Below are 48,000 nucleotides of genomic sequence, written 5' to 3'. Positions count from 1 at the left end.
GTGGGCGGTCTGTCTCGGCGCCGGCGTCGCCCTGACCTCCCCGCCGCTGTGGCGGGCGGCCGAGGCGCGACTGCGGGCCGAGTAAGTCGCGTTCGCGCCGGGTCGCAGTCGCGCGAGCGACCGTCGCTCGCGTCGGCGTCGGCCGACTCGGGCCCGCCTCGCCGTGCCGAACAGTTATCGGCCTCCACGGCGACGGCCCGGACGTGAACAGGTCCGCCCGTCTCGCCCTCACCTTCGGCGTCGCGTTCGTCGTCGCGCTCCCGCTCGGTTTCATCTTCGCGCCGGACCCGACCGGCGTCGTCCCGCTGCTTCTCACCGCCGGACTGGCCGCCGTCCTCGGACTCCCGGTGTACCTCGGGCTCTCCAGGGCGGTGGGGTCGTAGAAAAACTCCGCCAGCGGGTCGCCGGTGGGTCGCCGGTGGGTCGCAGGGCGGGACGCGGCTACAGCGCTTCCTTGTACGCTTCCAGCGTCTCCTCGATGTCCTCGTCGGTGTGGGCGTAGGAGACGAACTGCGATTCGAACTGGTTCGCCGTGAGGAACACGCCCCGGTCTTTCATCTCCTGCCAGAAGACGCGCTCCCAGCGGTCTGTCTCGGCGTTCGACACGTCCGCGCCGGTCTTCGGACAGGCGTCGTAGTTGGGGCACGACTCGACCTGCGCACAGCCGTCGGCGCAGGCGTCGGCGCGCTCGGCCGTCCCGTGGCGCGTGAACACCGTCTTGAACATCGAGTCCGTGCCGACGACGGTGTACTCGGGGGCCTGGTCTTCGAGGATGTCCGTGATGCCCGACCGAAGCTTCTCGCCGAGGCGGTCGACGTGTCCGTACACGTCGTTTTCGGCGGCGTACTTCAGGTACTCGTGGCCTGCGGCCATCGTGACTGGGTGGCCCGAGAAGGTGCCCGACTGGAACACGTCGCCGCCGGGGGTGAACTGCTCGACGAGTTCGGCCTTGCCGCCGACCGCGCCGACGGGGAAGCCGCCGCCGATAATCTTCCCGAACGTCGTGAGGTCGGGCGTGACGCCGAACTTGCCCTGCGCGCACTGGAGGCCGCCGACGCGGAAGCCGGTGATGACCTCGTCGAAGATGAGGAGCGCGCCGTGTTCTTCGGTCACGTCGCGGAGGGCTTCCAGGTAGCCGTCGACCGGGTGGACGATGCCAGTGTTCGCCAGAATCGGCTCGGTCAGCACCGCCGCGATGTCCTCGCCGTGTTCCTCGAACACCTCGCGGACCGTCTCCTCGTCGTTGAACGGGACGGGAATGGTGTGGTCGGCGAACGACGAGGGGATGCCGGGCGTCGAGGGCTTCGCGCCGCCGGGGCCACCTTCGACGAGCGTGGACTCCTGTGCGCCGTGGTAGCCGCCCTGCATGACGACGATTTTGTCGCGGCCGGTGACGCCGCGGGCGAGGCGGACCGCCGAGACGGTCGCCTCGGTGCCGGAGTTGACGAATCGGAGCATCTCGACCGAGGGGACGTGCCGCGCGACGAACTCGGCGTGTTCGACCTCGATTTCGGTCGGCGCGCCGTACATCGGCCCGGCCGCCGCGTGCTTCTGGACCGCCGACTGGACGGGTTCGGGCGCGTCGTGGCCGTAGAGCAGCGGCCCGTAGCCCATCACGTAGTCGACGTAGCGGTTCCCGTCGGCGTCGATGACGTGCGCGCCGTCGCCGCGCTCGACGAAGAACGGGTACGGTTGCGTCGCCCGGACGGAGGAGTTCACGCCGCCCGCGAGCACGGACAGCGCGCGGTCGTACAGCGCCCTTGACTCGTCGTGTCTCATGCGCGGCGGTTCGGCCGCTCGCGGGAAAGACCTTACTGGGTCGGCCGCACCTGCCGCCGGCGAACCGTCGGACGGGGCACGCCCGCCCGACTGGTGCGTCGGGACTGCGGCGACCTCTCGGTTCGCTCCGGCGGCGGCGACCTACCGCGCCGCCCCGTCCGCGGCGGCGTCAGCGCCGTCGGCGTCGCCGGCCTCGACCGACCCGGCTAAGAGCAGTCCGACCGCGTCGTTGAGCGCGTGGATGCAGACGAGCGCGACCACGTCGCGCACGAGGAGGTACATAATCGTCGTCAGGAGCGCGGGGACGGCGATTCTGACGACCGCGCCGCGCTCCCAGCCGACGGCGTGGCTCGCGGTGAACGCGACGAACGAGACGCCGCCCGCGAGAAGCGGGCTTCCGGTGAGTTCGAGGAGTCGCTCGACGGCGTAGCCGTGGAACAGCACTTCCTCCGTGACGCCGGCCGTCCCGGCGACGAAGACTCGGTGTCTGACCGACAGCGAGCCTAACCCGGACATCCCCTCGTCGAGGCCGCCGACGCCGAGTCGGTCGAAGACGGGCGTCGTCACCGCGTTCGCGGCGAACAGGACGAAGACGCCGCCGCCGACCACCGCGACGAACGCGAGGGGGTCCAGCGAGCGGCCGGTCATCGAGGACAGCGGCCGCCCCTCGACGACGAGGACGTAGCCGCACAGGAGGGCGAAGACGGCCCACTTGTTCGCGTCGCTGACGAGGAGGTCGGCGCGGAGGTCGTCGGGTTCGGGGAGATACCGGTCGGCGAGCAGTCCGACTGCGGCCATCCCGAACAGCGCGACGGCGAGTCCGCCGAGGACCGCGACAGTCACCACGTGGAGCCACCGCTCATCGTCACGACGCTCGGTGCGGAGCGGAAAAACGGTTTCGCGTGGGTTCGGCTCTCGCCCCGCGAGGGGCCACGGGTAACTTCGGCCGAGCGCGTATAACCTCGTCGCCCGTCAGAGTGACGAGGTCGGGTACGATTCGCAGCGACCGTACTGACGGCGAAAAAGCAGTCTCGGCGTTCAGACCGCGTCGCGTCCGGTCTTGCCGGTGCGGACTTGGACTGCGCTCTCGACGGGGAGGGTGAACACCTTCCCGTCGCCTTTCTCGCCCGTGTGGGCGGACTCGGCGATGGCGTCGACCACGTCGTCGGCCGGGATGTCGGCGACGACGCACTCGACTTTGACCTTCTGGTGGAGGTCGACGGTGTACTCCTCGCCGCGCCATTGGCTCTTTTTCGCGGGCTGAGAGCCGCGGCCGGAGACGTTGGTGACGGTGAGCGACGGCGCGCCGATTTCGGCGAGCGCGGTCTTCACGTCGGAGAGTTTGTCGGGGCGGATGACGGCCATCACCATCTTGATTTCGCCGTCGTTCGGAAGGTCGGAATCACTCATGGGTTAGTCCTCCCGTCCCGTCGTCATGAATCCATCCCCGCTCGGGACGCCGGAGCCGTCGGTGCGGATGCCGGTGTCGGCGTCGGGCGAGCCGAACTCGGGGTAGGTGTCGACGCCGTGTTCGGCGGTGTCGAGGCCCTCGCGCTCGTGGTCCGAGGAGACGCGGACCTGACCGATGGCCCGGAAGCCGCCGAAGACGACCGCGGTCGCGGCGAACGTCCAGACGGAGATGACGCCGACGCCGATGACCTGCGGGACGGCGAGCGAGACGAGGGACGCGCCGTCGTGCCACAGCGGGACGGCGAACACGGGGTAGAGGAGCGCACCGAGGATGCCCGCGGAACCGTGAACGGGGAAGACCGCGCACACGTCGTCGATGCGGAGGCGTTTTTCGACGAACTCGAAGACGATCGGGAGCTGCGCGCCGGCGAGGAGGCCGACGACAAGCGCGCCCGGCCAGACGATGTCGTCCGCGATGGCCGTGACGCCGACGAGTCCGGCGAGGAGGCCGTTTGCGACGTAGAGCGTGTCGACCTTGCCGGTCTTGTACATGGCGACCCCGCCAGCGCCGATTGCGCCGGCGGCCATGCCGAGCGTCGTCACGAGGGCGACGCGGCCAACGAAGGCGAACGAGCCGAGCGTGACCGCGCCGTCGGCGTACGCCAGGGGTGCGGCGGCGGTGCCGACGTTGAAGCCGTACCAGCCGAACGCGAGGATGAGCGTGCCGAGGACGGCGAACGTGATGGAGTGACCGGGGATGACGTTCGCCGTGCCGTCGGGTTTGAAGCGGTTCATGCGCGGGCCGATAATCCACGCCGCGGTGAGACCGGCGATGCCGCCCATGCCGTGGACGATCATGCCGCCTGCGAAGTCGTGGAAGCCGAGGGCGTCGAGGAAACCACCGCCCCAGGTGAAGCCGACGACGACGGGGTAGATGACGCCCGCGATGAGGATGGTGTACGTGAGGTACGCGCGGAGCCGGGCGCGGCCCGCCACGGCACCGGAGACGATGGTGGCGGCGGTCATGGCGAAGACGGCGCCGAAGAGCCAGTCGACCCACGCCGTCGTCGCCGAGGCGTCGGGCGCGTAGAGGCTCGTGAACGCCCCGGAAATCGTCGTCGCGGGGCCGCCGGTGAAGGCGGCGACGATTGACGACACGGCCGCGCCGAGCAGGAAGAACACGATGACGCCGATACTCCACGTCAGCAGGTTCTTGGTCAGTTGGTTGGCGACGTTCTTCGCGCGGACCTGCCCGGCTTCGAGCATGGCGAAGCCGGCGTGCATGAAGAAGATGAGGAACGTGACCGTGAGGACCCACACGAGGTTCACGGCCTCGACGACCGAAGCGAGGTCGGCCTGCAGGGGTGTCAACATACGATGCCTCCGGCGAGCGGTTCGAGCTGGGAAGTTGGACAGTCGTTCATATTGGTGCTCGATTCGCGACCGAATGTCTCGCGAACCGTGAGAGATGCTATCTACAGACGTTCATATAACGGTTCGCGTTGACAAACGTCTACAAAAAGGCGTTCTGAGAGACGTATGTCCGATATAGGATGATGTATGTGTTGTATAAGGACGTAAGGCTAGCACTCAGTAAACAAATGTTGCCACGCAATCCTACGAACGTAGTGTAGGATTAGTAATAGGAATAGTTCGGGGCGTTCATCGAACCCCAGTCGGGTGCGCACTCACGCGGGCCGCGGCGGGAGTGGCAAATAGAGACTTCGAGTCGGTTTCGGTCGTTAGTGCGCGCTCAGACTGCCGGGTTGCCCTCCTTACCGGTGCGGACTTGGACGGCGCTCTCGACGGGGAGGACGAACACCTTTCCGTCGCCTTTCTCGCCCGTGTGGGCGGACTCGGCGATGGCTTCGACCACGTCGTCGACGGGAATGTCGGCGACGACGCACTCGACTTTGACCTTCTGGTGGAGGTCGACGGTGTACTCCTCGCCGCGCCACTGACCTTTCTTCGCGGGTTGGGAGCCGCGGCCGGAGACGTTGGTGACGGTGAGCGACGGCGCGCCCGCCTCAGCGAGCGCGGTCTTCACGTCCGAGAGCTTGTCGGGGCGGATGATGGCCATCACCATCTTGATGCCCTGTTCTTCGTCGCTCATTGGCTGTCACCTCCGTTGGCTTCGACGGTCTCGTCTTGCTCGACGCCACCGTCGGTGCGCACGTCGCTGCCACCGTCAGTCGCCGTGGGCGAGCCGAGCGCGCCGTCGGGACCGGCGTCGCCGACGAATTCTGGGTAGACCGAGACGCCGTGTTCGCCGACGTCGAGGCCTTCGACTTCCTCTTCTTCCGAGACGCGGAGGCCGAAGGCGGCGTCCGCGATTGCGAAGACGACGGCCGAGGCGATGATGGTCCACGCGGCGATGACGACCACGCCGATGACCTGCATCACGAGCTGCGTGCCGGAGAAGCCGCTAACTGCGAAGACGGGAATGAGTGCCGTGCCGACCGCGCCCGCGACGCCGTGGACGGCGAAGACGCCACACACGTCGTCGATTTTGAGCGAGTCGACGGTCCAGCGGTACGCCGGCAGGACGATTGCGCCGCCGAGCGCGCCGAGGATGAGGCCGCCCCACCACGTGACGTGGGGGACGGCGCCGGTGACTGCGACGAGACCGGCGAGCAGACCGTTCGCCATCCAGAGGGGGTCGGGCTTGCCCTGGTAGCTCGTCGAGACGATCATCGCGGCGACCGCGCCGGCACCCATGCCGAGGGTCGTCACGAGGGCGACGCGACCGAGCGCGGCACCCATGAACTCCAGACCGCCGCTTTCGGTGGCCGCGAGGACCGTCGCCTGCGTACCGACGTTGAAGCCGTACCAGCCGAACGCGAGGATGAGCGTGCCGAGGACGGCGAGCAGCATCGAGTGGCCCGGGATGGGCTGGCTGTCGCCGTTGGCGTCGAAGCGGCCCTTACGCGGGCCGACCATCTTCGCGCCGACGAGGCCGGCGATGCCGCCGCACATGTGGACGACGGTCGCGCCGGCGAAGTCGAGGTAGCCGACACCGAGTGCGGCACCGATGTAACCGCTCCCCGAGAGGAGGCCACCGGACCACGTCATGCCCTGCACGACGGGGTAGATGAACCCCGTGATGGTCGCCGCGAAGACGATGTACGCGCGGAAGTCCATGCGTTCTGCGACCGCGCCGGAGACGATGGTGGCGGCGGTCATGGCGAAGACGGCGCCGAAGAGCCAGTCAATCCACGCGCCGGAGTCGCCGATGTACGAGAACGCGGCGGCGACGTCGAAGCCGCCGGGCGACGTGAGGCCGCCGACGATTGTCGCGACCCCCGCGCCGACGAGGAAGTAGACGAGCACGCCGAGCGCCCAGTCCGTCATGTTCTTCATCAGTACGTTGCCCACGTTCTTCGCGCGTACCTGCCCTGCCTCTAAGAGCGCGAACCCCGGCTGCATGAAGAAGATGAGGAACGAGACGACGAGGATCCAGACGTAGTTGACCCCCTGCGCGATAACGCTCGGGTCGACCTGAAGCGGTATCACGACTGACCACCCCATGCGGTCTCTGGTGACCGTTCAGTTACTTTTGCTCCGTATCCGTGTGGATTCTGGTGCTTCATCACGGTTCGGCTTCATGGTGAGTTAGTACATAAAGTGTGGGGTTGATTTTGTCAAATTTACTGGGGTGTAATACCACAACTGCACAAAATAGGCTAGAATATTACGCATATAAGGTTGTATATCGTCCAAGGATTTTGAGATTCTCAGACGTTCTGTGGACGAACGTTCAGGAAAATGTTGCCTGACAAGTGTGTTTTGGCCGTGCGCACCGCGGTATCGTGTCACGTGGTTCGGTATTCGAACCGCGTCGTTCCATGGGTCGAGCGACCGTCCGAGAGTCGGCCGACTCGCCCGCTCAGCGCCTCAGTCGAGTTGTCGCGCCACGTGCTCTGCGAAGTACGTGATGATGAGGTCCGCGCCCGCCCGCTTCATCGACAGGAGCGACTCGCGGGCGACCTCGTCGAGGTCGAGCCAGCCCTTCTCGGCGGCGGCGTGGAGCATCGCGTACTCGCCGGAGACGTTGTAGGCGGCGACCGGGTGGTCGTACCCCTCGCGGATGGCGCGGACGATGTCGAGGTACGGCAGGCCCGGCTTGACCATCAACACGTCAGCGCCCTGTTCCACGTCGAGGGCGACCTCGCGCAGGGCCTCGCGGGCGTTCGCCGGGTCCATCTGGTAGTGTCGTCGGTCGCCGAAGGCCGGCGCGCCGTCGGCCGCGTCGCGGAAGGGGCCGTAGAAGGCGCTCTCGTACTTCGCGGCGTAAGACATGATGGGCACCTCGTCGCGGCCGGCGTCGTCGAGGGCGGCGCGAATCGCGCCGACCATCCCGTCCATCGAGGCCGAGGGGGCGACCATGTCCGCGCCCGCCTCGGCGTGGGAGACGGCCGTCTTCGCGAGCAGGTCGAGGGTCGGCCCGTTTTCGACCGTCAGGGTCGGGTCGTCCTCGGCGTGGTCCTCCAGCACCCCGCAGTGGCCGTGGTCGGTGTACTCGCACAGACACACGTCCGTGATGACGTAGGCGTCCGTCTCGGCGGTGATGGCGCGGACGGCCTCCTGTACGACTCCGTCTCGCGCGTACGCGCGAGTTCCCTCGGGGTCTTTCGACTCGGGGATGCCGAAGACGATGACGGCTTCGACGCCCGCCTCGCGGACCTCGGCGACGCGGTCGGCGGCCTCGGCGACCGGCACGCGCTCGTGGCCCGGCATGGACTCGATGGGGACGCGCTCGTCGGTCGTCGCGTCCACGAAGACGGGCGCGACGAGGTCCGTCGCGTCGAGGGTCGTCTCCGAGACGAGCGGGCGAATCCCGTCGGTTCGAAGCCTGCGGGGACGGTCGGTGAACTCCATACGCGGGGTTCGGTTGGCGGCGGCAAAATGCCGTCGCTCCCGTCGCTTCGCGCCGCGTTATCCAAACCATAATGAACACGATGCCGCTCAAAGCACACAGGACATGAGCGCCTTCACCGCCCAACTCCCCGCGTTCCTCCGGGACCTCCTCGCGTCGGACCTCGCTCTCGTCGCCCTCTTTTTCGTGTTCGTGCTGGAGGGCGCGATGCTCCTCTACATCGCGCCGAGCGAACTACTCGTGCCCGGGGCGCTGGTGCTGGTCGGCGAGCGGCTGCTGCTTCCGATTCTCGGCGTCGCCGTCCTCGGTGCGACGGTCGGTCAGGTCGCGTTGTTCTTCGTCGCCAAGCGGGGCGGCCGCGAGTACCTCCTCTCTCGGTCGTGGTTCCGCGTCAGCGAGGACTCCCTCGACCGGTTCGACGGCTGGTTCGACCGTTGGGGGCCGGTCGTCGTCCCGCTGAGTAACGCGATGCTGTTCACGCGCGGGATGCTCACCGTCCCGGCCGGCCTCTCGGGCATGTCGGCGAAGCGGTTCGTCGCCCTCTCGGCGGCCGGAACCATCGTGTTCGAGAGCGTGCTCGCGGCGCTGTACGTGTTCGGCGGCCAGGTGCTCGCGTAACCGACTGCTCCGTCGCGGAGAACGCTCGGCGTTGCGGGGTAGGAAGGCGTTAGTGGAGGGACACCTGCTGACCGGCCGCTACTTTGTTCGATTAATGTCGAGTTTTTCCTTCAGGGCGGCGAGTTCCTCGGATTCGGCGAGTTCCTCGACCCGCTTGCGGAAGTGTCGCTCGCAGAGACCGACCTTAATGTGGTCCTTCTCCGCGGCGTATGCGGCCTCACGGTCGCAGTAGTGACACTGCATATCCCCCCTTCAGTTCCGATAGGATTTAACTCTACGCCCCACGGCACATTCGGAGTTATTCACGGACTAACACGGTTAGAGGCCGTCTACCGCCGCGGCGAACCGGGCGAAGTCGGCCGCCGGCGGCCCGGCGCGGCCGAGCGTCTCGTCGTGGGCGTCGCTCCCGCCCGTGGCGAGCAGGTCGTAGCGCTCGATGGCCTCGTCCACGAGGTCGCGGTCGACCGCGAAGCCGTAGGGGTAGTAGCGTTCGACGGCATCGAGGTCGGCACAGAGGTCGAGCGCGCCGGCGGGGTCGCGGTAGCGAAACGGGTGCGCGAGGCCGACCACGTCGCAGGCGTCCCGCAGGGCCGCAACGCCGTCGTCGAACGTCGGGAGTTCGCGCGCGACGTAGCAGGGGCCGTCCGCGCCGATGAGTTCGTCGAACGCCCCTTGGTAGTCGTAGGGTGCCTCGCTGGCGTCGACGGCGCGGGCGACGTGCGGCCGGCCGACGCCGTCGTGGATGTCGATGTCGAGGCCGACCCCGGTTTCGGCTTCGACCGCCGCGACGATTTCGCGGGCGCGCTCCACGCGGTTCCGCTGGAGTCGCTCGACCGTCTCGACGAGGGCGGGGCGCTCTCTGAGGCCGTAGCCGAGGAGGTCGACCCGGCGGTCGCCGGCGTCGACGCGCAGTTCGATGCCGCGGACAATCGTCACGCCGTCGCGCTCGACTACCGGGGCGTCGAGGTCCGGGTGGTAGCGGTCGTGGTCCGTCACGGCCACCACGTCCACCCCGCCCGCGCGGGCGGCGTCCGGGAGCGCGTCGACGGTGAGCCGGCCGTCCGAGGCGGTCGTGTGGAGGTGGAGGTCCGCGACCGGCGGGCTGTCGTCCATGCCACGTGGTCGGGGCGAGGGGGAGACAAACGTTGCGCCCAGTCCATCATTAAGGACGATTAAGGACTGCAAAGGCACTAATCAAATACATGGAAAATCATTAAGAATGATGGCGACACAGCTGTGGGTGTAATGCGCCTGAACGGACTCGGCGACGCCATCGATCGCCACGAATACCCGATTAGCTCGACCGACTTCGCCCAACGATACGGCGACAAAGTAATCGAGCTACAGAACGGCCAGGAAACTGTCGCACAGATTCTGGCCCGTCTCGGCGACGAGACGTACACGTGCCCGCAGGACGTGCGGGACGCCCTCTTCACCGGCGTCGGCCACGAGGCAATCGGTCGTCGGTACTACAGCGACCGCGACCCGTCCCCGCTCGGTGAGAACGGACCAGAGATGGTCTCGTTCTGAGGTCGGTTCTCGTCTCGTCTCGATTTTTTCTTTCTGACCGCGACCCCTGAGCCGTCGGCTCGGCGTCTCGTTCGTTGATTCGTTGACCCCGTCGATTCGCTGATTCTCGCTGTGACGACCGTATTCCCGTCGCTCACGGGTAAAAACGGCCGACAGCCGACCGGAACGACGCGTCAGTCAGAGAGCCACGGCAGGTCCACCGGGACCGACCCCTTCGAGTAGCCGTCCACCTGCCCCGACGGGCGGAGCCGGAACACGACGGCCGGCCGATGCCGAACGTCGGGCTTCTCGCCCATGATGGCGGCCCAGTCGTCGTCGGGGAACGACGAGCAGTCGACGAACAGCGTCACGCCGCCGCCGTGTTCCGCGAGTTGCCCCTCGCCGTTGGTCTTGGTCTGCGCCGTGTCGCGGATGGCCGCGATGGGGTTGCTCACGGAGCGTCGGTTCGGCGGGAGCGGGCGCGTCACCTCGATGAGCGCGCCGCCCGCGCGGGTGTTCTCGGCGCGGAAGTCGATGGAGTGGCCGGTCGCCACGGCGATTTCGGGCGTGATGTCGTAGCCGGCTTCGTCGAGGAGGTACGCCACGTCGAACTCGCCCATCGCGGCGGCCATCCGTATCGGGTCGAAGTACTCCGAGGTGCCGAGCTTTCCGGCCATGACCTCGCGGTACTCGTCGAGGACGCCCGTGGCGAAGAACGACTCGTAGAACTCCAGGGCCTCGTCGCGGGTCGCGTCGGGGAAGCCCGCGGCGTGGTCGTGGAAGAACTCGCGGGTCGTCTCGCGGCCGTCCTTCGAGAGGAACACCGGGAGGAAGAACCACGAGAGGTGCGGATAGGGCTTCAGCCACGGCGACTGGTCGAACAGCTCGGCGATGAGTTCGCGCTGGGCCCACCGGGAGACCTCGAAGGGGGCCTCGTCGAACCCTTCCTTGTCGGTCCGCCACAGCGAACTCGGCGTCTCGGTGTTGCCTATCCAGTAGGCGTGGTCGTCGGTCCACGCGAAGAGGGCGGTGTCGCCGTTGTCCATATCGAACCGACGGGCCTCGTACCCCTCGGGCGGTGCGTACCACGGTGCACCCATCTCGGCGCCGAGGTTGGCGTCGAGCGGCTGGAGGATATCGCGGGCTATGCGCGAGTCGTCCCAGCGTCCGGGGGCGTAACGAAAGCGAAGCGGGCGTGCCACACACGGTGTAGTTCGGCGATTGTTTTTACCCTTTCCTGCCTCGGGGCCCGTTTTCGGCCGTTCCCTACCCCTTCTGTCGCGCCTCCCCCCGAGTATCACGATTGTGAATTTCTCCGATAGCTATATGTGTCACACTCCCACATGGTAAGTCGAACCATGTCAATGGGGGCATACGACGAAGCCGAACACGAACGCCGCGAGCGGATGACGAGCCAGGTCGAACCCGGCACCGACGACGACCGGAAGACCTACCGCGGCAGTATCGAGTACGACTCCGGCGACTCGACCGACGCGCTGCTCGAACAGTTCAAGCGGATGAAGTCGGACGACTGACCCGTAACTTCTCCAGTTCCTGCGTACCCTCACGTCCTCGTTAGCACCGCCGCCGTTACGGAGACGACGGTCACGGCGACGACGTGTCCGCCGACCGCGAGCAGGAGCACCGGCTGGTCCGCGACGAACGGGAGCAACAGCACCTGCGCGACCGCGAAGCCGACGTTCAGGAGGTTCACTCGCCTGACCGTCCCGGCGGTCGGGCCGTCGAACCGGTAGCGGACCGCGCCCCAGAGGCCGACGACCGCCGCCCACCACGACGTGCCGATTCGGTAACAGAGGTCCCAGAGGACGAGCAGCGTCAGGTAGACGACCACGACCGGCGGTTCGGGGCCGAACAGCGTCGTCATGAGCGGCGTCCCCGGCTGTCGCGGGTCGAAGACGAACAGGTGCGTCACGAGCGCGACGAACGCGAGCACGCCCAGGACGACCTCGATGCTCGACCCGAACAGCAGGCGTCGATAGGGCGCTGGAACCCTCGCGGCGCGGGTCCACTCGCCCATGCGGAGCATCACGACGCTTCCCGCGGCCGCGACGACGATGGCCGCGGTGCCCGCGACCGCCGCGGCCCACAGGTCGTACACCCACGCGAAGACGAGCACCGCGACCTCGAAGACGACGATTTGGAGGGCAATCGCCCCCGCCTCGCCGATGTTCACGCCCGGGAGCGCGCCGACGATGCTCTCGTACACCCACGTCTCGCCGTACTCCGGGGCGTCGTTCATATCCCACCCCTACGGCCCCGCGGTATATCAATCGCCGCCGCGCTCGGGGCGCGCGGGCGGGCGGTCCGAGTCCCGTTCACGTCGGGGTCGTCGACGCCGGTTCGACGGCTTGCTCCCGGAGTTCACGCTCCTCGCGGAGCGCCCGCTCGACCGCGGCGTCGAACGGCGTCTCGTCCACCTCGACGATGTCGCGGATGCGGTCGTCGCCGACGACGACGGGGTTCTTCAGCCCCTCGATGAGCGGACGGGCGACCCCCGTGTCCACGTCGGTCACGAGGCCAATCCAGTACGACGAGAGCCGCGGCGTCAACACGGGCACGGGAACGATTCGGGGCGCGTGGCCCAACTGCGCGCCGACGCGTTGGAGCATCTCCCGGTAGGTCAACACGTCGGGGCCGCCGATTTCGTAGGTCTCGTCCGCCGTCTCGGGGTGGTCGAGGACGCCCGCGAGGTAGGCGACCACGTCGGTGATGGCGATGGGTTGGCACCGCGTCTCGACCCACTGCGGCGTCACCATGACCGGGAGGCGCTTGGCGAGTTGCCGGACCATCTCGAAGCTCGCGCTCCCCGCGCCGACGATGATGGCCGCCCGGAGCGTCGTGAGGTCGGGTAACCCCGACGCGAGGATGTGTTCGACCTCGCGGCGCGACCGCAGGTGCGCCGAGAGTCGGTCGCGGTCCTCGCCGAGCCCACCGAGGTAGACGATGCGCCCGACGCCGGCGTCCTCGGCGGCGTCGACGAAGTTGCGGGCGGCGAGGCGGTCGCGCGCCTCGAAGTCGCCGCCGGCGTGCATCGAGTGGATGAGGTAGTACGCCGCATCCACTTCCGCCATCGCGGGGGCGAGCGTCGCCGGTTCGAAGATATCGCCTTCGACCATCTCCACGCCGGGCGGACCGTCGTAGCGCGCCGCGTCGCGGACGAAGACGACCACGTCGTGGTCGGCGTCGAGGAGGAGGGGCACGAGGTGCCGGCCGACGAACCCGGTCGCACCGGTCACGAGAACTCTCATGAGATACGGTAGCGTCGCTCACGATGTTAACGTATCGCCCGCTGACCTGACCGCGGTCCGTCGCCTCCCCTGTCGCTCGCCGCCCGCGGGTCAGTCGTCGCCGCGAACCGCGTCCCAGCCGGGAGTTTCCGGCGCGCCGCGAGCGACTTCGACCTCGTCGGGGTCCGGCGCGTCGTCGGCCGCGCTCCCGAGGTGACCGGCGACGGCGTCCCACGCGGCGACGGCTTCGCCCGCCCACGACTCGCTTTCGAGCGTCTTCGCACGCGCCCGCGAGGCGCGGTCGTCGTCGACCTCGGTCGAACCGGGGTGCGACCCGACCGCGACGCCGACGAACTCCGCGCGGTCTTCCGGGGTCAGGTCGCGGGTTTTGAGGTGCTCGATGGTCCCGGCCAACCGTTCGGGCTCGGGGTGGACGAACACCTTCGCGCCGAGGGCGTGGGGGCCGAGGAGCAGGCCGTGGAGGTCCTCCGGGGGCGTGTCGTCGAGCAGGCGCTCGCCCCCGTGGTGTCGCTCGACGCGCTCGCACTCGGTCTCCTTTCCGAGGACGAGGTTGTGGCCCGGATACTCGGCGCACTCGTCGGGGTAGAACTCGGTGTCGTGGATGCGGCACTGGAGGGTCTCGGGGTCGAGAAACGCGCAGGCCCGGAGCCACGTCCGCTCCAGTCCGAACGGCGCGACGGGCTTCGGCGGCTTGCGCATGCCGACGAAGAACGCCGGCTTCCCGGCGATTGCGGCGACTTCGACGCCGTCGATTTCGACGCCCTCGCCCGGCGGCGCTTCCCACAGCCGCGGGGTGAGAACGTCGCCCAGTCCGGCCTCGACGAAGTCACGAATCTCGTCACGGGTCAGCGGGACGAGGTTGTAGGTGTCGTCGAGCGGCGCGCGCGGCCCGCGGCGCTCGTGGTCGAGCGGGACCGGCGCGACCGGACGCCAGTCGATACAGCAGCCCGCACAGCCTTCGCAGTCGACGCGCATGCCACGAAAGTTATACGCCAGCCGACAAGAATCTCCCGGCGGGTCGCCGACGCCGGTCGGTTACGTTCTCGACGACGCGGCGGGGCGCTTTTGCCGCCTCGGGTCCTCGGTTCCCTCATGACCTCCGAACCGTGCGACGCCTGCGGGAAGGGCGTCCGTATCGCCGGCGGCATCGGCGACCTCTGGAACTTCCCCACCTCCTCGTCCGGCGGGATGACGCTGGAACTCGTCGACGGCTCCGAACACTTCCTCTGTTTCGACTGCATGGAGCGACTGTCGGGCGACCGCGAACCGACCGCTGAGGACGTGGCGGCGCTCTAATCGGTCAACCACGTCTTCTGCATCGGTGTGACGTAGAGTATCTGCACGTCTCCGGCGCTGTCGGCGAGCCACCGCTGTGCTTGCTGACCCCACTCGGCGTACTGCTCGTTTTTCCATTCTACCGGGTCGTGGTTATCGTCGACGTAGAGGTGGTCGAGGAGCGAGACGACGAAGAAGTACCGCGTGGTTCCTTCTGCTGTGCGATTGCGGAGCGACTGAATATCTTTCAGTAGATAGGTGTCTCTTGCCGTTTCTCCACTTTCCGGTGTCTCGGGCTTACGGAGATTCTTCACGAACTTGAGTTCAATCGCGACTTCGATTGCGTCTCGCGGGTATCGCTTCGACCCCGAACTCGTCCACTCGATTACTCCGTCGATGTGGTCTCGAAAGACGACGACGTCGACGAAATTGTGTCCCTCCTCGTCCGTCGTTCGGGTCGTCGGCTCGGTGTGGACTCGTCGAATCGACCCTGCATCTTTCAGTTTTTCTTCCATCTGCTTGCGATAGTTCTGTTTGTATCGCATGCTGTGTCGGTAATCGAACTCGGGGTCTCTCCATTCCGCGAATGGGGACTCGCCATCGGACGCTTCGAGGTACTCGTGAAGACGATGTGCCAGTCGAACTTGTACATCATCTTCGGTCACGAAGTTGAGGGGGTTCTCAACGAACTCTTCGGCGACTTCCTCAAGCACGTTTTTCCAGCCCATGTCTGCTGTTCGACAGTACCCGGTTTGGTTATGAACTGATTTCCCGAGCGGTGGATTTAGGCCCGTCCGAGGACTCCATCGACCGTGGACCCGTCGCGCATCATCGACTCGTTTCCGGCCCCCAGTTTCCGCGGCGCGCAGGAGCAGGCCCTGCGCGACATCCGCGACGCCTTCGCCGACGGCAACGACGTGGTCTTGGTCCGCGCGCCGACCGGGAGCGGCAAGTCGCTTCTCGCCCGCGCCATCGCGGGGTCGGCGGCGACCGTAGACGAGACGTCGCCCGCGCAGGCGACCGACGCCTACTACACGACCCCGCAGGTGTCGCAACTCGACGACGTGGCCGAGGACGACCTGCTTTCGGACCTCAAGATAATCCGCGGCAAGTCCAACTACAACTGCATCATCCGCGGCGAGGAAGAGACTCCGGTCGACCGCGCGCCCTGCGCCCGCAAGCGCGGCTTCGACTGCTCCGTTCGGCACCGTTGTCCGTACTTCTCCGACCGCGCCATCGCCTCGAACCGTCAAATCGCGGCGATGACACTCGCGTACTTCATGCAGACCGCCGGCTCCGACGTGTTCCGAAAGCGCGACGTGGTCGTCGTCGACGAGGCTCACGGACTGGCCGAGTGGGCCGAGATGTACGCGACTATCGACCTGAAGCCCCGGACCGTCCCGGTGTGGGACGACATCGGCGTCCCCGACGTGGCGGCCGCGGGCGACCCCGTCGAACGCGCCTCGCGCTTCGCGGAGGCGCTCGTCGGCGTCTGCAAGCGCGAGAAAGACGAGTTGCTGACGAAGTCCGAACTGACGCCCGAGGAGGCCGCCCGCCGCGACCGCCTGCAGGAGCTCATCGGCGAGCTGCAGTGGTTCGTCGAGGACTACCGCGACCCCCAGAGCCCGACGACGTGGGTCGTCGACCAGCACGACGGCGAGGGGTCGCCAATCGCCATCAAGCCGCTCGACCCCGCGAAGTACCTCAAACACACCGTCTGGGACCGCGGGAACAAGTTCGCGCTCCTGTCGGCGACCATCCTGAACAAGGCGGCGTTCTGTCGCTCGGTCGGCCTCGACCCCTCGAAGGTCGCGCTGGTGGACGTCGAACACACCTTCCCCGTCGAGAACCGCCCGCTGTACGACGTGACGCAGGGGAAGATGACCTACGAGCACCGCGACGAGACGCTCCCCAAAATCGCCCGCCTCGCCGTCCGTCTGATGGCGAAACACCCCGACGAGAAGGGGCTGATTCACTGCCACTCCTACGCGATTCAGGCGGAGCTTCGCCGCCGCCTCGCCGAGATGGGCCTCGGCAACCGCGTCCGCGGCCACGACCGCGACGACCGAAACGTGGAACTGGAGACGTGGAAGGCGACCGACCGCCCGGAGGTGTTCCTCTCCGTGAAGATGGAGGAGGCGCTGGACCTGAAAGGCGACCTCTGCCGCTGGCAGGTGCTCTGCAAAGCGCCCTACCTCAACACGAACGACTCCAGAGTCGCCCGCCGCCTCGAAGACGGCCAGTGGGCGTGGTACCGCCGCGCCGCCCTCCGGACCGTGATTCAGGCGTGCGGGCGGGTCGTGCGCGCGCCCGACGACTACGGCGACACCTACGTCGCCGACAGCAGTCTGCTCCAACTGTTCGACAAGACGCGGACCGACATGCCCGACTGGTTCGCGGCGCAGGTCGACCGCATGACGAAACCCGACCTCCCCGAGTTCGACCCCGTCGCGGCGGGCGGCCGCGGGGGTAACGCGGGTAACGCGCCCGGCGGGACCGCGAACCTCGGTGGTTCGACGAGTCGGTCGTCCGGAGCGTCGGGTGGTGGCTCTGGCTCGCGGCGCGGCCCGGGCTCTTCGGGGAGTCGCGCGGGCGGTTCCGGCGGCACGTCGTCCAGCGGTTCCGGCGGTCGAAAAAGCGGCGGCTCGTCCGGTGGCTCCGACGACAGCGGCCGGAGCAATCACCCGCTTTCCGACGTGTGGGGCGAGTGATTACAGGAAGAGGCTGGCCCCAGAGAGCAGCGCCGACCCAATCATGAGCGCGACGAGCGTCAGCGCGATAACCTGCTGTCGGTCCATGGCAGTGCGTTGGACGGCCGGTAATTAACGTTTCTGAACCGGTTCCCACGAGTGATAACCGACCCCCGGCGGACGCGTCCGTCCTCTCGGTGTCATGCCATCTCGTACCGTTTGAGCGGCAAAAATCGCCATAGTGTCCAAGAGAATCGCCGCCTCCGACACATTTCCTCAATGATTGTTAATGTGTTTAGCCGTTTGGCGAACGTGTTGCGAAGATAGCCTATCATTTGTAAAGCTATAGTTCTCCTAACTTCGTCTTTGACACGCTTTCTCACGAAATAGTTAACACCAATGCCCCTGAATGGTGGAGTATCGGCCATGCACACCAACGCACTCGCCACGGCGATGACACTGTATCGTAGTGGGACACTCACACTCTCGCAGGCGGCCGCTCGATCCGGCTACTCCGAAGACGACCTGCTCCTCGCGCTCCAGCGCCACGGTGTGCCCGTGCACGAAGACGACGCTCCGGCCGCGTCCCTCTCGGCGGACCGGCCGGCCAGCGCCGACTGATTCTGTTCCGTCGTTCGATTGTCTCCCGTCTCCCAGCGACTGCTCTGTCGGCTCCGTCGCTCTCGGCCCACGATTCGGAAAAACGTCGTCGCCGCGTTCCGCCTCTCCTCGTCTTCGCCTACTTACGCTTCGCCGTGCCCACTCACTCCTCGTCTTCGCTCTCGACGACTTCCTCGGGGAGGATGTGCAGTCCCGACTGGCTCTTGAGGACCGGCACCGTCGGCGCGTCGGGGTCGAAGTAGTCCGGCCGCGGGATGGTCTTCGCCTCGTACGTCTCGGGGTCGAGCACCTGCACGGCGTGTTCGTCCTCGACGGTGACGACGGTGGTCTCCGCCGCGTCCTCGACGGAGCCGAGGTCCTCCGCTTCGGGCCGCTCGCCCTCCTCGAACTCCGACTCGTAGGGGTCGCCGGAGGTGAGACGCGTCCCCTTGAGCCGACCGCGGTTGCTCCGCACGAGGACCGGCCCGTCGCCGTCTTCGGGGTCGATGATGTCGCCGGCGGTAAACCGCGGTAGGCGGGCGACGAACGTGACGCGGTAGACCTCGTTGCCGTCGCCGTCCTCCGTGACGAGCGTCGGGTGTTCCTCGATGGTGCCGCCGAAGCGCTCGCGAATCTGCTTGGCGACGCCGCTTCCCATCTTGTTGGTCGAAATCTTGATGTTCGGCCCGTTGGGCGTCCGTTTGATACTCGAGATGAACGCGTCTCGGTCGCCTTTCTCCTCGCGCTCCGCGATGTAGGACTCGGCGATTTCGATGGCCGCCTCGGCCTCGTCAGTCGTCGGCGTCCGGTCGTCGGCGCGGACCTGCACGAGGCTGGCGAAGTAGCCGCCTGCGATGCGGCCGCAGCGCTGGCAGGTCTCGCGGGCGATGCTCACCGGGACGACGACGGACTCCTCCAGCGGCGTGCCGCGGACGACGCCCGAGAAGTGGCAGTGCATCCGGATGTTGTTCTCGTCGACCTGCTCGGGTTCGACGCCCCAGCGGACCTCCTCGGCGTTGAGGTGGACGCCGAGGGAGTTCGATACCTCCTCGATGGCGATGTCGGTGTAGTCGCGCGCGCCGACGTCGACCCACCGGTTACCACGGTGAATCGCGCCGCACTGCGCGCAGACGCGGACCTGCACCTCGTCGGGCGCGTCCACGAGGTCGAAGTCCTCGAAGTAACACGAGTCGCAGAGCACGTCGTCGCGCTCGCGCGGCATCCCGGGGAGCGGTTCCGGTCGCTCCGGAACCGGGTCGCCGCACCGAGGGCAGAAGTCGCGGGATTCGCTCATTGGCGGCTCTAGTCCGTTCGACCGCTTAAGTTCGGCGTCACGGCTCGCCGGCGAGCGCCGGCCGTCGGCGACTCGCTTCAGTCCCCGCTCGCCCCGTCGCCCAGATACGACGCGGCCTCCTCGTCGGACACCTGCGCGAAGTCGCGGTAGAACGCGCCAACGGCCCCGAACGCCTCCGGCGACTCGACCGCGACGACCGCGTCGCACTCGGCTTCGAGGTCCGAGAGGGTGTGCGGCGGGCCGACCGGGACCGCGAGGACGACGCGCTCAGCGCCGCCGGCGACGACTTGCCGCAGGCACGCTCGGGCAGTCGCGCCCGTGGCGACGCCGTCATCGACGACGACCACGCGCTTCCCGGCCACGTCGGGAAGCGGGTCGCCGCCGCGGTACAGCGAAACCTTCTCTCTCGCCGCCTCGGCCTCGCGCTCGCGCTCGCGGTCGAGATAGTCCTCGCCCACGTCGAGATACGAAAGCAGGTCGTCGTTCCACCACGCGCTCCCGTCGCCGGCGACCGCCCCTACGGCGAGTTCGGGGTTGTCCGGCGCGCCGACCTTGGAGGCGACCACCACGTCCAGCGGCGCTCTGAGGCGGTCTGCGACCTCCCTGCCGACGGGGAGGCCGCCCCGCGGGATGGCCAACACGAGGTCCGCCGTCTCTTCTCGCTCGTCGAGCAGGTCCGCCAGTCGGCGGCCCGCGTCTTCCCTATCGGCGAACATGTCACCCGGAACTACGCGCTCCCGCGGCAAAACGGTATATCCCGATTCTTCACGATTGGGGCGGTCGCGTGCGACACCTTCGCACTCCAACAGCGTTTATTAGCCGGATTACTAATCACGTGGTATGAACTGGAAACCGGACTGGGGACTTCGCGGGCGGATGGCGCTCACGATGTTCCTCCTGTTCGCCCTCTACATCGTCTTCGCGGGGGTGTTGTTCGCCTACTTCCAGAGCCTCGCCGTCATGGCCGGGTTCATGGGCGTCTTCCTCTTCGCGCAGTTCTTCTTCAGCGACAAAATCGCGCTGTACAGCATGGGCGCGAGCGTCGTCGACGAGGACGACGGCCCGCAGGCGCGGAAGCTCCACGCGATGGTCGGTCGCCTCTCTCAGCAGGCTGACCTCCCGAAGCCGAAGGTCGCTATCGCCGACACGCGCGTCCCGAACGCCTTCGCGACGGGTCGCTCCCAGAAGAGTTCGGCCGTCTGCGTCACGACCGGCCTGATGGACACCCTCGACGACGACGAGTTAGAGGGCGTCATCGCCCACGAGCTCGCGCACGTGAAGAACCGCGACGTGATGGTCATGACCATCGCGTCGTTCCTCTCCAGCATCGCCTTCCTCATCGTCCGCTGGGGCTGGTTCTTCGGCGGCGACGACAACCGCCAGAACGCCCCGGTCATCGTCGCCATCCTCGCGTCGCTCGTCGTCTGGATTATCTCGTATCTGCTGATTCGGGCGCTCTCGCGGTACCGCGAGTACGCCGCCGACCGCGGGGCCGCCGTCATCACCGGCCGCCCCTCGGCGCTGGCGTCCGCGCTCCTCAAGATTTCGGGCCGGATGGACAACGTCCCGAAGCGCGACATGCGCGACACCTCGGAGATGAACGCGTTCTTCATCATCCCAATCAAGTCGGACTTCATCGGTCGCCTGTTCAGCACCCACCCCTCCACCGAGAACCGCGTCGAGCGCCTCCGCGACATGGAGCGCGAGATGGAGACCGTCTAAGCGCCGATGGGGCTGTTCGATTCATTCCGCGCCATGCTCGGCATCAGCGCCGAGTCCGACGCGACCACCAAAGCGGACCCCGAGGACCTCTTCGGGATGAGCACGGCGTACCTCACGATGGAGGCCGACCTCCGGTTCGACTCGGCCGACGAGGCGGCGCTCTGTTTCTCCTCCGTCGATAGCACCGACTTCGCGGACACCGTCGACGCCGTGGAGGACATCCTCACCGCCGGGGGCGAGGAGACCGGCACCGAGTTCCGCCGCCACACCGACGGTCACGGCTACAACTGGGTCGTCCTCGCCGACGACGACCCCGAGGACCTCGTGACGAGCGTCCACTTCGCCGCCGACGAGTTCATCGAGCGCGGCTACGGGTCGCGCCTGCTCGCCGCCCTGTTCGGCTTCGAGCGCGACGGCGACCGCGCCTACTGGATTTACTCGTTCCGCCGCGGGGCGTACTACCCCTTCGCCCCGCAGGGCACCTCGTCGCGGAATCAGAGTTTGGAGTTCAAACTCGAATCCGTCCTCGACGGCGAACTGACGATAGAGGACGACGAGAGCTACTGGTACCCGCTGTGGCCGTCGACGCCGAACGGCCACCCGTGGGACTGACCGCGCGCTCCCGACGTTTCTGACTCGCTCGCGGTCGACTCCTCTGTCTTCTCTTTCGACTCGGTTTTACTTTCGCGCTAGCTTGGGCTCCGGCCCGTCTCGGAACCCGTCCCAGTTTTTCGACCGTTCGTCCCCGTTCCCGCGACATCGCCCTTGAACCTCCGCAACGACCCGATTACCGACCCCACCACGTCCCCCGTTTTCACTTTCACCTTGCTGTTAACGAGGGTTTATGAGGGTATAGGCGGAACGACTGGGTATGGCAGAAGACGACCTCGAAAGTCTCCCCGGCGTCGGCCCGGCGACAGCCGACAAACTCGTCGAAAGCGGTTACGACAGCTATCAGTCCATCGCGGTCGCCAGCCCCGGCGAACTGTCGAACAAGGCCGACATCGGCTCCAGCACGGCCTCCGACATCATCAACGCGGCCCGCGACGCGGCCGACGTGGGCGGCTTCGAGACCGGCTCGATGGTCCTCGAACGACGCCAGCAGATCGGCAAGTTGAGCTGGCAGATCGACGAAGTGGACGAACTCCTCGGCGGCGGCCTCGAAACGCAGTCCATCACCGAGGTGTACGGCGAGTTCGGTGCCGGGAAGTCCCAGATCACCCACCAGCTCGCGGTCAACGTCCAGCTCCCGCCGGAACTCGGCGGCCTCGGCGGCGGCTGCATCTTCATCGACTCCGAGGACACGTTCCGTCCCGAGCGTATCGACGACATGGTCCGCGGGCTCGAAGACGAGGCGCTCGAAGCGACGCTCGAAGACCGCGAGATGGAGGGCTCCATCGACGACGAGGAGACCATGAAGGCGCTCGTCGACGACTTCCTCGACAAGATTCACGTCGCGAAGGCGTTCAACTCCAACCACCAGATTCTCCTCGCCGAGAAGGCCAAGGAACTCGCCGGCGAGCACGAGGACACCGAGTGGCCGGTCCGCCTCCTCTGTGTGGACTCGCTCACCGCCCACTTCCGCGCCGAGTACGTCGGCCGCGGCGAACTCGCGGAGCGCCAGCAGAAGCTCAACAAGCACCTCCACGACCTGATGCGCATCGGCGACCTGTTCAACACGGGCATCCTCGTCACCAACCAGGTCGCGTCGAACCCCGACTCCTACTTCGGCGACCCGACCCAGCCCATCGGTGGCAACATCCTCGGCCACACCTCGACGTTCCGCATCTACCTCCGCAAGTCCAAGGGCGACAAGCGTATCGTCCGCCTCGTGGACGCGCCGAACCTCGCCGACGGCGAGGCCATCATGCGCGTGCAGGACGCCGGTCTCAAGCCCGAGTAAGCCGACGCTCGGCCGTTCGGCCGATTTCACGCGACTCCACAATCCCCGTCTCCCCACACCCTCCGTCTCACCCCACATTCTCCCCTTCCCCTCGTCTCCCGAGCGGCCGCGCCGTCGCTTGGTTCTCATAATGTTGGAAATAGCTTGCAATACTATCCCGTCGGCGGCCCACCGTTTAGGTAGGTGAACTCCATGACGAACCGAATCGTAGTCGTTGGCGGTGGCACGGGTGGGACGGTGGTTTCGAACCGTCTCGCCGAGGAACTCGCGTCGGAGATAGACGACGGCGACGTGGAGGTGTCGCTGGTCTCCGACGACACGAAACACGTCTACAAGCCGGTGTTCTTGTACGTTCCGTTCGGAGTCGCGGAGCCGGAGGACGGCGTCCGCGACCTGCGGGACCTCGTCGACGAGCGGGTGAACATCGTCACCAACCGCGTCCGTCGCGTCGACACCGACGAAAAGCGCCTCTACTGTCAGGACGGCGACGAGGTGCTCGACTACGACACGCTCGTCCTCGCGACCGGCGCGAAGCTCGACCCCGACGCAGTCCCCGGCTTCCGGGAGGGCGCACACCACTTCTACAGCGCCGAGGGGGCCGAACGGCTCCGCGACGCGCTCGCGGAGTTCGAGGGCGGTCGCCTCGTGTTGAGCGTCGTCGGGACGCCCCACATGTGCCCGGCCGCGCCGCTCGAATTCACGCTCATCGTGGACGACTGGCTCCGGAGCCGCGGTCTGCGTGAGGACACCGACCTCGTCTACACGTACCCGATGGAGCGGAGCCACGGGAAGCCCGAGGTCGCCGAGTGGGCCGACCCGATTCTGGCCGAACGGGGCGTCCGCGTCGAGACCGACTTCGTCGTCGACGCCGTCGACCCGGACGAACGGGTCGTCTCGGCGAAGAACGGTGCGGAAGTGGACTACGACCTACTGGTCGGTATCCCGCCGCACCGCGGCGACGAGTTAATCATCGACTCGGGTCTCGGCGACGCCGGTTGGGTCGACGTCGACCAGCGGACCCTCCGCGCGACCGCCGCCGAGGACGTGTACGCCATCGGCGACACGGCGGCGCTCCCCATCCCGAAAGCCGGGAGCGCGGCGCACTTCCAGGCGTTCACGGTCGCGGAGCGAATCGCCTCGGAGGTCCGGGGTCGCACGCCGACGAAGCGGTACGACGGCAAGACCGTCTGCTTCGTCGAGACCGGCCTCGACGAGGCGTCGTTCGTCTCGTTCGACTACGAGACGCCCGCGACGATGCGCCAGCCGTCGAAGCCCATCCACTGGGCGAAACACGCCTACAACGAATCGTACTGGCTGACCGCCAGGGGGATGCTCTGAGGTGAGACCAATGCAGGACCACGAATCAACCACGACGACCGAACAGCAGGTGCCCGACGAACTCGTCCGGGCCATCGAGAACAACCCCGAGGAGGTCGCGCTCCTCGTCGAGCGAATGGGTCTCGTCAACGACCTCATCGACGTGCTCGAACTCGGCGTCGGCGCGCTCGACGACGAGATGGTCCGGTCGCTCGCGCGGACCGGCACCTCGCTCGCAGAGGTCGCCGACGACGCCTCCGACCCCGACACCGTCGCCGGGATGAAGCGCCTGCTTCGCGCCGTCGGCGACGCGGAGGAGGCGGAGGCGTCGCCCGTGGGCGCGGTCGGCCTCCTGCGGGCCACCCGCGACCCCGAGGTCAAGGCGGGACTCGGCTACCTCGTCGCGCTGGCTGCGGCGCTCGGCGCGGGGACGGAAGCAGAATAGCTCGAATCGCGTTCGGCTCGGTGGGTCGCCGCCGGCCGAAGGCGGCTCAGTCGTCGCCGTCTTCGGTCTTCGTCTGCTCGATTTCTATCTCGCCGTCGTGAATCTTCGCGCCGTCCTGTGCGACCTGTCGCGCGAGGACGGCGCACTTGATGCGCATCGGCGAGATGTCGACGCCGAGCATCTCGGTGATGTCGTCGGTGTCCATCGCTTCCAGCTCCGAGAGCGTCGTGCCCGGCAGTCGCTGGGTGAGCATGCTCGCGGACGCCTGACTGATGGCGCAGCCATCGCCGGAGAACGCGACGCGCTCTATGGTCTCACCGTCGTCGGCGAGCTGCACGTCCATCGTAATCGTATCGCCGCAGGAGGGGTTCTCCCCGGTGTGGGTGAACGTCGGCGACTCCAGCCGACCGTGGTTCCGGGGGTTCTTGTAGTGGTCCATTATCTGCTGACGATACATGTCTGAGCCAATGCCCATTGGTGTTCGTCGGGGCTACGCCCGAGCGCCGTAAAAGGATTCCGGGGCCGGCGATTCGGCCGAATTCGCCGCTTACGTCGCGTCGGCCGCCGACGCGTCTTCGGGGGCGTCCACGTCGTACTTCGTCCACTTCTTTTCGACGTCGCGGTTGGCCACGACGACGGTGTCGCCCTCGTCGCTCTCGAATCGCGTTTTTCGGAGTTCGATGGAGCTGACCGTCCCCGTCACCGGGTCGGCTTTCACCCGGTCGCCGGGGTTGAAATCGGGGTCCCGAAGCAGGTAGACGCCCGCCACCGTGTCGGCTATCATGTTCGACAGCGCGTAGGAGACGCCCAGCGCGATGAAGCCGGTCGCGGTGCCGAGACTCGCCGCGACCTCGGTCATGCCGACGATGTTCAACAGCGCGAGCGCCGCGCCGAACCAGAGGAACACGCCCGCGACGGCGACGCCGAGTTCGACCACGAGGTCCTGTTCTTCGGGGTACAGCCCGTCGAGCACGCCCCGGACGACGAACAGTATCACTCTGATGCCGACGTAGGCGAGCGCGAGGAAGACGACCGCGGTGAGCACCTTCGGTGCGGCGTCCTGCACCGCGGTCCCGAACTCCGCGACGGTTTCGCGGAGCGTCTCGACGAGGAAGCCGGTCAGCGATTGGAGCATACGCTCCGACGACGTGTCAGCGGAACAAAGGCATTGGGGGGAGGGCGGTCGGTAAAAAGGGGAACGCGGCCGTACTCAGGCGAACAGTTCGCGAGCCGCGTCGATGGCGTCGATTAGCGCGTCGACTTCCTCTCTCGTGTTGTAGATGTAGAACGACGCTCGCGTCGAGGCCGCCGCGCCGAGTTTGTCGTGGAGCGGCTGGGTACAGTGGTCGCCGGCGCGGATGGCGACGCCCTGCTCGTTGAGGATGCTCGAGAGGTCGTGGGCGTGGACGCTGTCGAGGTTGAACGCGACGAGGCCGCCGCGGTCGTCGCCCGGCGGGCCGTAAATCTCGATGTCGTCGAACTCGCCGAGGCGGTCGTAGGCGTACTCCGCGAGCAGTTCCTCGTGGGCTTGGACGTTCTCCATGCCGATGTCGTCGAGGTAGTCCACGGCCGCGGCGAAGCCGACGCCCTGCGCGATGGGCGGCGTGCCGGCCTCGAACTTCCACGGGAGGTCCTCCCACGTGGAGTCCTCGTAGGTGACGCTCCGAATCATCTCGCCGCCGTAGAGGTACGGCTGCATCTCCTCGAGGATGTCGCGCTTGCCGTAGAGCGCGCCGATGCCGGTCGGCCCGCACATCTTGTGGCCCGAGAAGGCGAAGAAGTCGGCGTCGATGTCCTCCACGTCGACGGGACGGGTCGGGACCGACTGCGCGCCGTCGACGAAGGCGTAGGCTCCGACTTCGTGAGCCATATCGGCGAGTTCGGAGACCGGGTTGACGGTTCCGAGGGTGTTCGAGACGTGGACGACGGAGACCATCTTCGTGGAGTCGTCGATGAGTTCCTTCGCGTGCTCCATGTCGAGGCGGCCGTCGTCGTCGACGCGGATGTAGCGCACCTCCGCGCCGGTCTTCTTGGCGATTTGCTGCCACGTGACCAGCGAGGCGTGGTGTTCCATCTCGGTCATGACGACCGAGTCGCCCGGCCCGAGTTCGTCGAGGCCCCACGCGTAGGCGACGAGGTTCATCGACTCGGTGGTGTTCTTCGTGAAGACGACCTCCTCGCGGCCGCCGGACGCGCCGATGAACTCCGCGACGCGGTCGTGGGCGTTCTCGTAGGCGACCGAGGCCTCCTGACTCAGGTGGTGGATGCCGCGGTGGACGTTCGAGTTGTAGCCGTGGTAGTAGTCGATGATGGCGTCGACGACCTGCTCCGGCGTGTGGCTCGTCGCGGCGTTGTCGAGGTAGACGAGCGGCGTGTCGTCGTCGTCGTGCTCACCCGGCGTCGAGATGTCGCCGCCGACCTTCCGCTGGAGGATAGGGAAATCCGCGCGGATGGCGTCGACGTCGACGGGGTACGACTCCTGCACTCTCATTGGGTGTGAGTTACCCCCGTAGGCACAACACGTCTTCGGTCCGCACGCGGTGCTGCAACCGATTCCGGTTTCGTCAGCCGGCAACTGTGGCCGGTGACGGTGACGCGACGGTGACGCGACGGCGATGCGACGGTGACGCGATTACGACCGCGACGCGGCGGCGACGTGTCGGCCCCCCCACCCAAACGAATCAAGTAGCTCACGTTCGTCTAGGAGACAATGTCGAACGTCACCTCGTCCTCGCTCGCGTTTTCGAGCCTCGACGCGCTCCCGACGCAACTCGCGATTCTGGACGAGGAGGGCGTCATCGTCTACACCAACCGCGCGTGGCGGGAGTTCGGCAACGAAAACGACTATCAGGGCGACAGCAGTTCCATCGGTACGAACTACCTCGGCGTCTGCGACCTCAGCACCGACGCCGACGCGACGACGGCCAGCGAGGGAATCCGAGCCGTTATCGACGGCGACAGAGACGAGTTCTCCTTCGAGTATCCCTGTGAAACGCCGGAAGAGCACCTCTGGTTCACGATGCGCGCGACTCGCTTCACCGACGACGGCGACACCTACGTCCAGGTTGCGCACCTCGACATCACCGACCGAAAGCGCGCGGAACTGGAGGCCGAAGAGCGGGCCGAACGCCTCCAGAACCTCGCGCGGATGCTCTCGCACGACCTCCGAAACCCGCTTTCGGTCGCCGTGGGCTACGTCGAATCGCTCCTCGGCGAGGTGGTCGACGCCGACGGACTCGAACAGGTCGCCGGTGCGCTCGACCGGATGGACGACATCATCACCGACGCGCTGGTGTTGGCCCGACACGACACGGTCGAGGACCTCTCCACGGTCGACCTCGAAACGCGCGCGGCGGCCGCGTGGGAGCACGTCGACACCGGTTCGGCCGAACTCGCCGTCGCCGACTCCGCCGAGTTTCGGGCGGACCCGGGCCTGTTGGGACACGTGTTCGAGAACCTGTTTCGGAACTCGGTCGAGCACGGCGGGACCGACCATCTGACCGTGACGGTCGGCGTCCTCGACGGCGACAGCGACGCCGACGCTACGGGCTTCTACGTCGAGGACGACGGCGTCGGCATCCCCGCGGAGGAGCGCGACGAGGTGTTCGAGGCCGGCTACACCACGGGTGAGGAGGGGACCGGCCTCGGCCTGTCAATCGTCGCGCAGGCCGTTCACGCGCACGACTGGGACATCGTCGTCACCGAGGCCGAGGGCGGCGGCGCTCGCTTCGAAGTGACGGGCGTCGAGCGGTCGTCGTAGCGGCTCGACGGCCCGGAGAAACTGATTTTCGACGGCGGCTCAGCGGAGCCAGAGCAGTTGCGCGTGGAGCGTGCCGCCGACTTCGAGGACGGTTTCCTCGTCTACGAGGCCGGCGTCGATGGCCACCGAGACGGACTCCTCGCCAACGATGTTGGCGACGGTCGCGCGGGTGAGGCTGTCCACGACGGCGTCTTCGTCGGCGGTCTCGGCCTCGTCGCCGCCGTAGAAGTCCTCCGTCACGTCCAGCGAGACGCCGTCGTCGGTGTAGGTCTCGCCGATGCAGTCGGGGTCGCAGACCGAGACGAGGAGCCCTTCGGGGGTCTCCCGCTCGCGGAGGAGCATCCTAGTACTCCTCGACGAGTTCCGCTTCGGCCTGCTCGCGGAGGTCGTCGGCCTGCTGCTGGGCCTGTTCTGCTTCCTCGTCGCGCCCGAGTTCTTCGAGCGCACGCGCCTTCTCCTCGTGGACGCCGGGCGTGCGCATCCCGAGGCGGATGGCGTTGTCGAAGGCGTTGACGGCGTCCTCGTTGAGGCCGCGCTCGTGGAGGAAGAAGCCGCGGTTGTACCACGCCTGCGGGAAGCGCGGGTCGAGTTCGACGGCGCGCTCCGCGTGGTCGAGCGCGTCGGCCGTCTGGCCGGCCTCCCAGAGCGCGTACGCGAGGTTGGTGTGGGCCGTCGCGGCGTGCTCGCTGTCGTCGTCGAGTTTGAGCGCCTCCCGGTAGGAGCCGATGGCCTCGTCCCACTCTTCGAGTTGGCCGTGCGCCGCGCCCTTGTTCACCCACGCCTCCTGGGCGATGTCGTCGTCGTCGCCGGCGAACCGAGCGACGCGCTCGAACGCTTCTGTGGCCTCCTCGAAGCGGTTTATCTGCATGTACGAGAGCGCCACGTCGAGCAGTTTCTCGATGTCGACGTCCTCGGGGTCGATGTTCCGCTGGTCGAGGATGTCGGTCAGGACGCGCGAGTCGACCGGGTCGACCTTCGTCGGGTCCACCGAGAGTTCGGGCGGGTCGAGCGAGAAGTCGGAGTAGTCCTCGTCGAACCCCTGCCCTTCCGAGAAGCGGTGGGGTCGCTTGCCGTCGTCGGTCATATAGCCGCGCTTGGGCGTCACGGCGGTTAAACGCTGCGTCAGCGGGACGACACCGACCGCTTTTTAGCCTCCCGCGGGCGAGCGTCTCCGAATGTCCGCGCCCCCGACGACGGTCGTATCGTTCGTCCGGCACGCCCACTCTCCGTACGTTCCCGACGCCGAGCGCACCCGCGGGCTCTCACGTCGCGGTCGTCGCGACGCCGCACGCGTCACCGCCCGCCTCGCCGACCTCGCGGACGTGGTCGCCACCAGCCCCCACGAGCGGGCCCGAGCGACCGTCGAGGGCGTCGCCGACGCGGCGGACGCCCCGCTCATCGTCGACGAGGACCTCCGCGAACGCGAACTCGCGGGGTCGCACGTCGATGACTTCGAACAGGCTGTCGAACACCTCTGGGCGAACCCGAACGCCTCGCACCCCGGCGGCGAGTCCCACGCCGAGGCGCAGGCCCGCGGCGTCGCCGCCGTGGACCGACTCGTCGAGGCCTACCCCGACCGCCACGTCGTCGTCGGCACCCACGGCACGCTCATGGCGCTCGTGTTCAACGCCTACGACCCGCGCTACGGCCACGAGTTCTGGACGGGGCTGACGATGCCCGACGTGTACGAGGTGACGTTCGTGGACGGCGAGGCGTTCAGCATCGCCCGGACGTGGACGCCCGAGGAGGACGACCGCGCCGACGCCGACCGCGACCCGGCGGAACGTTAACGTCCGATTCGAGTCAACTAGCTGCCATGCGTTGCTTTCTCGCCGTCGACCTCCCCGACTCGCTCGCGGCGGGCGTCGCCGCGGTGCAGGACCGGCTTTCGGACGCGGACGGGCTTCGGTTTACCGACCCCGAGCAGGCGCACGTCACCGTGAAGTTCCTCGGCGAGGTGTCGTCGGACCGCGTCGGCGAAGTGGAGGACGCGGTCGAATCGGCCGTCGAGGCCGCGGGCGTCGGCCCCTTCGACGCCTCGGTCGGTGGCCTCGGCGTCTTCCCCTCGCTGGACTACATTCGAGTCGTCTGGGTCGGCATCGACGACGGCGCGGCCGAGTTGACGCGACTGCACGAAGCCATCGAGCGCGAGACGACGGCAATCGGCTTCGACCCCGAGGACCACGACTTCACGCCGCACGCCACGCTCGCCCGCATGGACGACGCCCGCGGGAAGGACCTCGTACGGCGCGTCGTCGAAGGCGAGTCGCCGACTATCGGGTCGTTTCGGGTGCGCGAGGTGCGCCTGAAGAAGAGCGAACTCGGCCCCGACGGCCCCGAGTACGAGACGGTGACGCGGTTCTCGCTGTAGACGCGTCAGTCGTCGGTCGGCCGCCGCCCGCGACGCCGGTCCACGATACGCCGGAGTTCGCCCCGAATCACGTCGCGCTTGAACAGCAGGAAGCCGGCGAAGATGAGCGCGAAACCGGCGACGGTGGCGCGCGTCGGCACGCGCCCGAGGACGGTCCAGTCGGCGAGCGCGGCGAAAAGCGGGATGACGTATTCGAGCAGGCTCACCTCGATTGGGCCGACCCGGTCGAGGAGCCAGAAGTACAGCAGGAAGCCGCCCGCGCCGGCGACGACGGCGAGGTAGCCGGTGGCGACGAGCGTCGTCTGGGTCCACGCCGCGTCGGCGGCGGCCTCCCACGGCAGGGCGACGCTCGTGACGTGGAGCGTGACCGCGCCGATGAGCATCATCCACGCCTGCACGGCGAGCAGCGACATCCCCGTCTCGCTGTCGTGGGTCAGCACCGCCCCGAGGGCGAAGGCGACGGCCGAGCCGAACACGAGCACCGCGCCGACGAGGTTCGACGACAGTAGATTTCCGGGGTCCGGGTTGGCGATGACGACGAGGCCGAGAAACCCGAGGACGAGCCCGACGATTCGGTGCGCCGAGAGCCGCTCGCGGGTGGCCGTCAGGCGGGTGAGCGTCGGCGTCGCGAGCGGGATGATGCCGAGGAGGACTGAGGCCACGGAGCCGGGGACGTACACCTGTCCGGAGAACAAGAGCGCGTGGTGCGCCCCGATGCTGAACACGCCGCCGGCGAGAATCGGCCGCCACTCGTCGCGGACGGCGGGGATGACCCGGTCGCCGCGGGCGAGGGCGACGGCGAACAACAGGAGTGCCGCCACGTCGAAGCGGACCGCGCCGAGGAACGCCGGCGGGACGGTCCGGAGGGCGATGTCGGTGGCGAGGAAGGCGCTCCCCCAGACGGCAGAGAGCGCGAGGAAGGCGACGGCGGTCTTGGCCCGACTCATTCGCGTCGGCTTTCGCGCCGACGGTACTGAATGAGTCGATTCGGCCGCCCGCCCAGCCGCGCCGCCGGCCCGGGGAGAACGCCGGGTTCTCGCCGATTCGGGCGTGCGGACGCCCCTCACACGCCTGAAACGCGAAGGAACAAGATTTTATGCGGAGGATGGAAAGTACAGCCCACTATGGGTAAGAAGTCGAAGTCTAAGAAGAAGCGTCTGGCGAAGCTCGAGCGCCAGAACAGTCGTGTCCCCGCGTGGGTCATGCTCAAGACGGACATGGAAGTCACGCGAAACCCCAAGCGTCGCAACTGGCGGCGGAGCAACACGGACGAGTAAGCAATGAGCGCAAACGACTTCGAGGAGCGCGTCGTCACCGTCCCGCTCCGAGACGTGCAGGCGGTTCCGGCACACGAACGCGCGGGTCGCTCGATGACGATCATCCGCGAGCACCTCGCCAAGCACTTCAAGGTCGACGCCGAGAACGTGCGTCTCGACACGCAGATCAACGAGGACATCTGGGCGCACGGTCGGCAGAGCCCGCCGAGCAAGTTCCGCGTCCGCGCCGCGCGTTTCGACGAGGACGGCGAGTCGGTCGTCGAAGCGGAACCGGCCGAGTAAACGGTGCTTCGCGCCTCCTTCGCCGGTTCGTCCTACATCGGCGTCTTCGCTCGCGCGACCGACGACGCGCTGTTGGTCCGCCCGGACGCCGACGACTCGCTCGCCGAGCAGATGGCCGAGGAACTCGACGTGCCGCTGGTCAAGACGACCGTCGGCGGGTCGGGAACGGTCGGTGCGTTAGCGACGGGTAACGAGAACGGACTTCTCGTGTCGAGCCGTGCGACGTCTCGCGAGAAGGAGGCCCTCACCGACGCCGTGGACCTCCCGGTCTACGAGCTTCCCGGTCGCATCAACGCCGCCGGCAACGTCGTTCTCGCGAACGACTACGGCGCGTACGTCCACGCGGACCTCTCCGACGAGGCCGTCTCGGCCGTCGAGGAGGCCCTGGAGGTCCCCGTCGAACGCGGCGACCTCGCCGACGTTCGAACCGTCGGGATGGCGGCCGTCGCCAACAACCGCGGCGTCCTCTGCCACCCGAAGTCGCGCGAACCCGAACTCGAAGCGCTCGAAGCGCTCCTCGACGTTCGCGCCGACATCGGCACCATCAACTACGGCGGACCGCTCGTCGGCTCCGGCCTCGTCGCTAACGAGGAAGGATACATCGTCGGCGAGGACACGACCGGCCCGGAACTGGGTCGCATCGAAGACGCCCTCGATTACATCGACTGAGGGCCTCGCGTCCCCCCGTTTCTCGCTTCAGTTTCGCTCCGAGTAGGAAGACCTTTCCCGCTCGCCACCCGACCGACGTGCATGAGCCAGTTCATTATCACGGGCAGCTTCACGAGCCGTGGCGTCGTCCACGAGTTCACGAAGACTGTCGAAGCACCGAACGAGAACGTCGCACAGGAACGCGCCTTTTCGCTCATCGGGAGCGAGCACGGAATCAAGCGCACGAAGGTCGAGCTTAACGAGGTGACCGCGGCATGATGGGTGGCGGTCAGCAGCAACTTCAGCAGCTCTCCCAGGAACTGCAGGCTATCGACGAGGAAATCGAATCCCTCGAAAGCGAGGTCTCCGACCTGAACACCGAGAAGGACGAAATCGACGAGGCCGTCGAAGCCATCGAGACGCTCGAAACGGGCTCGACGGTGCAGGTCCCCCTCGGCGGCGACGCGTATCTCCGCGCCGAAGTTCAGGACATCGACGAAATCGTCGTCTCCCTCGGTGCGAACTACGCCGCCGAGCAGGAACAGAGCACGGCCATCGAGACCCTGCGACGCAAGCAGGACGCGCTCGACGAGGAGATCGCGAGCGTTCGCGGCCAGATCGAGGAGCTCGAAGAGGAGAGCGACGAGATCGAAGAGCAGGCGATGCAGGCCCAACAGCAGATGCAGCAACAGCAGATGCAGCAGATGCAGCAGATGCAGGGCGAGGGCGGCGACGGCGACGACGAGTAAGGTAACCCCCACCTCCTACTATTCAGATGTTCGACGGACTGAAGAAGAAACTCAACCGCTTCCGTAACGACGTTGAAGAGACCGCCGAAGAGAAGGCCGAGGCGGCCGCCGACGAGGCCGAACCCGAGGCCGACGCGGAAGCGGAATCAGCACCAGCAGACGCGGCGGTCGAACCCGAGGCCGAACCCGCCGACTCCGACTCCGATTCGGAGTCGGACGCCGTCGGCGACGCGGACGCTGATTCCGAAGCCGACGCCGTCGGTGACGCTCCCGCGGACGCCGAGTCGGCGTCTGCGGCGGTCGAAGCCGAGTCCGAACCGGCGGCGACCCCGGAGCCGGATTCCGAGGCTGACGCCGACTCCGACACCGACGCGGAAGCGGTCGACGAACCGGCGGCCGACGAGGCCGAGCCGCGCGAGTCGCTCGCCTCCGACGCCGCGAAGGCGGCGCTGGCCGAGGAAGACGCCGACGACTCCTCCGGGCCGGGGCGGCTCCGCCGCGCCGCCGCGTTCGCCACGGGGAAGGTCGTCATCGAGGAGGAAGACCTCGAAGACCCCCTTTGGGAACTCGAGATGGCGCTCCTCCAGAGCGACGTCGAGATGCAGGTCGCAGAGGAGATTCTCGAGACCATCCGCGAGAAGCTCATCGGCGAGACGCGAAAGCAGGTCCAGAGCACGGGGCAACTCGTCTCCGAGGCGCTCCACGACGCGCTCTACGAGGTCATCAGCGTCGGGCAGTTCGACTTCGACCAGCGCATCGCCGAGGCGGACAAACCGGTCACGCTCATCTTCACCGGCATCAACGGCGTCGGGAAGACGACGACCATCGCCAAACTCGCGAAGTACTTCGAGAAGCAGGGCTACTCGACGGTGCTCGCCAACGGCGACACCTACCGCGCCGGCGCGAACGAGCAAATCCGCGAGCACGCGGAGGCGCTCGGCAAGAAGCTCATCGCCCACGAGCAGGGCGGCGACCCGGCGGCCGTCATCTACGACGGCGTCGAGTACGCCGAGGCCCACGACATCGACATCGTCCTCGGCGACACGGCGGGTCGGCTCCACACCTCGAACGACCTGATGGCGCAGTTGGAGAAGATAGACCGCGTCGTCGGCCCGGACCTCACCCTCTTCGTGGACGAGGCCGTCGCCGGACAGGACGCGGTCGAACGCGCCCGACAGTTCAACGACGCGGCCGCCATCGACGGCGCGATTCTGACGAAGGCGGACGCCGACTCCAACGGCGGCGCGGCCATCTCCATCGCGTACGTGACGGGCAAGCCCATCCTGTTCCTCGGCGTGGGACAGGGCTACGACCACATCGAGAAGTTCGACCCCGAACGGATGGTCGAGCGCCTGCTCGGCGAAGACGAGTAATCGTACTCGGTCCGTCGTCCTTTTCCTCCGGTCGCCTCACTCCAGTACGAGCACGACCCCGAGCAGCAGCATCGTCCCCGCGCCGACGTAGTTCAGCGCGCTCGCGACCCGCGTCTCCGCGAGTCTCGACCCGAGTCGGTTCGCGCCGAGCGCGACGGCAGAGAGGTACACCGCCGTGAGGAGGGCGTAGGTCGCGCCCAGACTCGCCATTCGGATTCCGGTTCCCGCGCCCTGTCCGGCGAAGCCGGGGAGGAACGCGAGGAAGAACAGCGCGACTTTCGGGTTGAGCGCGTTGACGAGGACGCCCCGACGAAAGCTTGCCCCGCCGTCGGTCTCGACCGAGGGGTCGAACTCGTCGTTCCGGAGGGCGGTGACGCCGAGGTACACGAGATACGCCGCGCCGACGTACTTGACCGCCGCGGCGGCCTCGGGAACGGTTCGAAAGAGCGCCGCCGCGCCGACCGTGGCGAGGAGCGTGTGAAAGAGGACGCCCGTGGCGATGCCGAACGCCGACCGGACGCCCGGTCCGCGACCGTCGAGGCCGCGGGCGAGGACGTACATCGTGTCGGGGCCGGGCGCGAGGATGAGCGCGACCGCCGCGCCGCAGAACGCGAGGTAGGTCGCGGCGTCGAGTCCGAACGCGAGCGTCGTCATCGCTCGGGCGTACGATTCGCCGCGGCAAGTACCTCAGGGGTTCGGGCTCGGAACGACCTGATTGCGGAGCGTTGGCGTTTCGCCGTCCGACGCCGACGCCAGTCGCTCGACGTTCTCCGCGAGGATGTCGGCGACGCGCGTCCAGTAGTGCGGCGTGTGGCCGGAGACGTGCGGGGTGATGTAGACGTTCTCGAAGCCCCAAAGCGGGTGGTCCTCGGGAAGCGGTTCGGGGTCGGTCACGTCGAGCGCGGCGGCGCGGAGGCGGTTGCTTCGGAGCGTCGAGACGAGCGCATCGGTGTCGACGACCCCGCCGCGTGCGACGTTGACGAGGACGGCGTGTGTGGGAAGCGCCTCCAGCGCCCGGCTGTCGATGAGTCCGCGCGTCTCGTCGGTCAGCGGGCACGCGACCACGAGGAAGTTGGTGCGGACGAGCGCCGATTCGAGGTCGTCGAACCCGAGCACTTCGTCGGTCGGGCCGCCCTTTTCGGGCGTGTAGCGGACGCCGATGGTCTCGACGCCGAACGCGTCGAGTCGCTCGACGACCGCCTGTCCGATGGCACCGAGGCCGACCACGGTGGCCGTCGAGCCGTGCAGCTCACCGTGCGACTGGAAGTGTCGCCACTCGCGGCGTCGCTGGCGGCGGAGCCCCTCGTCCAGTCGGCGGGTAATCATGAGGAGCCAGCCGATGACGTGTTCGGCGATGTTGGGGCCGTGGACGCCCGAGGCGTTGGTGACGCGGACGCCGCGCTCGCGGAGCGTTTCCAGCGGGAGGTGGTCGTAGCCTGCGGCCGCGCCGGCGAACAGTCGGAGGTCGTCGGCGGCGTCGAGCACCTCGTCGGGGAGCGACGTGCTGGTGATAATGGTCGCGTCGCGCGCGGCAGCAAGCGTTTCGGCGGTCGTCTTCGGGTGGCGCACGGTCGCGTCGGGGAGTCGCTCGCGGAGGGCCGAAGCGTACTCCGACGCCGGGATTCCGTGCGTGGGACGGTCGAGGACGAGAATCGTGGTCATCGAGTGCGCTGTCGGGGGCCGAGCCGATAGGTGTTGGCCCCGAACGCGACGGATAAAGCCTTTACCGACGCGACGGCGTAGGAAGGGACAATGGTACTCGACAATCTCGGGAGTTCCCTCCGCGGCAGTCTCGATAAGCTGCGCGGGAAGTCCCGCCTCGACGAGGACGACGTTCAGGAGATCGTCAAGGAGATTCAGCGCTCCTTGCTCTCCGCCGACGTCGACGTCAGCCTCGTCATGGACCTCTCGGACTCTATCAAGACCCGCGCGCTCGAAGAGGAGCCGCCGGGCGGCACGAACGCCCGCGACCACGTCCTGAAAATCGTCTACGAGGAACTCGTCGACCTCATCGGCGAGTCGACGGAGATCCCGCTCGAATCGCAGACCATCATGCTCGCCGGCCTCCAGGGGTCGGGGAAGACGACCACCTCCGCCAAGATGGCGTGGTGGTTCTCGAAGAAGGGCCTCCGCCCCGCGGTCATCCAGACCGACACCTTCCGTCCCGGCGCGTACGACCAGGCCAAGCAGATGTGCGAGCGCGCCGAGGTCGACTTCTACGGCGACCCCGACTGCGACGACCCGGTCCAAATCGCCCGCGACGGCCTCGAAGCCACCGATGACGCCGACGTGCACATCGTCGACACGGCCGGTCGCCACGCGCTCGAAGACGACCTCATCGACGAAATCGAGGAGATAGAGGGCGTCGTCCAGCCCGACCTGAACCTGCTCGTCCTCGACGCGGCAATCGGGCAAGGGGCGAAAGAACAGGCCCAGCAGTTCGACGAGTCCATCGGCATCGGCGGCGTCGTCATCACCAAACTCGACGGGACGGCGAAGGGTGGCGGCGCGCTGACCGCCGTCAACGAGACCGACTCGTCTATCGCCTTCCTCGGCATGGGCGAGACGGTCCAGGACATCGAGCGGTTCGAGCCGAACGGCTTCATCTCCCGCCTGCTCGGGATGGGCGACCTGAAACAACTCTCCGAGCGCGTCGAACGCGCCATGTCCGAGACCCAGGCCGAAGACGAGGACTGGGACCCCGAGGAGATGATGAAGGGGAACTTCACCCTCAAGGACATGCAAAAGCAGATGGAGGCGATGGACAAGATGGGGCCGCTCGACCAGGTGCTCGACATGATTCCGGGCTTCGGCGGCGGCATCAAAGACCAACTTCCGGACGACGCGATGGACGTGACGAAAGACCGGATGCGCTCGTTCGAGGTCATCATGGACTCGATGACCGAAGAGGAACTGGAGAACCCGCGAAAGGTCGGCGCGTCCCGCGTCAAGCGCATCGCGCAGGGGTCGGGACAGGACGAGGAGACGATACAGGAACTGCTCGAACAGCACCGCATGATGGAACAGACCATCAAGCAGTTCCAGAACATGGGCGACGGCGACATGCAGCGGATGATGAAGAAACTCCAGAACCAGGGCGGCGGCGGTGGCGGCATGGGCGGTCTCGGCGGCATGGGGCCGTTCTAACCCCGCGTTCCGTTCCCTTCCCTTCGATTCTTCGTTTTCTGCGGTTCTGGTTCTCCGATTCCGCGACCGCGCGGTTCTCGCGGCTCGCCGGGATACCGCCGACTTTTAACGCTCGGGTTCGTCGCACCCCACAATGACCGTGCGAGACGTGGCGGTCGAGGCCTACAAGGAAGCCTTGCCCGCGCTCGCGGCCAGCCTCGTCGGCGGCCTCGTCGCCGGCGTCGTCCTCGGGGGGATGCGGGCCGAACTCCGGGCCGTGCCGGGGCTTCTCGTCCTCGTTCCCGCGCTCCTGGCGACCCGCGGCAACGTCTACGGCTCGCTCGGCGCTCGCATCGCCACCGCGCTCCATCAGGGGCTCATCGAACCCCGCGTCACCGGCGGCGACGAGCGACTCCGGGCCGCCGCGACGGCCGCACTCGCCAACGGCGTGCTTACGAGCACGTTCGCCGCCGTCGTCGCGTTCTTCCTCCTCACGTTCCTCGGCAGTCGGGTCGCGCCGCTCCCGATTCTCGTCGGCGTCGCCATCGTCGCCGGTCTGCTGTCCGGCATCGTCCTGACCGTCGTCGTCGTCAGCGTCGTCTTCGCGGGCTACCGCCGCGGGCGCAACCCCGACACCATCGTCGGCCCGGTCGTGACGACCACCGGCGACGTGTTCGGCATCCTCTTTCTGCTCATCGCGGTCCGAACCGTCCTCGCCGTCGCGGGGGTGTTCTGAGTGCCGACGGAGTGGACCGTCCGCGCCATCACGCGGGCGATGCTCCCGGTGTTGCTCGTGCTCACGCTCGTCGAACTCGGAAGCGGCCTCGTTCTCGGGAGCTTCGAGGCACAGCTATTCCGCTACCCGTCGCTGCTCGTGCTCGTCCCCGTCACCATCGGGACCGCGGGGAACCTCGGGAGCGTCCTCGCGGCGCGTCTTTCCACCTCGTTCCACCTCGGGACGCTCTCGTTTTCGCCCCGCGACGACGAACTCGCGGGCAACGCCGTCGCCACGGTCGCCCTCGCGGTGACGGTCTTCCCCGTCATCGGCGTGGGCGCGTGGGTCGCCACGCTCCTCGTCTCCGGCGACACGTCGCTGGCCCTGCAGAAGGTCGTCCTCGTCGCCCTGTCGAGCGGGATTTCGCTGGCCGTCCTCGCGGTCGTCGTGACGTTTTCGGCGACCTACGTCGCCTATCGGTTCGGCCTCGACCCCGACGACGTGGTCATCCCCGTCGTCACCAACGTCTGCGACGTGCTCGGCGTCGTCGTCCTGTTCGGAGTCGCGCAGGCACTCGTCTGACCCGACGTTCGAACCGCCTCCCGCCGACCGACGCCGATTAGTTCGCTCGGCACCGACCGTCGGTCGTGCAGTCGTCGGCCGTCCTCCCGGTGCTGTTCGAGGTGCTCCCGCGAGTCGCGCGCATCGCCGCTTACATCGCCGTGGGCGTCTTCGCCGCGAATCTCGTCGTCGCCTTCGGCCTCGTCGAGCGCATCGCCGGCCTCTCGCGGTATCTGACGAGTCCCGCGAACCTCCCGGACGAGGTCGGGACGGCCATCGTCACCACCGCCGCCTCGACGACGGCGGGCTACGGGATGCTCGCGGAGTTCCGCGAGTCGGGCGTCCTCGACGACCGGGCGACCCTCGTCGCCGTCACCATCAACACGTTCTTCGGCTTCGTCCAGCACATCTTCACGTTCTACTGGCCGGTGCTCATCCCCATCCTCGGCCGCGAGGTCGGCTTCATGTACGTCGGCGCGCGGGCGGCCATCGCGCTGGCCATCACCGCGACCGGCGTCGTCGCCGGCGCGGTACTCCTTTCTGACCGCAACACGACCCCGGTCGCGGTCGCCGAGACCGACGGTTCGGGCGGTGCGGTTGACGCGGTCGAATCGGCCGCCGACGCGAGCGCCGACGACGCGGACGACACCGAGGACTCGCTCCGCGAGACGATAGAAGACGCCGCGCGGAGCACGTGGACGAAACTGCGGCGCATCGTCCCGAGACTGGCCGTCGTCTACGTGGCCGTCACGCTCCTCCTGCGGACGACCGACCTCGAATCGTTCGCGGCGCTCGCCAGTCCGCTGACGAACCTCGTCGGCCTGCCGGGCGCGGCCGTCCCCGTCGTCGTCGCGTTCGCGTTCGACACGACGGCCGGCGCGGCGGCCATCGCGCCGGCCGTCGGCGAGACGTTCACGCCGAAACAGGCCGTGGCGACGATGCTCATCGGCGGCATCATCTCCTTCGCCGTCTCGACGTTCAAGCGGTCGATTCCCTTCCAGTACGGCATCTGGGGCCCCGAGTTCGGGTCGAAGGTCATCGCCGTCAACACGGGGCTGAAAATCGTCTTTATCGCCGTCGCTGTGGCGCTGTTGGTCACCTGAGTAGACGGGAAAACGCCGTCTCAGTCTCCGGTCTCGCTCACGGTTTAGCGGTCGTTCGGGTCGACCGGTCGCCCGTCTTCGGTCGGCGGCGCGATGTAGTCGATGACCTCGTCGACGGAGGGGTCGCGGACGGTCACGTGGACGTCGATGTCGCCGAGTTCGTCGGGGTTGCCGACGGAGAAGTTGACGACGCCCTTGAACGCGGCCTGTTTTTTCAGCGCGAACGAGAAGCCGTCGTCGTCGCGGCGCTTGGCGAACTCGCGGCGGGCGGTGTCGAGGATGGCCTGCTCGTGGAGGCGCTCGGAGAACCGCTCCAGTTCGTGGGTCTCGCCGACGAGTTTCCCGGGTTCGTGGTCGAGTTCGACGCCGGGGAAGATGTTCTCGACGGCGTCGCCGACGCGGTCCGTGACCTCGGTGTCGCGGACGGGCGCTTCGATGCGGACGTCGACGCTGTAAATCATGCTCACGCGTCGGCCTCCGCGACCGCCTCGGGCCCCTCTTCGAACAACTTGGTGATGGTCTCGCGGTACTCCGCCAGCGTGCCGGTGTTCTGAATGACCACGTCGGCGCGGTCCATCGCGTCGCCCATCCCGAAGTCGAGTTCGCGGCGCTCGCGCTTTTTCAGCGCCTCAACGTCGGTGTCGCTGTCGTCGCGGTCGCGGTCGAGCAGGCGCTCGGCGCGCGTCTCGAACGGCGCTTCGACGCTCACGAGGACGAAGTCGTCGCCGAACGCCTCCCGAAAGCGGTCGAGTTCGACGCCCGACCGAAGGCCGTCGACGAGCACCACGTCGTTCGATTCGAGGTGCTGTTCGACCATCGGCAGGGACCGCGCGGCGATGGCGTCGTCGCCCTCCTCCTCGCGGAGCGCGGTCGCTATCTTCCCGTGGTCCGTCGCGGGGTCGAGGCCGCGCTTGCGACACTCCTCGCGGATGACGTCGCCCATCGTCACGACGGGCACGCCCGCTTCGCGGGCCACCTCGGCGAGTTCGCCCTTGCCGCTTCCCGGCAGGCCGACCGTCCCGATGACTCTCATAGCCGGTGTTACCGCGTTGGCGCTGTTAAAGCCTCCCTTCACGTCGCTCCGGGTGGCGGGTTTTCGCCGCTCTCCCGTCGCCGCCTCGGCGCTCCCGACTCACCCCGTCGCTTTTCGCCTCGGCCCGCGTACTACGCCCATGTCTCAGCGTTCGTTCGTGGTCCGCGCCATCTGGTTCGTCTTCGTCGGCTGGTGGGCGACCCCTGCCGTCGTCAACGTCGCGTGGTTCCTGAACGCGACGGTCATCGGCATCCCGCTCGGCGTCGCGCTCATCAACCTCGTGCCGACGGTGCTCTCGTTGAAGGAGCCGAAATCGCGGCTCGAACCCGACTCGTCTCGGGGGCAGCGGTCAATCATCGTTCGGGCCGTCTACTTCGTGTTCGTCGGCTGGTGGCTGAGTTGGGTCTGGGCGAACGTGGCGGTGCTGTTCACGCTCACCATCGTCGGCCTCCCGGTCGGCATCTGGATGCTCAACAGGCTCCCTGCGGTCACGTCGCTGTACCGCTTCGACGGGTAGGTCGTGTGACGGGTAGAACCCGATTCGTTTTTCTTGCAGGGCCGGTTTGTGGGCATCGAGGGCGCGTAGCTCAGTCGGACAGAGCGTCGGACTTCTAATCCGATGGTCGCGGGTTCGAATCCCGTCGCGCTCGCTCGGCCGGAGGCCTCGCTCGCGCGACGGACATCGCAAACGCTTCGCGTTTGCTCAATCCCGTCGCGCTCTTTTCGTTGTGGTTCTCAGACGACCGCCAACTCCCGACCGCAGTCGGGGCACTCGTCGTCGACGATAGTCACCGGCGCGTCGCAGTCCGGGCAGAACTCCCGGTAACACGCTCTCTCGCCCATGCCGCCAGCTCGTTCGGCGAGGAAAGTGAAGGTTGGGCGGCAATCCGGGTGCGCCCGTCACTCGTCGGCGACGTCTTTTCCCGGGTCGGCGAAGTTCGCGCCGACTTCGGCACCGTAGCGCCGGGCGTAGACGCCGGGGACCGCGAGGAGGTCGCTCGGCGCACCGGACTCGACCACGACGCCGCCGTCGGCGACGTGGACGCGGTCGGCGTCGCGGACGGCGGCCGCGCTATCGGTCGCCACGACGAGCGGGGCGTCCGGTCGCCGCATCGCGGCGAGGGCGGCGCGGAGGTTCGATGGCGAGGTGCTGTGTGGCGCGCGGACGAGCGGGCCGGAACCGGGGAGGAGCGTTCCCGCGAGCACCGCCGCCTCGGAGATTCGGGGCGCGACGACGGCCAGAAATAGCGGCCGATTCGCGGGCGTGGTCGCGTCCGAGGCGGCGGCGTCCGCCGAGGGCTCGGGAGAGGACATACACGCTGACAGAGGCTGTCACGGGAGATAAGTATAGAGACGAGTACCGGCGTTTCACGAACCGTCTCGGACGTTTTATAGAGATTCGTCAACTTCTGTTGCGAATCGGTTACCGATACGACCGCCGTCTCGCGGCGTCAGACGACGACGTGGCGCGGACGCTCGATTAACGGCGTCCCAACCGATACGCGAGCGGACAAAGCGGCGGCTAACGGGCGTGAATCCGCAAAAAACGTCGTGAATTCGGCCGAGCGATTCGAGTCGATGCGAAGTCAGGGTGTGGGTGTGAGTGGTGTAGGCCTATCTGGGGGTGCTCACATCGCACCGCCCATGCCGCCCATACCGCCCATGCCACCCATGCCGCCGCCCATGCCGCCGGGCGCGCCGCCGTCGTCGTCGTCACCGCCGGTCTGGCCACCGGAGAGGTCGCCAGCCGCGATGACGTCGTCGATGCGGAGGATCATGACTGCGGCTTCGGTCGCGGACTCGATAGCCTGGGTCTTGACGCGGAGGGGCTCCACGACGCCCTCTTCTTCCATGTCGATGACCTCGCCCGTGTAGGCGTCGAGGCCGGCTGCGAACTCGCCGCCGTCGTGGCGCGAGCGCAGGTCGACGAGGGAGTCGATGGGGTCGAGACCGGCGTTCTCGGCGAGGGTGCGCGGGATGATGTCCAGCGCCTCGGCGAACGCCTCGACGGCGAGTTGCTCGCGGCCGCCGACGGAGTCGGCGAACTCGCGGAGCTGCAGGGAGAGCTCCGTCTCGGGAGCGCCGCCGCCGGGGAGGACCTTCCCGTCTTCGAGCGTCGTGCGGACGACGCCGAGGGAGTCCTCGATGGCGCGCTCGAGCTCGTCAACGACGTGCTCCGTGCCGCCGCGGAGGATGAGCGTGACGGACTTCGCGTCTTCGACGTCCTCGACGAAGATGCGCTCGTCGCCGCCGACGTCCTTCTGTCCGACGGAGCCGGCGAAGCCGAGGTCGTCGGCCTCGATGTCGTCGAGGCTGCTGACGACGCGGCCGCCCGTCGCGCGGGCGAGACGCTTGAGGTCGGAGGACTTGGCGCGGCGGACCGCGAGGATACCCTCCTTCGCGAGGTAGTGCTGCGCCATGTCGTCGATGCCGTCACCGACGAACACGGCGTCGGCGCCGACGTCGACGAGCTTGTCGACCATCTCTTTCAGCTGCTTTTCTTCCTGGTCGAGGAACTGCTGAAGCTGGTCGGGGTCCGTGACGTTGACTTCCGCGTCGATTTCGGTCTCGCGGACTTCCAGCGCGTCGTCGAGGATGGCGATGTTCGCGTCCTCGACGGCGTAGGGCATGTTCTCGTCCACGCGCTCTTTGTCGACGATGACGCCCTCGACGAGTTCGGAGTTGTCGATGGTGCCGCCGACGACCTTCTCGATGGAGACGTTGTTCGTGTCGATGCCGTCTTCGTCTTTGACGGCCAGCACGGCGTCGACGACGAGTTCGGAGAGCAGGTCCTTCGCGGACTCCGCGCCCTTGCCGGTCATCGCCGTCGCGGCGATCTTCGTGAGGGTCTCGCGGTCGTCCTCCGTGACCTCGATGGCGTTGTCCTCGAGGACTTCCTTGGCCTTCTCGGCGGCCTGGCGGTAGCCCTGCGCGATGGTCGTCGCGTGAACGTCCGATTCGAGGAGCTCCTCGGCCTGGTCGAGGAGTTCGCCGGCGATGATGACGGCCGTCGTCGTACCGTCTCCGACCTCGTCCTCCTGGGTCTCGGAGACTTCGACGATCATGTTGGCCGCGGGGTGGTCGATGTCCATCTCCTTGAGGATGGTGACGCCGTCGTTCGTGACGACGACCTGCCCGCCGGAGTCGACGAGCATCTTGTCCATCCCTTTGGGGCCGAGCGTCGTGCGTACGGCCTCTGCGACGGCCTTCCCGGCCGTGATGTTCATCGACTGCGCATCCTGACCGGATGTGCGCTGCGAGTCCTCGCCCAGAATGATCATGGGCTGACCCTGCTGCATTCGCTGGCTCATAGTCATCGCCTGATTGTTTGTGATTCTATAAAAAAGCTTCGTTTATTGGTATGCCAAAACGCAACACGGTGGGGTGGTCGAGACCCGGTGACGGCGGTCGATTCTGCGGGTTTATCTATGGCTCTCGGCGGGTCGCCTCGCCAGTGTCGAATCGGGTGCGGTGAAAAGACGATGCGGGCGAGTGCCGTGTCGGCGGTGGACTCGTCGGCGGTGGCGTCTCGCGTCTCAGTTGTTCTGCCGGACGTTGAAGCCCTGGGTCAGTTCGTTGTGCTTCCGTTCGAGGAAGGAGTACACCGCGCCGTGGGGTGCCCCGTCGAGAATCATCTCGACGGCCCGACGGACGGCCTCGACCTCTTCGGGCTGGCCGATGATGCCGAGCGTCGAGCCGTAGATGACCACGTCGGCACCCGTCAACTCCTCCATGAGTTCGCGGGTGCGGCCGTTCTCGCCGATGAGGCGGCCCTTCTGCCGCCGCATGTCGTTTTTGTTTCGGGTGTGCCGGTCGATATCGATGAGTTCGAACATCATCATGTCGTCGTCGAGGAGCGCCATCGCGTCCTCAGGGGCGAAGCCGCGGCCGACCGCTCGAACCACGTCGGGAGCGACCATGCCGAGTACGGGGTCGCCGACGCTGTCGATGGCGACGCTGCCGTTTTCCGAGTCAACGTCGAGTCGGACTTCCGCGCGACTCTCTATCTCTCGGAGCGTCGAGCCACCTTCGCCGATGAGAACACCGATACGGTCCTGCGGCACCTTGACGTGCTGCATATCACCCGATACCCGTCGGAGTGGTTTAAGCGTTCGCTCGGCGGGTCGCCGCGTGTCTCGGTCGCACACCCGTCTCGCGGCGGGTCTGTGTTTCTACTCGTCTTCGTCCTCGTCGGCCGTGACGAACTCGTACAGCGAGTCGCCGTCGGCGTCAGCGCCCTGCCGGCGGAAGAAGTTGGCCACGTTGCGGCAGTCCCGCCGGAGGAACTCCTCGGCGTTGGGGTGGTGGACCGTGACGGCCTGTCCGAGGTCGATGACGACGAGTTCGCCCTCGTGGATGATGAGGTTGTACTCCGAGAGGTCGCCGTGGACGAGGCCGGCGCGGTGGAGTCGCCGCATGTACTCGCGGACCACCTCGTAGGCGGTCTGGGGGTTCTCGACGCGCACTTCCGAGAGCCGTCGCGCTCGGTCGTCCACGACGCCGACGAGTTCCATGACGAGGACGTTCCGCTGGACCGCGATGGGCTTCGGTACGCGCACGCCGGCGCGCTGGGCGCGTTCGAGGTTGGCGAACTCCTTTCTGACCCACGCGCGGACGACCTGCCCCTTGTCGTGGCCGATGTTCTCGAAGCGCGGGTCGCCTTCGAGGTAGTCGCGCATGTGCCGGAAGTCGGAGGCGTTGATGCGGTATATCTTGACCGCCACGTCCGAGTCGTCGCCGCCGAGCGCCTCGAAGACGTTGGCCTCCTTTCCGGTCGAAATCGGCCCGCCGAACGCGTCGATGTACCCGTCTTGGACGAGTTTGTAGATGGCGGCGAAGGTCGCGTCGTCGAACACCGACTGCTCGACTTTGAACTGGTCGGCGTCCTTCAACCGCATCCGGAACTCGTCGAAGTCGCGGTCCTTGCGGCGCGCGATGCGGTCCGCCTCGTCGTCGGAGACGTCTATCTCCTCCCACTCGTCGCCGAACGCCTCGCCCTCCTGGGGTTCGACCATGCCGAACTCGTCAGTCATTGGACTAGGGCTACGAGAGGCGAGATGAAAAGGGCACAGGCTCCGGCTTCGGTGTCACTCGGCGAACGGTCGCGCTGTCTCGAACGCGTTACTGGATGTGGCCTTCGCGGCGGAGCTGGTCGGCCTCGGACTTCTCGTAGCGCCAGCTCACGTCGGCCTTCTCGTCCTGCCAGTCCCACGGTTCGACGAGCACCACGTCGTCCTCTCGAATCCAGATTCGCTTCTGCATCCGTCCGGGAATGCGAGCGGTCCGCTCGACGCCGTCGGCACAGCGGACGCGAATACGATTGGCCCCGAGCATGTTCGTCACGACGGCGAACACTTCGTCGTCGTTCGGCATTCGAAGGTCTCGGCGGCTCTCGTTCTCGTCGTCGCTCATGCGCGAGCGTTCGACGTGGGCATGGTTAAATCCGCCGACGTTCGACCGGTAGGAAGCGTCGGACGGAACGACGCGTTTAGGGCGCTCCCGACCCGCCGTCGTCGTATGCTCGACAAACTCGGCACGAAGGGTATCGCCGGCGTCGTCTCGCTGCTCTTGGGTATCGGTATCGTCGCCTATCAGGCCCCCGTCGTCGCGGCGGGGCTCGCGTTCGTCGTCGCCGGTCTCGGGCTCGTCGCCAGCGGCCTCGCCGAGGGCGTCATGAAGATGTTCGGCATGGCCTGAGAGCCGCCGATATCCCCTGTCTCACAGCGCTTCACGGAGGAACGAGAACACCTGTTTTCGCACCGCGGGATAGTGGTACGACGAGTGCAAGAAGACGTGGTCGGCCGCGGCGACGGCGTCGTACTCGACTTCGTTTCCGGCCGCTTCGAGCGCGTCCGCCAACCGGGCGCTCTGGCCCGGTGCGACGACCGAGTCCTCGCTCCCGTGGAGCAACAGCGTCGGCGGCGCGTCGGCGTCGGCGTCGTCATCCACGTAGGTAATCGGTGAACACCGGCGCAACTCGGCGGCCGACGGCCGGCCATCGAACAGCGGCAGCGACTCGCCGGCGCGCTCGTGGTCGTCGGCTCGGAGGTCGTAGACGCCGGAGACCCCGACCGCGGCGTCGATGTCGGTCCGCCGCCCGAACTCGTCGTCCGAAAGCGCCGCCAGCAACGCGAGGTGCGCCCCCGCGGAGTGACCGACGACGGTGACGGCATCGGAATCGATGCCGAACTCGTCGGCGCGGTCGATCAGCCAGTCGATACCTTCGCACACGTCTTCGATTTGCGCGGGAAACGGCGCTTCGTGTCCGAGTCGGTACGACACCTCGGCCGCGACG

At 67.3% G+C, this 48,000-nt stretch carries 59 protein-coding genes and 1 tRNA gene (1 of these 60 only partly in view); 28 read left to right on the top strand and 32 right to left on the bottom strand.

What is annotated here, in order from left to right:
* Nucleotides 1-203 precede the first annotated feature (203 nt).
* Complete coding sequence (locus AUR65_RS03610; RefSeq protein ID WP_233194312.1) at nucleotides 204-383, top strand: hypothetical protein; 180 nt, start codon at nucleotides 204-206, stop codon at nucleotides 381-383.
* A gap of 58 nt (nucleotides 384-441) precedes the next feature.
* Here AUR65_RS03610 and hemL read toward each other — a convergent pair whose 3' ends face one another.
* From hemL to hemB, 7 genes are all read right to left on the bottom strand, one after another.
* A complete protein-coding gene (hemL, locus tag AUR65_RS03605; RefSeq protein WP_058568408.1) occupies nucleotides 442-1,779 on the bottom strand; it encodes a glutamate-1-semialdehyde 2,1-aminomutase in 1,338 nt (445 codons plus the stop codon).
* Nucleotides 1,780-1,920: 141 nt separating this feature from the next.
* A complete protein-coding gene (locus tag AUR65_RS03600) occupies nucleotides 1,921-2,625 on the bottom strand; it encodes a CPBP family intramembrane glutamic endopeptidase (RefSeq protein WP_058568407.1) in 705 nt (234 codons plus the stop codon).
* A gap of 192 nt (nucleotides 2,626-2,817) precedes the next feature.
* Complete coding sequence (locus AUR65_RS03595) at nucleotides 2,818-3,189, bottom strand: P-II family nitrogen regulator (protein ID WP_084816528.1); 372 nt, start codon at nucleotides 3,187-3,189, stop codon at nucleotides 2,818-2,820.
* A 3-nt stretch (nucleotides 3,190-3,192) separates the two neighbouring features.
* Nucleotides 3,193-4,563, bottom strand: coding sequence for an ammonium transporter (locus tag AUR65_RS03590; RefSeq protein ID WP_058568406.1), 1,371 nt, complete (start codon nucleotides 4,561-4,563; stop codon nucleotides 3,193-3,195).
* A 379-nt stretch (nucleotides 4,564-4,942) separates the two neighbouring features.
* Nucleotides 4,943-5,302, bottom strand: a complete 360-nt coding sequence (locus AUR65_RS03585; RefSeq protein ID WP_004973958.1) for a P-II family nitrogen regulator — start codon at nucleotides 5,300-5,302, stop codon at nucleotides 4,943-4,945.
* Nucleotides 5,299-6,717: an ammonium transporter gene (locus AUR65_RS03580; protein ID WP_058568405.1), complete on the bottom strand. Its 1,419-nt coding sequence runs from the start codon at nucleotides 6,715-6,717 to the stop codon at nucleotides 5,299-5,301. Before AUR65_RS03580 ends, AUR65_RS03585 begins: the two co-directional genes overlap by 4 nt.
* 366 nt (nucleotides 6,718-7,083) lie before the next feature.
* The gene (gene hemB / locus AUR65_RS03575; protein ID WP_058568404.1) at nucleotides 7,084-8,067 is read right to left on the bottom strand and encodes a porphobilinogen synthase; all 984 of its coding nucleotides are present in this window, start codon (nucleotides 8,065-8,067) and stop codon (nucleotides 7,084-7,086) included.
* A gap of 103 nt (nucleotides 8,068-8,170) precedes the next feature.
* On the opposite strand from hemB, the gene AUR65_RS03570 reads away from it, so the two are divergent.
* Nucleotides 8,171-8,683, top strand: a complete 513-nt coding sequence (locus AUR65_RS03570) for a DedA family protein (protein WP_058568403.1) — start codon at nucleotides 8,171-8,173, stop codon at nucleotides 8,681-8,683.
* 78 nt (nucleotides 8,684-8,761) lie between these two features.
* On the opposite strand, the gene AUR65_RS19865 is transcribed toward AUR65_RS03570, so the two are convergent.
* Nucleotides 8,762-8,926, bottom strand: a complete 165-nt coding sequence (locus AUR65_RS19865; RefSeq protein WP_004045157.1) for a DUF6757 family protein — start codon at nucleotides 8,924-8,926, stop codon at nucleotides 8,762-8,764.
* A gap of 75 nt (nucleotides 8,927-9,001) precedes the next feature.
* Nucleotides 9,002-9,796: a PHP domain-containing protein gene (locus AUR65_RS03565; RefSeq protein ID WP_058568402.1), complete on the bottom strand. Its 795-nt coding sequence runs from the start codon at nucleotides 9,794-9,796 to the stop codon at nucleotides 9,002-9,004.
* Between the two features lie 132 nt (nucleotides 9,797-9,928).
* Here AUR65_RS03565 and AUR65_RS03560 point away from each other — a divergent pair, with 132 nt between their 5' ends.
* Nucleotides 9,929-10,213, top strand: coding sequence for a DUF5789 family protein (locus AUR65_RS03560; protein WP_004968845.1), 285 nt, complete (start codon nucleotides 9,929-9,931; stop codon nucleotides 10,211-10,213).
* Nucleotides 10,214-10,386: 173 nt separating this feature from the next.
* On the opposite strand, the gene AUR65_RS03555 is transcribed toward AUR65_RS03560, so the two are convergent.
* Nucleotides 10,387-11,394: a DUF5784 family protein gene (locus AUR65_RS03555; RefSeq protein ID WP_058568401.1), complete on the bottom strand. Its 1,008-nt coding sequence runs from the start codon at nucleotides 11,392-11,394 to the stop codon at nucleotides 10,387-10,389.
* Between the two features lie 156 nt (nucleotides 11,395-11,550).
* Here AUR65_RS03555 and AUR65_RS19860 point away from each other — a divergent pair, with 156 nt between their 5' ends.
* Nucleotides 11,551-11,727 (top strand): DUF5786 family protein, encoded by a 177-nt coding sequence (locus AUR65_RS19860; RefSeq protein WP_199180556.1) that lies wholly within the window; start codon nucleotides 11,551-11,553, stop codon nucleotides 11,725-11,727.
* A 29-nt stretch (nucleotides 11,728-11,756) separates the two neighbouring features.
* Here AUR65_RS19860 and AUR65_RS03550 read toward each other — a convergent pair whose 3' ends face one another.
* From AUR65_RS03550 to AUR65_RS03540, 3 genes are all read right to left on the bottom strand, one after another.
* A complete protein-coding gene (locus AUR65_RS03550) occupies nucleotides 11,757-12,452 on the bottom strand; it encodes a DUF7530 family protein (protein ID WP_058568400.1) in 696 nt (231 codons plus the stop codon).
* A gap of 76 nt (nucleotides 12,453-12,528) precedes the next feature.
* Entirely contained in the window at nucleotides 12,529-13,461 is a 933-nt protein-coding gene (locus AUR65_RS03545) for an NAD(P)H-binding protein (protein ID WP_058568399.1), read from the bottom strand.
* A 90-nt stretch (nucleotides 13,462-13,551) separates the two neighbouring features.
* The gene (locus tag AUR65_RS03540; protein WP_058568398.1) at nucleotides 13,552-14,436 is read right to left on the bottom strand and encodes a YkgJ family cysteine cluster protein; all 885 of its coding nucleotides are present in this window, start codon (nucleotides 14,434-14,436) and stop codon (nucleotides 13,552-13,554) included.
* A 117-nt stretch (nucleotides 14,437-14,553) separates the two neighbouring features.
* Between AUR65_RS03540 and AUR65_RS03535 the strand changes: the two genes are divergently transcribed.
* A complete protein-coding gene (locus AUR65_RS03535; RefSeq protein WP_058568397.1) occupies nucleotides 14,554-14,757 on the top strand; it encodes a DUF7561 family protein in 204 nt (67 codons plus the stop codon).
* Here the strand turns inward: AUR65_RS03535 and AUR65_RS03530 are convergent.
* Entirely contained in the window at nucleotides 14,754-15,281 is a 528-nt protein-coding gene (locus AUR65_RS03530) for a hypothetical protein (RefSeq protein ID WP_146047384.1), read from the bottom strand. The two genes, AUR65_RS03535 and AUR65_RS03530, sit on opposite strands and share 4 nt — an antisense overlap.
* A 267-nt stretch (nucleotides 15,282-15,548) precedes the next feature.
* Between AUR65_RS03530 and AUR65_RS03525 the strand changes: the two genes are divergently transcribed.
* Both AUR65_RS03525 and AUR65_RS03520 read left to right on the top strand, forming a co-directional pair.
* A complete protein-coding gene (locus tag AUR65_RS03525; RefSeq protein WP_058568395.1) occupies nucleotides 15,549-17,447 on the top strand; it encodes a helicase C-terminal domain-containing protein in 1,899 nt (632 codons plus the stop codon).
* Between the two features lie 405 nt (nucleotides 17,448-17,852).
* Nucleotides 17,853-18,047: a DUF7317 family protein gene (locus tag AUR65_RS03520; RefSeq protein WP_058568394.1), complete on the top strand. Its 195-nt coding sequence runs from the start codon at nucleotides 17,853-17,855 to the stop codon at nucleotides 18,045-18,047.
* A gap of 142 nt (nucleotides 18,048-18,189) precedes the next feature.
* Here AUR65_RS03520 and AUR65_RS03515 read toward each other — a convergent pair whose 3' ends face one another.
* On the bottom strand, nucleotides 18,190-19,320 hold the full coding sequence (locus AUR65_RS03515) for a 60S ribosomal export protein NMD3 (protein ID WP_058568393.1): 1,131 nt from the start codon (nucleotides 19,318-19,320) through the stop codon (nucleotides 18,190-18,192).
* Nucleotides 19,321-19,397: 77 nt separating this feature from the next.
* Entirely contained in the window at nucleotides 19,398-20,036 is a 639-nt protein-coding gene (locus AUR65_RS03510; RefSeq protein ID WP_058568392.1) for a phosphoribosyltransferase, read from the bottom strand.
* Between the two features lie 124 nt (nucleotides 20,037-20,160).
* Here AUR65_RS03510 and htpX point away from each other — a divergent pair, with 124 nt between their 5' ends.
* The 5 genes from htpX to AUR65_RS03485 all read left to right on the top strand — a co-directional run bounded on the left by htpX (nucleotide 20,161) and on the right by AUR65_RS03485 (nucleotide 24,707).
* A complete protein-coding gene (htpX, locus tag AUR65_RS03505) occupies nucleotides 20,161-21,042 on the top strand; it encodes a zinc metalloprotease HtpX (RefSeq protein ID WP_058568391.1) in 882 nt (293 codons plus the stop codon).
* 6 nt (nucleotides 21,043-21,048) lie between these two features.
* Entirely contained in the window at nucleotides 21,049-21,654 is a 606-nt protein-coding gene (pspAB, locus tag AUR65_RS03500) for a PspA-associated protein PspAB (protein WP_058568390.1), read from the top strand.
* 259 nt (nucleotides 21,655-21,913) lie between these two features.
* The gene (radA, locus tag AUR65_RS03495; RefSeq protein WP_058568389.1) at nucleotides 21,914-22,945 is read left to right on the top strand and encodes a DNA repair and recombination protein RadA; all 1,032 of its coding nucleotides are present in this window, start codon (nucleotides 21,914-21,916) and stop codon (nucleotides 22,943-22,945) included.
* Nucleotides 22,946-23,137: 192 nt separating this feature from the next.
* Nucleotides 23,138-24,283, top strand: coding sequence for an NAD(P)/FAD-dependent oxidoreductase (locus AUR65_RS03490; RefSeq protein ID WP_058568420.1), 1,146 nt, complete (start codon nucleotides 23,138-23,140; stop codon nucleotides 24,281-24,283).
* A gap of 10 nt (nucleotides 24,284-24,293) precedes the next feature.
* On the top strand, nucleotides 24,294-24,707 hold the full coding sequence (locus AUR65_RS03485) for a DUF1641 domain-containing protein (RefSeq protein WP_058568388.1): 414 nt from the start codon (nucleotides 24,294-24,296) through the stop codon (nucleotides 24,705-24,707).
* Between the two features lie 46 nt (nucleotides 24,708-24,753).
* Here the strand turns inward: AUR65_RS03485 and sufU are convergent, their stop codons facing one another.
* The 3 genes from sufU to sufS form a co-directional block, all read right to left on the bottom strand.
* Complete coding sequence (sufU, locus tag AUR65_RS03480; RefSeq protein WP_004968864.1) at nucleotides 24,754-25,182, bottom strand: Fe-S cluster assembly sulfur transfer protein SufU; 429 nt, start codon at nucleotides 25,180-25,182, stop codon at nucleotides 24,754-24,756.
* Between the two features lie 72 nt (nucleotides 25,183-25,254).
* Nucleotides 25,255-25,842 carry a mechanosensitive ion channel domain-containing protein gene (locus AUR65_RS03475; protein WP_058568387.1) on the bottom strand — a complete coding sequence of 196 codons (588 nt, stop codon included), beginning with the start codon at nucleotides 25,840-25,842 and terminating at the stop codon, nucleotides 25,255-25,257.
* Nucleotides 25,843-25,917: 75 nt separating this feature from the next.
* Entirely contained in the window at nucleotides 25,918-27,192 is a 1,275-nt protein-coding gene (gene sufS / locus AUR65_RS03470) for a bifunctional cysteine desulfurase/selenocysteine lyase SufS (protein ID WP_233194316.1), read from the bottom strand.
* 225 nt (nucleotides 27,193-27,417) lie between these two features.
* Here sufS and AUR65_RS03465 point away from each other — a divergent pair, with 225 nt between their 5' ends.
* Nucleotides 27,418-28,467 (top strand): PAS domain-containing sensor histidine kinase, encoded by a 1,050-nt coding sequence (locus tag AUR65_RS03465; protein ID WP_058568385.1) that lies wholly within the window; start codon nucleotides 27,418-27,420, stop codon nucleotides 28,465-28,467.
* Nucleotides 28,468-28,506: 39 nt separating this feature from the next.
* On the opposite strand, the gene AUR65_RS03460 is transcribed toward AUR65_RS03465, so the two are convergent.
* The gene (locus AUR65_RS03460; protein WP_004968868.1) at nucleotides 28,507-28,809 is read right to left on the bottom strand and encodes a DUF424 domain-containing protein; all 303 of its coding nucleotides are present in this window, start codon (nucleotides 28,807-28,809) and stop codon (nucleotides 28,507-28,509) included.
* A gap of 1 nt (nucleotide 28,810) precedes the next feature.
* Complete coding sequence (locus AUR65_RS03455) at nucleotides 28,811-29,551, bottom strand: tetratricopeptide repeat protein (protein ID WP_004968869.1); 741 nt, start codon at nucleotides 29,549-29,551, stop codon at nucleotides 28,811-28,813.
* A gap of 91 nt (nucleotides 29,552-29,642) precedes the next feature.
* Here AUR65_RS03455 and AUR65_RS03450 point away from each other — a divergent pair, with 91 nt between their 5' ends.
* Both AUR65_RS03450 and thpR read left to right on the top strand, forming a co-directional pair.
* Nucleotides 29,643-30,257 carry a histidine phosphatase family protein gene (locus AUR65_RS03450; protein ID WP_058568384.1) on the top strand — a complete coding sequence of 205 codons (615 nt, stop codon included), beginning with the start codon at nucleotides 29,643-29,645 and terminating at the stop codon, nucleotides 30,255-30,257.
* A gap of 26 nt (nucleotides 30,258-30,283) precedes the next feature.
* Entirely contained in the window at nucleotides 30,284-30,838 is a 555-nt protein-coding gene (gene thpR / locus AUR65_RS03445; RefSeq protein ID WP_058568383.1) for an RNA 2',3'-cyclic phosphodiesterase, read from the top strand.
* Between the two features lie 5 nt (nucleotides 30,839-30,843).
* Here the strand turns inward: thpR and AUR65_RS03440 are convergent, their stop codons facing one another.
* Nucleotides 30,844-31,785, bottom strand: a complete 942-nt coding sequence (locus AUR65_RS03440) for a DMT family transporter (protein ID WP_058568382.1) — start codon at nucleotides 31,783-31,785, stop codon at nucleotides 30,844-30,846.
* A gap of 177 nt (nucleotides 31,786-31,962) precedes the next feature.
* Here AUR65_RS03440 and AUR65_RS03435 point away from each other — a divergent pair, with 177 nt between their 5' ends.
* From AUR65_RS03435 to ftsY, 6 genes are all read left to right on the top strand, one after another.
* Entirely contained in the window at nucleotides 31,963-32,115 is a 153-nt protein-coding gene (locus tag AUR65_RS03435; RefSeq protein ID WP_004045214.1) for a 50S ribosomal protein L39e, read from the top strand.
* A gap of 3 nt (nucleotides 32,116-32,118) precedes the next feature.
* A complete protein-coding gene (locus tag AUR65_RS03430; RefSeq protein WP_058568381.1) occupies nucleotides 32,119-32,397 on the top strand; it encodes a 50S ribosomal protein L31e in 279 nt (92 codons plus the stop codon).
* A gap of 3 nt (nucleotides 32,398-32,400) precedes the next feature.
* Entirely contained in the window at nucleotides 32,401-33,066 is a 666-nt protein-coding gene (locus AUR65_RS03425; protein WP_004973930.1) for a translation initiation factor IF-6, read from the top strand.
* Nucleotides 33,067-33,147: 81 nt separating this feature from the next.
* Nucleotides 33,148-33,324 (top strand): 50S ribosomal protein L18Ae, encoded by a 177-nt coding sequence (rpl18a, locus tag AUR65_RS03420; protein WP_004045220.1) that lies wholly within the window; start codon nucleotides 33,148-33,150, stop codon nucleotides 33,322-33,324.
* Nucleotides 33,324-33,794, top strand: a complete 471-nt coding sequence (pfdA, locus tag AUR65_RS03415) for a prefoldin subunit alpha (RefSeq protein WP_058568380.1) — start codon at nucleotides 33,324-33,326, stop codon at nucleotides 33,792-33,794. Before rpl18a ends, pfdA begins: the two co-directional genes overlap by 1 nt.
* A gap of 26 nt (nucleotides 33,795-33,820) precedes the next feature.
* A complete protein-coding gene (gene ftsY, locus AUR65_RS03410) occupies nucleotides 33,821-35,167 on the top strand; it encodes a signal recognition particle-docking protein FtsY (protein ID WP_058568379.1) in 1,347 nt (448 codons plus the stop codon).
* Between the two features lie 36 nt (nucleotides 35,168-35,203).
* Here the strand turns inward: ftsY and AUR65_RS03405 are convergent, their stop codons facing one another.
* Together AUR65_RS03405 and AUR65_RS03400 are read right to left on the bottom strand one after the other, a co-directional pair.
* A complete protein-coding gene (locus AUR65_RS03405) occupies nucleotides 35,204-35,821 on the bottom strand; it encodes a LysE family translocator (RefSeq protein ID WP_058568378.1) in 618 nt (205 codons plus the stop codon).
* A gap of 33 nt (nucleotides 35,822-35,854) precedes the next feature.
* Nucleotides 35,855-36,829, bottom strand: a complete 975-nt coding sequence (locus AUR65_RS03400; RefSeq protein ID WP_058568377.1) for a D-2-hydroxyacid dehydrogenase — start codon at nucleotides 36,827-36,829, stop codon at nucleotides 35,855-35,857.
* Nucleotides 36,830-36,919: 90 nt separating this feature from the next.
* Between AUR65_RS03400 and AUR65_RS03395 the strand changes: the two genes are divergently transcribed.
* From AUR65_RS03395 to AUR65_RS03380, 4 genes are all read left to right on the top strand, one after another.
* Nucleotides 36,920-38,314, top strand: a complete 1,395-nt coding sequence (locus tag AUR65_RS03395) for a signal recognition particle protein Srp54 (protein WP_058568376.1) — start codon at nucleotides 36,920-36,922, stop codon at nucleotides 38,312-38,314.
* Between the two features lie 133 nt (nucleotides 38,315-38,447).
* A complete protein-coding gene (locus AUR65_RS03390; protein ID WP_058568375.1) occupies nucleotides 38,448-39,029 on the top strand; it encodes a magnesium transporter in 582 nt (193 codons plus the stop codon).
* Nucleotides 39,030-39,590 (top strand): magnesium transporter, encoded by a 561-nt coding sequence (locus tag AUR65_RS03385; RefSeq protein ID WP_058568374.1) that lies wholly within the window; start codon nucleotides 39,030-39,032, stop codon nucleotides 39,588-39,590. It abuts the gene before it with no gap.
* A gap of 65 nt (nucleotides 39,591-39,655) precedes the next feature.
* Nucleotides 39,656-40,672, top strand: coding sequence for a nucleoside recognition protein (locus AUR65_RS03380; protein WP_058568373.1), 1,017 nt, complete (start codon nucleotides 39,656-39,658; stop codon nucleotides 40,670-40,672).
* 44 nt (nucleotides 40,673-40,716) lie between these two features.
* On the opposite strand, the gene AUR65_RS03375 is transcribed toward AUR65_RS03380, so the two are convergent.
* Both AUR65_RS03375 and AUR65_RS03370 read right to left on the bottom strand, forming a co-directional pair.
* On the bottom strand, nucleotides 40,717-41,133 hold the full coding sequence (locus tag AUR65_RS03375) for an RNA-binding domain-containing protein (protein ID WP_058568372.1): 417 nt from the start codon (nucleotides 41,131-41,133) through the stop codon (nucleotides 40,717-40,719).
* Nucleotides 41,134-41,135: 2 nt separating this feature from the next.
* Entirely contained in the window at nucleotides 41,136-41,705 is a 570-nt protein-coding gene (locus AUR65_RS03370; protein ID WP_058568371.1) for an AAA family ATPase, read from the bottom strand.
* Between the two features lie 139 nt (nucleotides 41,706-41,844).
* Between AUR65_RS03370 and AUR65_RS03365 the strand changes: the two genes are divergently transcribed.
* Both AUR65_RS03365 and AUR65_RS03360 read left to right on the top strand, forming a co-directional pair.
* The gene (locus AUR65_RS03365; protein ID WP_058568370.1) at nucleotides 41,845-42,222 is read left to right on the top strand and encodes a YccF domain-containing protein; all 378 of its coding nucleotides are present in this window, start codon (nucleotides 41,845-41,847) and stop codon (nucleotides 42,220-42,222) included.
* Nucleotides 42,223-42,281: 59 nt separating this feature from the next.
* A tRNA-Arg gene (locus tag AUR65_RS03360) sits at nucleotides 42,282-42,355 on the top strand.
* A 250-nt stretch (nucleotides 42,356-42,605) separates the two neighbouring features.
* Here the strand turns inward: AUR65_RS03360 and AUR65_RS03355 are convergent.
* The 5 genes from AUR65_RS03355 to eif1A form a co-directional block, all read right to left on the bottom strand.
* Entirely contained in the window at nucleotides 42,606-43,019 is a 414-nt protein-coding gene (locus tag AUR65_RS03355; RefSeq protein WP_058568369.1) for an ABC transporter ATP-binding protein/permease, read from the bottom strand.
* A gap of 314 nt (nucleotides 43,020-43,333) precedes the next feature.
* Nucleotides 43,334-44,986 (bottom strand): thermosome subunit alpha, encoded by a 1,653-nt coding sequence (thsA, locus tag AUR65_RS03350; RefSeq protein ID WP_058568419.1) that lies wholly within the window; start codon nucleotides 44,984-44,986, stop codon nucleotides 43,334-43,336.
* Nucleotides 44,987-45,241: 255 nt separating this feature from the next.
* Entirely contained in the window at nucleotides 45,242-45,784 is a 543-nt protein-coding gene (locus AUR65_RS03345) for a KH domain-containing protein (RefSeq protein WP_058568368.1), read from the bottom strand.
* Between the two features lie 93 nt (nucleotides 45,785-45,877).
* Complete coding sequence (gene rio1 / locus AUR65_RS03340; RefSeq protein ID WP_058568367.1) at nucleotides 45,878-46,738, bottom strand: serine/threonine-protein kinase Rio1; 861 nt, start codon at nucleotides 46,736-46,738, stop codon at nucleotides 45,878-45,880.
* Nucleotides 46,739-46,826: 88 nt separating this feature from the next.
* On the bottom strand, nucleotides 46,827-47,117 hold the full coding sequence (gene eif1A / locus AUR65_RS03335; RefSeq protein ID WP_004045248.1) for a translation initiation factor eIF-1A: 291 nt from the start codon (nucleotides 47,115-47,117) through the stop codon (nucleotides 46,827-46,829).
* Nucleotides 47,118-47,222: 105 nt separating this feature from the next.
* Between eif1A and AUR65_RS03330 the strand changes: the two genes are divergently transcribed.
* Nucleotides 47,223-47,402, top strand: coding sequence for a DUF7470 family protein (locus tag AUR65_RS03330; protein ID WP_004973908.1), 180 nt, complete (start codon nucleotides 47,223-47,225; stop codon nucleotides 47,400-47,402).
* Between the two features lie 21 nt (nucleotides 47,403-47,423).
* On the opposite strand, the gene AUR65_RS03325 is transcribed toward AUR65_RS03330, so the two are convergent.
* Nucleotides 47,424-48,000, bottom strand: partial view of an alpha/beta hydrolase gene (locus tag AUR65_RS03325; protein ID WP_058568366.1) — the 3' portion only. It continues 236 nt past the right edge of the window; only the last 577 of its 813 coding nucleotides appear in the window; its start codon lies off the right edge, out of view; its stop codon occupies nucleotides 47,424-47,426.

This window comes from Haloferax marisrubri, assembly GCF_001469875.2.
Classification (GTDB): domain Archaea; phylum Halobacteriota; class Halobacteria; order Halobacteriales; family Haloferacaceae; genus Haloferax; species Haloferax marisrubri.
The sequence above is the reverse complement of the archived record's forward strand: the minus strand, read 5'-3'. Positions and strand labels throughout refer to the sequence as shown.

What these genes read in the sequence shown, in the direction of transcription:
- hemL (WP_058568408.1), bottom strand. Translation starts at nt 1,779, where the DNA reads ATGAGACACGACGAGTCAAGGGCGCTGTACGACCGCGCGCTGTCCGTG.
- AUR65_RS03595 (WP_084816528.1), bottom strand. Translation starts at nt 3,189, where the DNA reads ATGAGTGATTCCGACCTTCCGAACGACGGCGAAATCAAGATGGTGATG.
- AUR65_RS03590 (WP_058568406.1), bottom strand. Translation starts at nt 4,563, where the DNA reads ATGTTGACACCCCTGCAGGCCGACCTCGCTTCGGTCGTCGAGGCCGTG.
- AUR65_RS03585 (WP_004973958.1), bottom strand. Translation starts at nt 5,302, where the DNA reads ATGAGCGACGAAGAACAGGGCATCAAGATGGTGATGGCCATCATCCGC.
- AUR65_RS03580 (WP_058568405.1), bottom strand. Translation starts at nt 6,717, where the DNA reads ATGGGGTGGTCAGTCGTGATACCGCTTCAGGTCGACCCGAGCGTTATC.
- hemB (WP_058568404.1), bottom strand. Translation starts at nt 8,067, where the DNA reads ATGGAGTTCACCGACCGTCCCCGCAGGCTTCGAACCGACGGGATTCGC.
- AUR65_RS03570 (WP_058568403.1), top strand. Translation starts at nt 8,171, where the DNA reads ATGAGCGCCTTCACCGCCCAACTCCCCGCGTTCCTCCGGGACCTCCTC.
- AUR65_RS19865 (WP_004045157.1), bottom strand. Translation starts at nt 8,926, where the DNA reads ATGCAGTGTCACTACTGCGACCGTGAGGCCGCATACGCCGCGGAGAAG.
- AUR65_RS03565 (WP_058568402.1), bottom strand. Translation starts at nt 9,796, where the DNA reads ATGGACGACAGCCCGCCGGTCGCGGACCTCCACCTCCACACGACCGCC.
- AUR65_RS03560 (WP_004968845.1), top strand. Translation starts at nt 9,929, where the DNA reads ATGCGCCTGAACGGACTCGGCGACGCCATCGATCGCCACGAATACCCG.
- AUR65_RS19860 (WP_199180556.1), top strand. Translation starts at nt 11,551, where the DNA reads ATGTCAATGGGGGCATACGACGAAGCCGAACACGAACGCCGCGAGCGG.
- AUR65_RS03550 (WP_058568400.1), bottom strand. Translation starts at nt 12,452, where the DNA reads ATGAACGACGCCCCGGAGTACGGCGAGACGTGGGTGTACGAGAGCATC.
- AUR65_RS03545 (WP_058568399.1), bottom strand. Translation starts at nt 13,461, where the DNA reads ATGAGAGTTCTCGTGACCGGTGCGACCGGGTTCGTCGGCCGGCACCTC.
- AUR65_RS03540 (WP_058568398.1), bottom strand. Translation starts at nt 14,436, where the DNA reads ATGCGCGTCGACTGCGAAGGCTGTGCGGGCTGCTGTATCGACTGGCGT.
- AUR65_RS03535 (WP_058568397.1), top strand. Translation starts at nt 14,554, where the DNA reads ATGACCTCCGAACCGTGCGACGCCTGCGGGAAGGGCGTCCGTATCGCC.
- AUR65_RS03530 (WP_146047384.1), bottom strand. Translation starts at nt 15,281, where the DNA reads ATGCGATACAAACAGAACTATCGCAAGCAGATGGAAGAAAAACTGAAA.
- AUR65_RS03520 (WP_058568394.1), top strand. Translation starts at nt 17,853, where the DNA reads ATGCACACCAACGCACTCGCCACGGCGATGACACTGTATCGTAGTGGG.
- AUR65_RS03515 (WP_058568393.1), bottom strand. Translation starts at nt 19,320, where the DNA reads ATGAGCGAATCCCGCGACTTCTGCCCTCGGTGCGGCGACCCGGTTCCG.
- AUR65_RS03510 (WP_058568392.1), bottom strand. Translation starts at nt 20,036, where the DNA reads ATGTTCGCCGATAGGGAAGACGCGGGCCGCCGACTGGCGGACCTGCTC.
- htpX (WP_058568391.1), top strand. Translation starts at nt 20,161, where the DNA reads ATGAACTGGAAACCGGACTGGGGACTTCGCGGGCGGATGGCGCTCACG.
- pspAB (WP_058568390.1), top strand. Translation starts at nt 21,049, where the DNA reads ATGGGGCTGTTCGATTCATTCCGCGCCATGCTCGGCATCAGCGCCGAG.
- radA (WP_058568389.1), top strand. Translation starts at nt 21,914, where the DNA reads ATGGCAGAAGACGACCTCGAAAGTCTCCCCGGCGTCGGCCCGGCGACA.
- AUR65_RS03490 (WP_058568420.1), top strand. Translation starts at nt 23,138, where the DNA reads ATGACGAACCGAATCGTAGTCGTTGGCGGTGGCACGGGTGGGACGGTG.
- AUR65_RS03485 (WP_058568388.1), top strand. Translation starts at nt 24,294, where the DNA reads ATGCAGGACCACGAATCAACCACGACGACCGAACAGCAGGTGCCCGAC.
- sufU (WP_004968864.1), bottom strand. Translation starts at nt 25,182, where the DNA reads ATGGGCATTGGCTCAGACATGTATCGTCAGCAGATAATGGACCACTAC.
- AUR65_RS03475 (WP_058568387.1), bottom strand. Translation starts at nt 25,842, where the DNA reads ATGCTCCAATCGCTGACCGGCTTCCTCGTCGAGACGCTCCGCGAAACC.
- AUR65_RS03465 (WP_058568385.1), top strand. Translation starts at nt 27,418, where the DNA reads ATGTCGAACGTCACCTCGTCCTCGCTCGCGTTTTCGAGCCTCGACGCG.
- AUR65_RS03460 (WP_004968868.1), bottom strand. Translation starts at nt 28,809, where the DNA reads ATGCTCCTCCGCGAGCGGGAGACCCCCGAAGGGCTCCTCGTCTCGGTC.
- AUR65_RS03455 (WP_004968869.1), bottom strand. Translation starts at nt 29,551, where the DNA reads ATGACCGACGACGGCAAGCGACCCCACCGCTTCTCGGAAGGGCAGGGG.
- AUR65_RS03450 (WP_058568384.1), top strand. Translation starts at nt 29,643, where the DNA reads ATGTCCGCGCCCCCGACGACGGTCGTATCGTTCGTCCGGCACGCCCAC.
- thpR (WP_058568383.1), top strand. Translation starts at nt 30,284, where the DNA reads ATGCGTTGCTTTCTCGCCGTCGACCTCCCCGACTCGCTCGCGGCGGGC.
- AUR65_RS03440 (WP_058568382.1), bottom strand. Translation starts at nt 31,785, where the DNA reads ATGAGTCGGGCCAAGACCGCCGTCGCCTTCCTCGCGCTCTCTGCCGTC.
- AUR65_RS03435 (WP_004045214.1), top strand. Translation starts at nt 31,963, where the DNA reads ATGGGTAAGAAGTCGAAGTCTAAGAAGAAGCGTCTGGCGAAGCTCGAG.
- AUR65_RS03430 (WP_058568381.1), top strand. Translation starts at nt 32,119, where the DNA reads ATGAGCGCAAACGACTTCGAGGAGCGCGTCGTCACCGTCCCGCTCCGA.
- rpl18a (WP_004045220.1), top strand. Translation starts at nt 33,148, where the DNA reads ATGAGCCAGTTCATTATCACGGGCAGCTTCACGAGCCGTGGCGTCGTC.
- pfdA (WP_058568380.1), top strand. Translation starts at nt 33,324, where the DNA reads ATGGGTGGCGGTCAGCAGCAACTTCAGCAGCTCTCCCAGGAACTGCAG.
- ftsY (WP_058568379.1), top strand. Translation starts at nt 33,821, where the DNA reads ATGTTCGACGGACTGAAGAAGAAACTCAACCGCTTCCGTAACGACGTT.
- AUR65_RS03405 (WP_058568378.1), bottom strand. Translation starts at nt 35,821, where the DNA reads ATGACGACGCTCGCGTTCGGACTCGACGCCGCGACCTACCTCGCGTTC.
- AUR65_RS03400 (WP_058568377.1), bottom strand. Translation starts at nt 36,829, where the DNA reads ATGACCACGATTCTCGTCCTCGACCGTCCCACGCACGGAATCCCGGCG.
- AUR65_RS03395 (WP_058568376.1), top strand. Translation starts at nt 36,920, where the DNA reads ATGGTACTCGACAATCTCGGGAGTTCCCTCCGCGGCAGTCTCGATAAG.
- AUR65_RS03390 (WP_058568375.1), top strand. Translation starts at nt 38,448, where the DNA reads ATGACCGTGCGAGACGTGGCGGTCGAGGCCTACAAGGAAGCCTTGCCC.
- AUR65_RS03375 (WP_058568372.1), bottom strand. Translation starts at nt 41,133, where the DNA reads ATGATTTACAGCGTCGACGTCCGCATCGAAGCGCCCGTCCGCGACACC.
- AUR65_RS03370 (WP_058568371.1), bottom strand. Translation starts at nt 41,705, where the DNA reads ATGAGAGTCATCGGGACGGTCGGCCTGCCGGGAAGCGGCAAGGGCGAA.
- AUR65_RS03365 (WP_058568370.1), top strand. Translation starts at nt 41,845, where the DNA reads ATGTCTCAGCGTTCGTTCGTGGTCCGCGCCATCTGGTTCGTCTTCGTC.
- AUR65_RS03355 (WP_058568369.1), bottom strand. Translation starts at nt 43,019, where the DNA reads ATGTCCTCTCCCGAGCCCTCGGCGGACGCCGCCGCCTCGGACGCGACC.
- thsA (WP_058568419.1), bottom strand. Translation starts at nt 44,986, where the DNA reads ATGATCATTCTGGGCGAGGACTCGCAGCGCACATCCGGTCAGGATGCG.
- AUR65_RS03345 (WP_058568368.1), bottom strand. Translation starts at nt 45,784, where the DNA reads ATGCAGCACGTCAAGGTGCCGCAGGACCGTATCGGTGTTCTCATCGGC.
- rio1 (WP_058568367.1), bottom strand. Translation starts at nt 46,738, where the DNA reads ATGACTGACGAGTTCGGCATGGTCGAACCCCAGGAGGGCGAGGCGTTC.
- eif1A (WP_004045248.1), bottom strand. Translation starts at nt 47,117, where the DNA reads ATGAGCGACGACGAGAACGAGAGCCGCCGAGACCTTCGAATGCCGAAC.
- AUR65_RS03330 (WP_004973908.1), top strand. Translation starts at nt 47,223, where the DNA reads ATGCTCGACAAACTCGGCACGAAGGGTATCGCCGGCGTCGTCTCGCTG.